Origin of the sequence: Aquipseudomonas alcaligenes (assembly GCF_003205495.1) — a bacterium.
GTDB classification, from domain to species: domain Bacteria; phylum Pseudomonadota; class Gammaproteobacteria; order Pseudomonadales; family Pseudomonadaceae; genus Aquipseudomonas; species Aquipseudomonas alcaligenes_B.
Window position 1 is genome coordinate 1 of sequence record NZ_QJRX01000010.1, and the last position, 54486, is coordinate 54486.

The 54486-nt window shown below is 67.7% G+C and carries 57 protein-coding genes (1 of these 57 only partly in view); 22 read left to right on the forward strand and 35 right to left on the reverse strand.

Annotation, left to right across the window (positions count from 1 at the left end):
* Positions 1-46 precede the first annotated feature (46 nt).
* Positions 47-616, forward strand: a complete 570-nt coding sequence (locus tag DMO17_RS17525; RefSeq protein WP_110683885.1) for a pseudouridine synthase — start codon at positions 47-49, stop codon at positions 614-616.
* A gap of 7 nt (positions 617-623) precedes the next feature.
* Here DMO17_RS17525 and DMO17_RS17530 read toward each other — a convergent pair whose 3' ends face one another.
* From DMO17_RS17530 to DMO17_RS17560, 7 genes are all read right to left on the reverse strand, one after another.
* Positions 624-1016, reverse strand: a complete 393-nt coding sequence (locus DMO17_RS17530; RefSeq protein ID WP_110683769.1) for a globin — start codon at positions 1014-1016, stop codon at positions 624-626.
* A gap of 84 nt (positions 1017-1100) precedes the next feature.
* Positions 1101-1319, reverse strand: a complete 219-nt coding sequence (locus DMO17_RS17535; RefSeq protein ID WP_076428312.1) for a DUF2788 domain-containing protein — start codon at positions 1317-1319, stop codon at positions 1101-1103.
* Positions 1320-1397: 78 nt separating this feature from the next.
* The gene (locus tag DMO17_RS17540) at positions 1398-1877 is read right to left on the reverse strand and encodes an Lrp/AsnC family transcriptional regulator (protein ID WP_110683770.1); all 480 of its coding nucleotides are present in this window, start codon (positions 1875-1877) and stop codon (positions 1398-1400) included.
* Positions 1878-2196: 319 nt separating this feature from the next.
* The gene (locus DMO17_RS17545) at positions 2197-2616 is read right to left on the reverse strand and encodes an MAPEG family protein (protein ID WP_110683771.1); all 420 of its coding nucleotides are present in this window, start codon (positions 2614-2616) and stop codon (positions 2197-2199) included.
* A 236-nt stretch (positions 2617-2852) separates the two neighbouring features.
* Positions 2853-3737 (reverse strand): cation diffusion facilitator family transporter, encoded by an 885-nt coding sequence (locus DMO17_RS17550; RefSeq protein WP_110683772.1) that lies wholly within the window; start codon positions 3735-3737, stop codon positions 2853-2855.
* Complete coding sequence (locus DMO17_RS17555) at positions 3734-4237, reverse strand: DinB family protein (protein WP_110683773.1); 504 nt, start codon at positions 4235-4237, stop codon at positions 3734-3736. The genes DMO17_RS17550 and DMO17_RS17555 overlap by 4 nt, the downstream gene beginning before the upstream one ends.
* The gene (locus tag DMO17_RS17560; protein ID WP_110683774.1) at positions 4237-4653 is read right to left on the reverse strand and encodes a polyribonucleotide nucleotidyltransferase; all 417 of its coding nucleotides are present in this window, start codon (positions 4651-4653) and stop codon (positions 4237-4239) included. Before DMO17_RS17560 ends, DMO17_RS17555 begins: the two co-directional genes overlap by 1 nt.
* A 105-nt stretch (positions 4654-4758) precedes the next feature.
* Between DMO17_RS17560 and hrpB the strand changes: the two genes are divergently transcribed.
* On the forward strand, positions 4759-7278 hold the full coding sequence (hrpB, locus tag DMO17_RS17565; RefSeq protein ID WP_110683775.1) for an ATP-dependent helicase HrpB: 2520 nt from the start codon (positions 4759-4761) through the stop codon (positions 7276-7278).
* Here hrpB and DMO17_RS17570 read toward each other — a convergent pair.
* Positions 7275-8012: a type 2 periplasmic-binding domain-containing protein gene (locus DMO17_RS17570; protein ID WP_110683776.1), complete on the reverse strand. Its 738-nt coding sequence runs from the start codon at positions 8010-8012 to the stop codon at positions 7275-7277. The genes hrpB and DMO17_RS17570 overlap by 4 nt on opposite strands.
* A gap of 123 nt (positions 8013-8135) precedes the next feature.
* On the opposite strand from DMO17_RS17570, the gene DMO17_RS17575 reads away from it, so the two are divergent.
* On the forward strand, positions 8136-8978 hold the full coding sequence (locus DMO17_RS17575) for an SDR family oxidoreductase (RefSeq protein WP_110683777.1): 843 nt from the start codon (positions 8136-8138) through the stop codon (positions 8976-8978).
* Positions 8979-8980: 2 nt separating this feature from the next.
* On the opposite strand, the gene DMO17_RS17580 is transcribed toward DMO17_RS17575, so the two are convergent.
* Together DMO17_RS17580 and DMO17_RS17585 are read right to left on the reverse strand one after the other, a co-directional pair.
* Positions 8981-9415 (reverse strand): VOC family protein, encoded by a 435-nt coding sequence (locus tag DMO17_RS17580; protein ID WP_110683778.1) that lies wholly within the window; start codon positions 9413-9415, stop codon positions 8981-8983.
* Positions 9416-9484: 69 nt separating this feature from the next.
* A complete protein-coding gene (locus DMO17_RS17585) occupies positions 9485-10159 on the reverse strand; it encodes a YciC family protein (RefSeq protein ID WP_110683779.1) in 675 nt (224 codons plus the stop codon).
* A gap of 107 nt (positions 10160-10266) precedes the next feature.
* On the opposite strand from DMO17_RS17585, the gene DMO17_RS17590 reads away from it, so the two are divergent.
* Together DMO17_RS17590 and DMO17_RS17595 are read left to right on the forward strand one after the other, a co-directional pair.
* The gene (locus tag DMO17_RS17590) at positions 10267-10746 is read left to right on the forward strand and encodes a LabA-like NYN domain-containing protein (RefSeq protein ID WP_110683886.1); all 480 of its coding nucleotides are present in this window, start codon (positions 10267-10269) and stop codon (positions 10744-10746) included.
* Positions 10747-10755: 9 nt separating this feature from the next.
* Positions 10756-11361 carry a 3'-5' exonuclease gene (locus DMO17_RS17595; RefSeq protein ID WP_110683780.1) on the forward strand — a complete coding sequence of 202 codons (606 nt, stop codon included), beginning with the start codon at positions 10756-10758 and terminating at the stop codon, positions 11359-11361.
* 102 nt (positions 11362-11463) lie between these two features.
* On the opposite strand, the gene DMO17_RS17600 is transcribed toward DMO17_RS17595, so the two are convergent.
* Positions 11464-13047 (reverse strand): peptide chain release factor 3, encoded by a 1584-nt coding sequence (locus DMO17_RS17600; protein ID WP_021701259.1) that lies wholly within the window; start codon positions 13045-13047, stop codon positions 11464-11466.
* A gap of 426 nt (positions 13048-13473) precedes the next feature.
* Between DMO17_RS17600 and DMO17_RS17605 the strand changes: the two genes are divergently transcribed.
* From DMO17_RS17605 to DMO17_RS17620, 4 genes are all read left to right on the forward strand, one after another.
* Positions 13474-14637 carry a type III PLP-dependent enzyme gene (locus tag DMO17_RS17605; RefSeq protein WP_110683781.1) on the forward strand — a complete coding sequence of 388 codons (1164 nt, stop codon included), beginning with the start codon at positions 13474-13476 and terminating at the stop codon, positions 14635-14637.
* 94 nt (positions 14638-14731) lie between these two features.
* Positions 14732-15475 (forward strand): 5-oxoprolinase subunit PxpA, encoded by a 744-nt coding sequence (locus DMO17_RS17610; RefSeq protein ID WP_110683782.1) that lies wholly within the window; start codon positions 14732-14734, stop codon positions 15473-15475.
* Complete coding sequence (gene pxpB, locus DMO17_RS17615; protein WP_181418813.1) at positions 15472-16146, forward strand: 5-oxoprolinase subunit PxpB; 675 nt, start codon at positions 15472-15474, stop codon at positions 16144-16146. The genes DMO17_RS17610 and pxpB overlap by 4 nt, the downstream gene beginning before the upstream one ends.
* Positions 16143-17063: a 5-oxoprolinase subunit C family protein gene (locus tag DMO17_RS17620; RefSeq protein WP_110683783.1), complete on the forward strand. Its 921-nt coding sequence runs from the start codon at positions 16143-16145 to the stop codon at positions 17061-17063. The genes pxpB and DMO17_RS17620 overlap by 4 nt, the downstream gene beginning before the upstream one ends.
* Before the next feature lie 96 nt (positions 17064-17159).
* On the opposite strand, the gene DMO17_RS17625 is transcribed toward DMO17_RS17620, so the two are convergent.
* Positions 17160-17588, reverse strand: a complete 429-nt coding sequence (locus DMO17_RS17625) for a heme utilization protein (protein WP_110683784.1) — start codon at positions 17586-17588, stop codon at positions 17160-17162.
* 360 nt (positions 17589-17948) lie between these two features.
* Here DMO17_RS17625 and DMO17_RS17630 point away from each other — a divergent pair, with 360 nt between their 5' ends.
* Positions 17949-19091, forward strand: a complete 1143-nt coding sequence (locus DMO17_RS17630) for an ABC transporter substrate-binding protein (RefSeq protein ID WP_110683785.1) — start codon at positions 17949-17951, stop codon at positions 19089-19091.
* 6 nt (positions 19092-19097) lie between these two features.
* Here the strand turns inward: DMO17_RS17630 and DMO17_RS17635 are convergent, their stop codons facing one another.
* The 7 genes from DMO17_RS17635 to DMO17_RS17665 form a co-directional block, all read right to left on the reverse strand.
* The gene (locus DMO17_RS17635; protein WP_110683786.1) at positions 19098-20069 is read right to left on the reverse strand and encodes a peptide ABC transporter ATP-binding protein; all 972 of its coding nucleotides are present in this window, start codon (positions 20067-20069) and stop codon (positions 19098-19100) included.
* Complete coding sequence (locus DMO17_RS17640) at positions 20069-21043, reverse strand: ABC transporter ATP-binding protein (protein WP_110683787.1); 975 nt, start codon at positions 21041-21043, stop codon at positions 20069-20071. Before DMO17_RS17640 ends, DMO17_RS17635 begins: the two co-directional genes overlap by 1 nt.
* A gap of 102 nt (positions 21044-21145) precedes the next feature.
* A complete protein-coding gene (locus tag DMO17_RS17645; RefSeq protein ID WP_110683788.1) occupies positions 21146-22057 on the reverse strand; it encodes an ABC transporter permease subunit in 912 nt (303 codons plus the stop codon).
* A 12-nt stretch (positions 22058-22069) separates the two neighbouring features.
* Positions 22070-23080: an ABC transporter permease subunit gene (locus DMO17_RS17650; protein ID WP_110683789.1), complete on the reverse strand. Its 1011-nt coding sequence runs from the start codon at positions 23078-23080 to the stop codon at positions 22070-22072.
* Positions 23081-23124: 44 nt separating this feature from the next.
* Complete coding sequence (locus tag DMO17_RS17655) at positions 23125-24717, reverse strand: ABC transporter substrate-binding protein (protein ID WP_110683790.1); 1593 nt, start codon at positions 24715-24717, stop codon at positions 23125-23127.
* A 58-nt stretch (positions 24718-24775) separates the two neighbouring features.
* The gene (locus tag DMO17_RS17660) at positions 24776-26377 is read right to left on the reverse strand and encodes an ABC transporter substrate-binding protein (RefSeq protein WP_110683791.1); all 1602 of its coding nucleotides are present in this window, start codon (positions 26375-26377) and stop codon (positions 24776-24778) included.
* A 210-nt stretch (positions 26378-26587) separates the two neighbouring features.
* The gene (locus DMO17_RS17665) at positions 26588-27301 is read right to left on the reverse strand and encodes an SIMPL domain-containing protein (protein WP_110683792.1); all 714 of its coding nucleotides are present in this window, start codon (positions 27299-27301) and stop codon (positions 26588-26590) included.
* Positions 27302-27479: 178 nt separating this feature from the next.
* Here DMO17_RS17665 and DMO17_RS17670 point away from each other — a divergent pair, with 178 nt between their 5' ends.
* From DMO17_RS17670 to DMO17_RS17680, 3 genes are all read left to right on the forward strand, one after another.
* Complete coding sequence (locus tag DMO17_RS17670; protein WP_110683888.1) at positions 27480-28745, forward strand: ATP-binding protein; 1266 nt, start codon at positions 27480-27482, stop codon at positions 28743-28745.
* Positions 28738-29298: a response regulator transcription factor gene (locus DMO17_RS17675; protein WP_110683793.1), complete on the forward strand. Its 561-nt coding sequence runs from the start codon at positions 28738-28740 to the stop codon at positions 29296-29298. Before DMO17_RS17670 ends, DMO17_RS17675 begins: the two co-directional genes overlap by 8 nt.
* 111 nt (positions 29299-29409) lie before the next feature.
* Positions 29410-30339 carry an AEC family transporter gene (locus tag DMO17_RS17680; protein WP_110683794.1) on the forward strand — a complete coding sequence of 310 codons (930 nt, stop codon included), beginning with the start codon at positions 29410-29412 and terminating at the stop codon, positions 30337-30339.
* On the opposite strand, the gene DMO17_RS17685 is transcribed toward DMO17_RS17680, so the two are convergent.
* The 6 genes from DMO17_RS17685 to gatC form a co-directional block, all read right to left on the reverse strand.
* Positions 30336-30719 (reverse strand): carboxymuconolactone decarboxylase family protein, encoded by a 384-nt coding sequence (locus DMO17_RS17685; RefSeq protein ID WP_110683795.1) that lies wholly within the window; start codon positions 30717-30719, stop codon positions 30336-30338. The two genes, DMO17_RS17680 and DMO17_RS17685, sit on opposite strands and share 4 nt — an antisense overlap.
* A 16-nt stretch (positions 30720-30735) precedes the next feature.
* Positions 30736-31821, reverse strand: a complete 1086-nt coding sequence (locus tag DMO17_RS17690) for a calcium/sodium antiporter (RefSeq protein WP_110683796.1) — start codon at positions 31819-31821, stop codon at positions 30736-30738.
* Positions 31822-31901: 80 nt separating this feature from the next.
* The gene (locus tag DMO17_RS17695) at positions 31902-32354 is read right to left on the reverse strand and encodes a septal ring lytic transglycosylase RlpA family protein (RefSeq protein WP_110683797.1); all 453 of its coding nucleotides are present in this window, start codon (positions 32352-32354) and stop codon (positions 31902-31904) included.
* Between the two features lie 47 nt (positions 32355-32401).
* A complete protein-coding gene (gene gatB, locus DMO17_RS17700) occupies positions 32402-33850 on the reverse strand; it encodes an Asp-tRNA(Asn)/Glu-tRNA(Gln) amidotransferase subunit GatB (protein ID WP_110683798.1) in 1449 nt (482 codons plus the stop codon).
* Positions 33851-33861: 11 nt separating this feature from the next.
* A complete protein-coding gene (gatA, locus tag DMO17_RS17705) occupies positions 33862-35313 on the reverse strand; it encodes an Asp-tRNA(Asn)/Glu-tRNA(Gln) amidotransferase subunit GatA (RefSeq protein ID WP_110683799.1) in 1452 nt (483 codons plus the stop codon).
* A 16-nt stretch (positions 35314-35329) separates the two neighbouring features.
* A complete protein-coding gene (gatC, locus tag DMO17_RS17710) occupies positions 35330-35617 on the reverse strand; it encodes an Asp-tRNA(Asn)/Glu-tRNA(Gln) amidotransferase subunit GatC (RefSeq protein ID WP_110683800.1) in 288 nt (95 codons plus the stop codon).
* 209 nt (positions 35618-35826) lie between these two features.
* Here gatC and mreB point away from each other — a divergent pair, with 209 nt between their 5' ends.
* The 8 genes from mreB to tldD all read left to right on the forward strand — a co-directional run bounded on the left by mreB (position 35827) and on the right by tldD (position 46737).
* The gene (gene mreB, locus DMO17_RS17715) at positions 35827-36864 is read left to right on the forward strand and encodes a rod shape-determining protein MreB (protein ID WP_043309161.1); all 1038 of its coding nucleotides are present in this window, start codon (positions 35827-35829) and stop codon (positions 36862-36864) included.
* Between the two features lie 135 nt (positions 36865-36999).
* Positions 37000-37920, forward strand: a complete 921-nt coding sequence (mreC, locus tag DMO17_RS17720) for a rod shape-determining protein MreC (RefSeq protein ID WP_394335641.1) — start codon at positions 37000-37002, stop codon at positions 37918-37920.
* The gene (gene mreD / locus DMO17_RS17725; protein WP_110683890.1) at positions 37920-38408 is read left to right on the forward strand and encodes a rod shape-determining protein MreD; all 489 of its coding nucleotides are present in this window, start codon (positions 37920-37922) and stop codon (positions 38406-38408) included. The genes mreC and mreD overlap by 1 nt, the downstream gene beginning before the upstream one ends.
* A 40-nt stretch (positions 38409-38448) precedes the next feature.
* Positions 38449-39033, forward strand: coding sequence for a Maf family protein (locus DMO17_RS17730; RefSeq protein WP_110683801.1), 585 nt, complete (start codon positions 38449-38451; stop codon positions 39031-39033).
* 65 nt (positions 39034-39098) lie between these two features.
* Positions 39099-40556, forward strand: a complete 1458-nt coding sequence (rng, locus tag DMO17_RS17735) for a ribonuclease G (RefSeq protein WP_110683802.1) — start codon at positions 39099-39101, stop codon at positions 40554-40556.
* Positions 40557-44384 carry a YhdP family protein gene (locus tag DMO17_RS17740; RefSeq protein ID WP_110683803.1) on the forward strand — a complete coding sequence of 1276 codons (3828 nt, stop codon included), beginning with the start codon at positions 40557-40559 and terminating at the stop codon, positions 44382-44384. It abuts the gene before it with no gap.
* Between the two features lie 44 nt (positions 44385-44428).
* Positions 44429-45283 carry a carbon-nitrogen hydrolase family protein gene (locus tag DMO17_RS17745; RefSeq protein ID WP_110683804.1) on the forward strand — a complete coding sequence of 285 codons (855 nt, stop codon included), beginning with the start codon at positions 44429-44431 and terminating at the stop codon, positions 45281-45283.
* The gene (gene tldD, locus DMO17_RS17750; protein ID WP_110683805.1) at positions 45280-46737 is read left to right on the forward strand and encodes a metalloprotease TldD; all 1458 of its coding nucleotides are present in this window, start codon (positions 45280-45282) and stop codon (positions 46735-46737) included. Before DMO17_RS17745 ends, tldD begins: the two co-directional genes overlap by 4 nt.
* A 20-nt stretch (positions 46738-46757) precedes the next feature.
* Here the strand turns inward: tldD and yjgA are convergent, their stop codons facing one another.
* Positions 46758-47279, reverse strand: a complete 522-nt coding sequence (yjgA, locus tag DMO17_RS17755; protein ID WP_110683806.1) for a ribosome biogenesis factor YjgA — start codon at positions 47277-47279, stop codon at positions 46758-46760.
* A gap of 89 nt (positions 47280-47368) precedes the next feature.
* Here yjgA and pmbA point away from each other — a divergent pair, with 89 nt between their 5' ends.
* The gene (gene pmbA, locus DMO17_RS17760) at positions 47369-48715 is read left to right on the forward strand and encodes a metalloprotease PmbA (RefSeq protein ID WP_110683807.1); all 1347 of its coding nucleotides are present in this window, start codon (positions 47369-47371) and stop codon (positions 48713-48715) included.
* Between the two features lie 54 nt (positions 48716-48769).
* Here pmbA and DMO17_RS17765 read toward each other — a convergent pair whose 3' ends face one another.
* The 9 genes from DMO17_RS17765 to kdsC form a co-directional block, all read right to left on the reverse strand.
* Positions 48770-49042: an HPr family phosphocarrier protein gene (locus DMO17_RS17765; protein WP_110683808.1), complete on the reverse strand. Its 273-nt coding sequence runs from the start codon at positions 49040-49042 to the stop codon at positions 48770-48772.
* 8 nt (positions 49043-49050) lie between these two features.
* The gene (rapZ, locus tag DMO17_RS17770) at positions 49051-49908 is read right to left on the reverse strand and encodes an RNase adapter RapZ (protein ID WP_110683809.1); all 858 of its coding nucleotides are present in this window, start codon (positions 49906-49908) and stop codon (positions 49051-49053) included.
* A 16-nt stretch (positions 49909-49924) separates the two neighbouring features.
* Positions 49925-50389, reverse strand: a complete 465-nt coding sequence (gene ptsN / locus DMO17_RS17775; protein ID WP_110683810.1) for a PTS IIA-like nitrogen regulatory protein PtsN — start codon at positions 50387-50389, stop codon at positions 49925-49927.
* A 13-nt stretch (positions 50390-50402) separates the two neighbouring features.
* Complete coding sequence (hpf, locus tag DMO17_RS17780) at positions 50403-50711, reverse strand: ribosome hibernation-promoting factor, HPF/YfiA family (RefSeq protein WP_110683811.1); 309 nt, start codon at positions 50709-50711, stop codon at positions 50403-50405.
* Positions 50712-50868: 157 nt separating this feature from the next.
* Positions 50869-52371, reverse strand: coding sequence for an RNA polymerase factor sigma-54 (locus DMO17_RS17785; protein ID WP_110683812.1), 1503 nt, complete (start codon positions 52369-52371; stop codon positions 50869-50871).
* Positions 52372-52511: 140 nt separating this feature from the next.
* Positions 52512-53237: an LPS export ABC transporter ATP-binding protein gene (gene lptB, locus DMO17_RS17790; RefSeq protein ID WP_110683813.1), complete on the reverse strand. Its 726-nt coding sequence runs from the start codon at positions 53235-53237 to the stop codon at positions 52512-52514.
* A complete protein-coding gene (gene lptA / locus DMO17_RS17795) occupies positions 53237-53779 on the reverse strand; it encodes a lipopolysaccharide transport periplasmic protein LptA (protein WP_110683814.1) in 543 nt (180 codons plus the stop codon). Before lptA ends, lptB begins: the two co-directional genes overlap by 1 nt.
* Positions 53766-54332, reverse strand: coding sequence for an LPS export ABC transporter periplasmic protein LptC (gene lptC / locus DMO17_RS17800; RefSeq protein ID WP_110683815.1), 567 nt, complete (start codon positions 54330-54332; stop codon positions 53766-53768). Before lptC ends, lptA begins: the two co-directional genes overlap by 14 nt.
* 9 nt (positions 54333-54341) lie before the next feature.
* On the reverse strand, positions 54342-54486 hold the end of the coding sequence (kdsC, locus tag DMO17_RS17805; protein ID WP_110683816.1) for a 3-deoxy-manno-octulosonate-8-phosphatase KdsC. Its footprint extends 380 nt past the window's final position; only the last 145 of its 525 coding nucleotides appear in the window; its start codon lies off the right edge, out of view — the gene reads right to left on this strand; its stop codon occupies positions 54342-54344.

The window sequence follows — 54486 nt, forward strand, 5'->3', positions numbered from 1 at the left end:
GGGTGAGCACGTCGAACGGCTTGTTCAGCATGATCAGCCGCGGCGGGTGGCCAAGGCGCCGCCGGCAGCGCCGCGGCTGATCATGCTGAACAAGCCGTTCGACGTGCTCACCCAGTTCCAGGACGAGCAGGGCCGCGCCACCCTTAAGGACTTCGTCGGCGTGCCCGGCGTCTACCCGGCCGGGCGCCTGGACCGCGACAGCGAGGGCCTGCTGCTGCTGACCAACGACGGCCGCCTGCAGGCACAGATCGCCGACCCCAGACACAAGCTGGCCAAGACCTACTGGGTACAGGTGGAGGGCGAGCCGAGTGAGGAGCAGCTGGCGCAGCTGCGCCAGGGCGTGCAGCTCAACGACGGCCCGACCCTGCCGGCCGAGGCGCGTCGCCTGGAGGAGCCACAGCTGTGGGAAAGAAATCCACCGGTGCGCTTTCGCAAGAGCGTGCCGACCGCCTGGCTGGAGCTGGTGATCCGCGAGGGACGCAACCGCCAGGTGCGGCGCATGACCGCCGCCGTGGGCCTGCCGACCCTGCGCCTGGTGCGGGTGCGCATCGGCCCCTGGAGCCTGGACGGGCTGCAGCCGGGCGAGTGGCGCGAGCTGGAGCCCAGGCTGCGCTGAGGTTCGCTCAGTAGCCGGCCTTGATCACGCTGATGCCTTTGTTCAGCACCTCGCGCCAGGCACTGCGGGTGCTGTCGTTGAACTGGCGGTCGTGGCCGGAAACGGTCAGCAGCAGGGCGTCCAGCCACAGGTCGTAGAGTTCCGGGCGAATGTCCAGGCGGCCTCGCGAGTGGCTCTCGCCCAGGGCGCGCAGCTTGCTGTCGGACATGCCGCGCGCGTACATCACCAGGTTGAGGATGCCCTGGCGCAGGAGCAGCTTCTGCGCCGGCATGTCGGTTTCGGCGAATTTGGCGCGGATCTGCGGCGAGCTGTCGAGGAAGGTGCGGTAGAAATCATCGAAGAAGGTGGGGCTGGCGCAGCAGCGTCCATAGCTCTGCATCACCAGGTCGGCGGGGCTCATGCTGACTCCTGAAAAGGGCGGAAGGCAGCGTGCCAGACGCTGCCGTGGTTGAGTCAGACGCTGCTGGCGCGGGTGGCGACACCCTCAGCCGTGGATGCCGCGGGCCATCTCGATGATGTAGGTGATGATCGGCTTGGCCAGGAAGGCGAACAGGCACAGGCCCAGGCCGAGGAACAGGATGGCGGTGCCGAGGCGGCCGGCCTTGGACTTCTTCGCCAGGTCCCAGATGATGAAGGCCATGAACACCATCAGCCCGCCGACCAGGACGTACATCATCAGGGCTTCGAACTGTTCGGTTTCCATGGCGACCTCGGGGCAGAAAAGCGGGTCGCGATTATACGCGCCGGCGCTGCCCGCGCAGTAGACCCAGGCCTGCGGCGATCAGCCGCGCAGGTGCTCCAGGGGCAGCTCGGTACTGGACAGCACCTGGTTGAGCACGAAGCTGGAGCGCACGCTGGTGACGCCCTCGATGCGGGTCAGCTGGCCGAGGAGGAATTTCTGGTAGTGGTCCATGTCCGGCACCACCACCTTGAGCTGGTAGTCGGCGTCCATCCCGGTCACCAGGCTGCATTCCAGCACCTCCGGGCACTGGCGGATCACTGCCTGGAAGTGCTCGAAGCGCTCCGGGGTATGGCGGTCCATGCCGATCAGGACGAAGGCGGTGAGCGACAGGCCGAGTTTCTTGCGGTCCAGCAGGGCGACCTGGCGCAGGATATAGCCATCGTCCTCCAGTTGCTTGACCCGCCGCGAGCAGGGCGACGGCGACAGGCCAATGCGCTCGGCCAGCTCCTGGTTGGAGATGCGCGCATCGCGCTGCAGTTCGGCGAGGATGCGCAGGTCGTAGCGGTCCAGTTTGTTCATGGTGCGGCTTCTTTGTGTTCTGATTGCGCAGATCAATTTATCAGTGATTGAAAATTGCGCAAGAAGGCTTATTGTCAGCAATATTCGCAATCATTAGGCATGTCTGGCTGGTTAAGCTTTCCCTCAGTTTCATGGCCCGGACGACACGTCCAACCGCGCCGCCCAATCAGGCGCCGCGGCGCCGGCGACCCTACCGGGTCGTGCAGGCTCCCGGGTCCGCACCGCCCAACCAGGCGGGCGAGGAAAGCGGCGACACGATCGCCTGTGCCGGACACGAAAAAGGGGAGGCCTGGTGCCTCCCCTTTTTCTTGCCCGCGAATCAGGCCAGACCGCTCAGGCGCAGCAGCCACCAGACGAGGATCAGCATCTGCGCCAGCAGGCCGGCGAAACGCAGCCAGACCAGCAGCGGGCTGGTGCCGATCAGGTGCATCGTCGACTGGAACAGGCGCGCGCCCAGTAGCACCAGCGCCAGCGGGTCGGTCAGCGCGGTCTGCCCGGCGTGCATGGCGTAGAGCAGCACGGCGGCCTGCAGCGGCAGGTTCTCCAGGCAGTTGGCGTGGGCGCGCACCAGGCGCTGGCCGAAGGCGCTCGGCGTGTTGCTGCCGTCCGGGGCGAAGGCGTTGACCTTCATCCGTCCACCCAGCACCAGCAGGCCGCGTTGGTTGATGATCAGGAACACCAGCAGCAGCGGCCAGGCGACCAGACCGAGCAGGGCGATGGCGGAGGGGGAAAGATTCATGGCGGCACCTCGTGTTGTTGTTATGCCGCGCAGTCTAGGACTATTAGAGTAATTGCTCTAGTTCATTCTTGAGGCTGCCCCGATGCATCTTTGCCCAGGTTTTACTCTGCCTGGCGCGGCGATCGGGGAGGCTGGCGCCAGGATTTTCTGGATGCTCCCTCATGCGCCAAACCCTGGTGATCGCCGATATCTGCCTGCTCCTGTTGCTCAGCCTGACGCCGCTGCTTCCCTGGCCGTCAGCCGGGGACGACTTCGCTCGGGTCGGCGTGCACCAGCACCTCGGCGCGCGGGAACTCGGCGCGGATGGCCTGCTCGACCTGCACGCACAGCTCATGGGCCTGGCGCAGGCTGAGCTCGCTCGGTAGTTCCACATGCAGCTGGACGAACCAGTGGGTGCCGGAGATCCGTGTGCGCAGGTCATGGGTGCCGAGCACGCCGGGCACGCCGCAGGCCAGCAGGTGCATGCGCTCGCTCAGCTCCGGGGCCAATGCCTGGTCCATCAGCACCGCCACTGCCTCGCGCACGATGCTGATGGCGCTCCACAGGATGTAGGCGGCAATCCCTAAGCCGAACAGCGGATCCAGGCGCTGCCAGCCGAGGCCGGCCAGCACCAGGGCGAGCAGGATGCCGCTGTTGAGCAGCAGGTCGGAGCGGTAGTGCAGGGAGTCGGCGCGCACCGCCGTGGAGCCGGTGACGCGCACCACGTGGCGCTGGAACAGCAGCAGGGCGACCGTCATGGCCAGCGACAGCAGCATCACCGCGATGCCCAGCGCCTGGGCGCCGAGCGGCTGTGGGTGTTGCAGGCGCTCGATGGCTTGCAGCGCCACCAGCACCGCGCTGGCGCCGACGAACAGCGCCTGCGCCAGGCCGGCCAGGGCCTCGGCCTTGCCGTGGCCGTAGCGATGATCCTCGTCGGCCGGGCGCAGGGCGTAGTGCACGGCGATCAGGTTGAGCAGCGAGGCGGCGCCGTCCAGCAGCGAGTCGGTGAGACCGGCGAGCAGGCTCACCGAGCCGCTCAGCCACCAGGCCACGGCCTTGGCCAGGGCCAGCATCAGGGCGGTGGCGAGCGCCGCCCGGGTGGCCAGGCGCATCAGGTGCGCATGTTGCGGCAGTGGCGTCATGGCAGCTCGGGCAGGGCGTAGATGTAGTCCAGCACCGGCGCCGGGCGGCCCATCGCGGTCAGCGCGGCGCTGATCTGGCCGCGATGGTGGGTGCCGTGGTTGACCAGGTGGGTGACGATCTCCAGGCGCGAGCGCTGTTGCGCCTCGCCGGCCATGTTGCGGTAGGCGACCGGGGCCAGCAGCTCGACGTCGACCAGCCCTTCCAGGTGGTCGCGCCAGGCGGCGACTCCGGCCTCCAGGTAGTTCTCCAGGTCGGCGCGCTCGGCCACCGCCTCGGCATCCAGACGGGCGAAAGGCTGCGCCTCGTCGCGCACCCGCGCCAGCCAGATGCGGTCGGCCACCGCCAGATGGTTGAGGGTGGCGTGGATGCTGCCGAAGAACAGCCCGCAGGGCGCGCGGTACTGGGCCTCGTCCAGGCTCGTCAGCTCGCCGAGCAGGCGCGCATAGGCCCAGCCGTGATAGGCCAGCAGACGCTGTAGGTGAGTGGCGAGATGCTGCATCAGGCCTCCGCGCGCAGGCCGTAGGCGGCCAGCTGCTCGATGCTGCCACTGTGCTGGATCAGGCGCGGATCGTCCAGCGGCAGGTCCAGGCCGATCTCCTGCTGCAGGATGGCCTTGAGTCGCGCATGGTCGATGCGCCCGTCGCTGCCCAGGGCTTCGCGCAGTTTCTCCGGGGCGACGCTGTACTGGTCGCTCGGCAGGTAGATGGCGCCGGTGGCGAAGTCGATGCCGAAGGCGATCAGCCCGGGGATCACGTAGAACAGGATGCCGACGGCGTTGAGGCCGGCCACCAGCGGGTCGATGCGACCTTCGATCTGGCCGCGGCGGTCGGGGAAGAACAGGGTGCCGCAGGCGGTCAGCTGGGTGACCAGGGAGAGGGCGACGACACTGCCGATGATGCGGGTCTTGCTGGGCATAAGCACCTCCGAAAAATGAGGGCGGCACTATAGCAAGGCCGCCATTGCAGTTGGATGCGCGGGCGGCGTCGCGGTTCGTATAATCGCCGGCCAACCGGAGAAGCCATGAACCGCCTGCCCATCGACGACGTATTGCCCGCCCTGCGCGCCGCCCTGGCCGAACGCCACGAGGCCGTGCTGGAGGCGCCGCCCGGCGCCGGCAAGACCACCCGTGTGCCGCTGGCCCTGCTGCACGAGCCCTGGCTCGCCGGGCAGCGCATCCTCATGCTGGAGCCGCGTCGCCTGGCCGCCCGCGCCGCTGCCGAGCGCCTGGCCAGCGAGCTGGGCGAGCAGGTCGGCGAGACGGTGGGCTACCGCATCCGCCTGGACAGCAAGGTCGGCCCGAAGACCCGTATCGAGGTGGTCACCGAAGGCATCCTCGCCCGCCGCCTGCAGGACGACCCGGCGCTGGAGGGCGTCGGCCTGGTGATCTTCGACGAATTCCACGAGCGCAGCCTGGATGCCGACCTGGCCCTGGCGCTGACGCTGAACGGCCGCGAGCTGCTGCGCGATGAGCCGCTCAAGGTGTTGCTGATGTCCGCGACCCTGGAGGGTGAGCGCCTGTCCGTGCTGCTCGGTGACGCGCCGGTGGTCTCCAGCCAGGGCCGCATGCACCCGGTAGAGACGCGCTGGGGCGCGCCCTGGCAGCCGGGCGAACGCATCGAGGCGCGGGTGGTGCAGACGGTGCTGCAGGCCCTGGCCGACGAGCCGGGCAGCCTGCTGGTGTTCCTCCCCGGCCAGGCGGAGATCCGCCGGGTGCATGAGCAGCTGCAGGAGAGCCTGGGCCAGCGCCCCGACGTGCTGCTCTGCCCCCTGCATGGCGAGCTGGAGCTGTCTGCCCAGCGCGCGGCCATCGAGCCGGCTCCGGCCGGCCAGCGCAAGGTGGTGCTGGCCACCAACATCGCCGAGACCAGCCTGACCATCGACGGCGTGCGCGTGGTGGTGGACGCGGGTCTCGCGCGGGTGCCGCGCTTCGACCCGGCCAGCGGCATGACCCGCCTGGATACCCAGCGCATCTCCCGCGCCTCGGCCACCCAGCGCGCCGGCCGCGCCGGGCGCCTGGAGCCGGGCGTGTGTTATCGGCTGTGGTCGCAGAGCCAGCACGAGCAGCTGGCCGCCTATGGTGCCGCAGAAATCCTCCAGGCTGACCTGGCCGGCCTGGCCCTGCAGTTGGCGCGCTGGGGCGTGCAGCCGGGCGAGCTGGCCTGGCTCGATGCGCCGCCGGCCGCCGCCTTCGCCCAGGGCCGCGACCTGCTGGCGCGCCTCGGCGCTTTGGATGCACGCGGCGCGCTGACGGCCCACGGCCAGGCCATGGCCGAGCTGCCGGCGCATCCGCGCATCGCCCACCTGCTGCTGCGCGGCCAGGCCCTCGGCCTCGGCGCGCTAGCGGCAGACCTCGCCGCGCTGCTGTCCGAGCGCGACATCCTGCGTGGCGGCGGCGCCGACCTGCACAGCCGCATGAGCCTGCTGGCCGGCGAGTCGCGCGCCGTCGGCGGCGCGCGCGGCGGCGTGCAGCGCGCGCGGCAGCTGGCCCGGCAGTTTCGTTCCTATCTGCGTGGTGCGCCGAGTGAGGCGGTGGCCGATCCCGAGCATCCGCGCTGGCTCGGCGCGCTGCTGGCCTTCGCCTACCCCGACCGGGTCGCCCGCCAGCGCAGGGCCGGTGGTGGCGACTACCGCCTGGCCAACGGCCGCGCCGCGCAGTTCGGCGAGGCGGATGCACTGATGAAGCACGAGTGGCTGGTGATCGCCGACCTCGGCAGTCGTCAGGGCCAGCGCGAGGAACGTATCTACCTGGCCGCCGACCTCGACCCGGCGCTGTTCGACACGGTGCTGGCCGAGCAGGTGAGCGTGCGTGAGGAGCTGGAATGGGACGAGCGCGAGGGCGTGCTGCGCGCCGAGCGCCAGCGTCGGGTCGGCGAGCTGGTGCTCAGCCGCGAGGCGCTGAGCGGCCTGGACGAGGCCACGCGCGGCCGTGCGCTGCTGGATCTCGTGCGGCGCAAGGGCCTGGAGCTGCTGCCCTGGACGCCGGAGCTGCGCCAGTGGCAGGCGCGGGTGGCGCTGCTGCGCCGCCTCGACCTGGAGCAGAAGGGCGACAGCGAATGGCCGGACCTGTCCGACGCGGCGCTGCTGGCGACCCTGGAAGACTGGCTGCTGCCATTCTTAAGCAAGGTCAGCCGCCTCAGTCATTTCGCCAGTCTGGACCTGCCGGGCATCCTCGCCGGCCTGCTGCCCTGGCCGCTGCCGCAGCGCCTGGACGAGCTGGCGCCGCGGCACCTGCAGGTGCCGTCCGGCTCGCGCATCGCCATCGATTACTCTGAGTCGCCGCCGGTACTGGCGGTGCGCCTGCAGGAGCTGTTCGGCCTGGCCGCCACCCCGCGCATCGCCGGCGGCCGCCAGGGCGTGCTGCTGCACCTGCTGTCGCCGGCGCGCCGGCCGGTGCAGGTGACCCAGGACCTGGCCAGCTTCTGGGCCAACACCTATGCCGAGGTGAAGAAGGATCTCAAGGGCCGCTACCCCAAGCACTACTGGCCGGACGACCCGCTGGTAGCCGAGCCGACGGCGCGGGCCAAGCCGCGCGGCACCTAATCCAGCGCGAGGTCTTCGCCGGCCGCGCGCAGTTCCTCGTAGGCGCGGTCCAGGGCCTCCAGCAGCTCGGCGCTGCCGGCGGCGCTGCGCGAGGCGATCAGGCGCAGCTGCAGGTTCTGCAGTTCGGTGTAGGGCAGCTCTGCCAGGCCCAGGGTGCGGCTGGCCTGGCGCACCGGGTCCTGGTAGTCGAGCAGGTAGTCGCCGCGCTGGCGCAGCAGCATCTCCAGGGCCGACAGGTGGCTGCTGGTGCGGTGCAGGCGCAGTTCCAGGCTGCGGTCGGCGAGCAGCCGGTTCACCGCCGGCCAGTAGCTGTAGCCACTGATCAGGATGATGCCGCGGCCGTGCAGGTCGTCGGGAATCCGCGGCGCCGGCTGTCCCGGCCGGGCGTACAGGGCCAGCTTGATCTCGCCGATGGCGTTGCGCGCCTCGAAGGTGTGACCGTCCAGCTCGGTCTTGCCACCGGCGCCGGGCCACAGCTGCACGCTGCCATCGCGCAGGCCGGCGTACAGGCGGGCGTTGGGCAGCGAGCGGTATTGACCGCGATAGCCGGCATGGCGCAGCAGGCGTTCGGTGAGGACGAGGATGGAGCCGCGTGGCAGGCCGTGCTCGTCGGTCCAGGAGTAGGGGGGGAATTCGTAGTAGCCGACGCTGATGGCCGGTTCCGGCGCCTGTTGCGCCTGGGTAGGGGCGCAGCACAGCCACGCCAGCAGGACAGGGAGAAGAGTCTTGCGCATCGGGTACCGCGCGGCTGATGCCGTCTTGTTGTACGTTTTCACCCGAGCATGGCGAGCCATGGGCGCTTTGTCCAGCCTGGCGGCTATGCTCATTCCAGTCGGATGGTTGGCCGTGGGGGGCTTATGTATCGCAAGGTGTTCGCCAGCAAGGTTTTCGAGCGCAAGGTGGTGCTGATCACCGGGGGCTGCGCCGGCATCGGCCGCGCCCTGGCCATGCGCTTCGCCCAGGCCGGTGCGCGGCTGGTCATCCTCGACCTGCAGCGCGATGCGCTGGACAGCCTGGTGCAGCACCTGAACGATCATCACAACTGCGAGGCGCTCGGCCTGGTCTGCGACGTGGCTGACGCGCAGGCGGTGCAGCGCGCCGTGGCGCAGGCGCTGGAGCGTTTCGGTGGCATCGACGTGCTGGTCAACAACGCCGGCATCACCCATCGCAGCACCTTCGCCGAGACCGAGATGGCGGTGTTCCAGCGCATCATGGCGGTCAACTACTTCGGCGCCGTGCATTGCACCAAGGCGGCGCTGCCCAGCCTGATCGCCCGGCGCGGCCAGGTGGTGGTGCTCAGCTCGCTGTCCGGCTTCGCCCCGCTGCTCTACCGCAGCGCCTACAACGCCAGCAAGCACGCCCTGCACGGCCTGTTCGAGACGCTGCGCGCCGAGCTCAAGGGCTCGGGGGTCAACGTCATGCTGGTGTGCCCCGGCTTCACCGCCACCGACCTGCGCAAGAACGCCCTGGTCGGCGATGGTTCGGTGAGTCAGCAGCCGCCGCTGGCCATCGGCAAGGTGGCCTCGGCCCAGGACGTGGCCGAGGCCATCTACCGTGGCGCGCTCAGGCGCCGGCGCCTGCTGGTGCTGTCCAACGTCAACTGGCGGGCACGCCTGCTGGCGCGCTTCTTCCCGCGCCTGTTCGAGCGGGTGCTGCTGCCGCGCCTGTCCGGGCTCAAGCCGGGCAGCGTGCCGCGCTGAACTCAGTGGCTGTGCGGTTCGACGTACAGCTCGTAGACCAGCTCCATGTCCCAGTAGGCGGCCTCGATCTTGTGCCCGTCGAGGTCGCGGACGAAGCAGCCGTAGTAGGGCTCGCCGTAGTGCGGGCGCGGCCCGGGCGGGCCGTCCGGGCTGGCGCCGGCGGCCAGTGCGGCGTCATAGAAGGCGTGCACCGCCTGCTTGTCCGCGGCGACGAAGCCGAAGTGGGTGCCATTGCCGACATTCGCCGGCTGGCCGTCGATCGGCGTCTGTACCCAGAATTCCGGGTATTCGCGGCCCCAGGCCACGGCACCAGGGTGCTCGAGGATACGCTTGCAGCCGAGGGTGGCCAGGACCTTGTCGTAGAAGGCCACGGCCTGTTCGAACTGGTTGGTGCCAATGGACACGTGCGAGAGGATGCTCGGATTCTGTTCGGACATGGAGATCTTCCCTGGGGTTACGGAAGTCCCAAGCCTAGCAAAGGCACGGAGGATTTCCTGTCGAGCGGGTCAACTGCTGTGGCTGTCCTCGGTCGGCTGCTGGCTGCACAGCATGAAGCAGCGGAACAGCACCACGGTGGAGAACAGCTGGAGGAAGCCGTTGACGATGTCCAGCAGCAGGCTGCCAACCGGGTCGGGCTGCTCGCCGAGCAGTTGCAGGGTCCAGTCGTCCAGCAGCCACAGCGGCACTATGACCAGCAGCACGCAGGCCAGCAGCGACCAGAAGTGGCCGATGCTGAGCAGGAAGCTCTCGCGCATCGCCTGTAGCGGCGCCAGGCCGCGCAGCACCAGTAGGTATTCGGAGAACGCCAGCTTGACCATCAGGTACAGGGCCAGCGGCAGAAACAGCGCGCCGCCGAGCATGATCAGCAGGGTGCTCAGCCCGGCCAGCACGGCGAACGACGGCCACAGCGGCAGGCTGGCGGCCAGCAGGTTGCGCGTGGCCGGGCGCTGGCCCTGGCTGCGCGCATCGAGAAACAGGATCAGCGCCGCGCTGTACAGCGGGTAGAAGAACAGCCCGACCAGCAGCTCGTAGGCTGGCGAGTGGGCCGGGTCGACCAGGCTGGCGACCAGGGCGCGCACCAGACACTCGGCGGCGATCAGCGGCAGGCACAGCGGGGCGATGCTGGCCAGGTGGCGGCTGAAGAAGTGCAGGGCATCGCGCAGAACGGTCAACGGATTCATCGGCAGGCATCGCGGCAGTACTACTGGATTCACTTTAGCCGATGGCCGGGGGCGACGAACATGCCGGTCTTTCGCATAATGCCGCTCCCTTCGCCTGGCCACGCCCCGTGAAAAGAATCGCCCTGTTCGCCGATGTGCAGAACCTCTACTACACCGTGCGCCAGGCCCATGGCTGCCACTTCCACTATGCCGAGCTGTGGCGCCAGGTGGCGGCCCGGGGCGAGATAGTCGAGGCGCGTGCCTACGCCATCGAGCGTGGCGACGCCAAACAGCGCCAGTTCCAGCAGATCCTGCGCAACCTCGGTTTCGAGGTGCTGCTCAAGCCCTACATCCAGCGCAGCGACGGCTCGGCCAAGGGCGACTGGGATGTCGGCATCGCCCTGGATGTGATGGATGCCGCCGAGCGGGTGGACGAGGTGGTGCTGGCCTCCGGCGACGGCGACTTCGACCTGCTGCTGCAGCGCGCCCGCGCCCGTCATGGGGTGGTCTGCAGCGTGTATGGCGTCGAGGGCCTCACCGCGCATTCCCTGATCCGCGCCGCCGACCGCTTCGTGCCGGTCGCCGGCGACCTGTTGCTGAAGAACTGAGGACAACCGATGGCAGATCGCATCGCCGTGATCGACTTCGAGACCACCGGCATGTCGCCGGCCCAGGGCGCGCGACCGACCGAGATTGGCGTGGCCATGATCGAGGGCGGACGCATCGTCGCGCGCTACCAGAGCCTGATGAATGCCGGTGCCTGGGTGCCGCCCTTCATCGAGCAGCTCACCGGCATCAGCAACGCCATGGTGCGCAGCGCGCCGCCGGTGGCGCAGGTGATGGCGGAGGCGGCCGAGTTCATCGGCGAGGCGCCGCTGCTGGCGCATAACGCCGCGTTCGACAGCAAGTTCTGGGATGCCGAGCTGGGCCTGCTGGGGCGTCGCCGCAGCCGTGACTTCGCCTGTTCGCTGCTGCTGTCGCGGCGCCTGCTGCCCGAGGCACCGAGCCACAAGCTGGGCAACCTCAACCGCTGGGTCGGGCTGCCCAGCACTGGCCAGGCCCACCGCGCACTGGCCGATGCCGAGATGGCGGCCAACCTGACGCTGCACCTGCAGGCGTTGCTGTGGGAGCGCCACGACATCCGCGCCGATCACGACTACCTGTGCGGGCTGCAGAAGCTTTCGGCGGCCAAGGTGCGGGCGTTGCTGCGGGCCAGCGTTTAAGTAGGCGTGTTTGGCCCTGCAGGGGAGTGACTGGAGTGGGGAGGAAGCCGATCTCGGCGGTCCTGAAACGAAACGCCCCGGCTTGGCCGGGGCGTTTGTCTGTCAGTGGTGCTCGCGGGTGGCGCGGAAGGTGATGTCCGGCCAGCGCTCTTCCATCAGGCTCAGGTTGACCCGGGTCGGCGCCAGGTAGGTGAGGTGGCCGCCGCCATCCACCGCCAGGTTCTCGAAGGCCTTGTCCTTGAATTCCTCAAGCTTCTTCTTGTCGCTGCACTCGATCCAGCGCGCCGACCAGACGTTGATCGCCTCGTAGGCGCACTCGACCTTGTATTCCTCCTTGAGGCGGCTGGCGACCACATCGAACTGCAGCACACCGACGGCGCCGAGGATGATGTCGTTGTTGCGCTCGGGGAAGAACACCTGGGTCGCGCCTTCCTCGGCCAGCTCCTGCAGGCCCTGGCGCAGCTGCTTGGATTTCAGCGGGTCCTTCAGGCGCACGCGGCGGAACAGTTCCGGGGCAAAGTGCGGGATGCCGGTGAAGCCCAGCACCTCGCCCTCGGTGAAGGTGTCGCCGATCTGGATGGTGCCGTGGTTGTGCAGGCCGATGATGTCGCCGGCATAGGCCTCTTCCAGCTGCTCACGCTCGCTGGAGAAGAAGGTCAGGGCGTCGGCGATCTTCAGGTCCTTCTTGATGCGCACATGGCGCATCTTCATGCCCTTCTCGTATTTGCCGGAGCAGATGCGCATGAAGGCGATGCGGTCGCGGTGCTTGGGGTCCATGTTCGCCTGGATCTTGAACACGAAGCCGCTGAACTTCTCTTCCACCGGCTCCACCACGCGCTCGTGGGCGGCGCGCGACAGCGGCTGCGGGGCCCAGTCGACGATGCAGTCGAGCACCTGGTCGACGCCGAAGTTGCCCAGCGCGGTGCCGAAGAATACCGGGGTCATCTCGCCCTTGAGGAAGGCGGCCTGGTCGAACTCGTGGCAGGCGCCCTGGACCAGTTCCAGCTCCTCGACGAAGCGCTCGTACATGTCGCCCAGGTGGGCGCGCGCCTCGTCGGAGTCCAGCTTGTTGATCACCTTCTGCTCGGTGCGCTCGTGGCCGTGGCCCGGCACGTAGACGATGATCTTGTCCTCGTGCAGGTGGTACACGCCCTTGAAGTCGCGGTAGCAGCCGATCGGCCAGGTGATCGGCGCCGCCTTGATCTTCAGCACCGCCTCGATCTCGTCGAGCAGTTCGATCGGGTCGCGGATATCGCGGTCGAGCTTGTTGATAAAGCTGACGATCGGGGTATCCCGCAGGCGGCACACTTCCATCAGGGCGATGGTGCGCGGCTCCACGCCCTTACCGCCGTCGAGCACCATCAGCGCCGAGTCCACCGCGGTCAGGGTGCGGTAGGTGTCTTCCGAGAAGTCTTCGTGGCCGGGGGTGTCGAGCAGGTTGACCATGTGCTCGCGGTAGGGGAACTGCATCACCGAGGTGGTGATGGAGATGCCGCGCTGCTTTTCCATCTCCATCCAGTCGGAGGTGGCATGGCGGTCGGACTTGCGCGACTTCACCGTACCGGCGACCTCGATCGCCTTGCCCATCAGCAGCAGCTTCTCGGTGATGGTGGTCTTACCGGCGTCGGGGTGGGAAATGATCGCGAACGTGCGGCGTTTGGCGACTTCTGCGGCCTGGATGCTCATTGCGGAAAACCTGTCGACTCGGTCGTCGGAGTGTCAAAAAAGGCGGCGATTATACCGGTAATGGCCGGGGCCTGTTCCCGTTTCGTCGCGGCCGCGCCAGGCCTGGGTTTGTGCAGCATTTCTGACGCTTTGTTGAGTATCGAAAACATTCAATCAGGCAGGCGACAACCGGGTGCAAAACAGCGGCAATTTTCGGTTGATATCGTGCAGTCATGGTCCTAAAGTTCGCGCCCGAACGCTCATGCTGGAAACGATCCATCCGGCTCAAGTACTGACGACGAGAGGCTTTCGCACTGCGGAAGTCATCGGCGACATGCCTTGGGAAGTAGGCGAACCAAAGTGGGGAAACTGATCAGGCGTTCACGGTTCTCATCGAGAGCCACTCCCTCTTTTCTATAACGTGTTTTGCCATTTGGAGTCCCGAGCATGTCGATCAAGGTCGAAGACTATTTCGCACCCGAAACTTTCAAGCGCATGAAGGCGTTTGCCGACCAGCAGGAAACCCCCTTCGTCGTCATCGACAAGCAGACCATCGCCGACTCCTACGATCAGCTGGTCAGCTGCTTCCCCTTCGCCAAGATCTACTACGCGGTGAAGGCCAACCCGGCCAGCGAGATCACCGAGCTGCTGCGCGACAAGGGCTCGAACTTCGACATCGCCTCCATCTACGAGCTGGACAAGGTGATGAAGGCCGGCGTCGGCCCTGAGCGCATCAGCTACGGCAACACCATCAAGAAGGCCCGCGACATCCGCTACTTCTATGACAAGGGCGTGCGCCTGTTCGCCACCGACTCCGAGGCCGACCTGCGCAACATCGCCAAGGCCGCGCCGGGCGCCAAGATCTATGTGCGCATCCTCACCGAAGGTTCGACCAGCGCCGACTGGCCGCTGTCGCGCAAGTTCGGTTGCAACCCGGACATGGCCCTGGACCTGCTGATCCTGGCCAAGCAGCTGGGCCTGGTGCCCTATGGCGTGTCCTTCCACGTTGGCAGCCAGCAGCGCGATATCGACGTGTGGGACGCCGCCATCGCCAAGGTCAAGGTGATCTTCGAGCGCCTCAAGGAAGAAGACGGCATCACCCTGCAGATGATCAACATGGGTGGCGGCTTCCCGGCCAACTACATCCAGCGCACCAACAGCCTGGAAACCTACGCCGAGGAGATCATCCGTTTCCTCAAGGAAGACTTCGGCGACGATCTGCCGGAGATCATCCTCGAACCGGGCCGTTCGCTGATCGCCAACGCCGGCATCCTGGTCAGCGAAGTGGTGCTGGTGGCGCGCAAGTCGCGCACCGCCGTGGAGCGCTGGGTCTACACCGACGTGGGCAAGTTCAGCGGCCTAATCGAAACCATGGACGAGTCGATCAAGTTCCCGATCTGGACCGAGAAGAAGGGCGAGGCCGAGGAAGTGGTGATCGCCGGTCCGACCTGCGATAGCGCCGACATCATGTACGAGAACTACAAGTACGGCCTGCCGCTCAACCTGGCCGCCGAGGATCGTCTGTACTGGCTGTCCACCGGTGCCTACACCACTAGCTACAGCGCCGTGGAGTTCAATGGCTTCCCGCCGTTGAAGGCTTTCTACATCTAAGTGGCAGCGCACTGAACGAACCCCGCCCCGGCGGGGTTTTGTTTATGTGGGAGCGGTGGTTGCACTCGTCGCCTTTATTGGCCATAACCGACAGATGAACAGAATCCTCCTCAACTGCGACATGGGCGAAAGCTTCGGCGCCTGGCGCATGGGCGACGACGAACACGCCATGCCGCTGGTCGACCAGGCCAACCTGGCTTGCGGCTTCCACGCCGGCGACCCACTGATCATGCAGCGCAGCGTGACGCTGGCGGTGCAGCACGGGGTGAGCATCGGCGCGCATCCGTCCTACCCCGACCTGCAGGGCTTCGGTCGCCGCCATCTGTCCTGTTCCCCGGAAGAGGTCACGGCCCTGGTGCTCTACCAGCTCGGCGCGCTGGATGCCTTCTGTCGCGCGGCCGGCACCCAGCTGGCCTATGTCAAGCCACACGGCGCGCTGTACAACGACCTGGTGCGCGACGATGCACTGCTGATTGCCGTGCTGGCTGCCTGCGCCGCCTACCGCCCCGACCTGCCGCTGATGGTGCTGGCGCTGGCCGACAATGGCCGCGAACGTCGCCTGGCCGAAGCGGCCGGCGTACCGCTGCTGTTCGAGGCCTTCGCCGACCGCGCCTACCTGGCCGACGGCCAGCTGGCGCCGCGGCGCCTGGCCGGTGCCGTGCACCACGAGCCGCAGCGCATCCTCGACCAGGCGCTGGCCATCGCCGCCGGCGAACCCTTCGCCGATATCGACGGCAAGCCCCTGCGGCTGCGCGCCGACAGCCTCTGCGTGCACGGCGACAACGCCGAGTCGCTGGCCGTGCTGCGCCGCCTGCGGGCCCAGCTGGACGCGCTGTGATCCGACTGGAGCCAGCCGGCGCCGAAGCGCTGCTGCTGGTGCTGGCCGAGGCGCCGGATGCCGACTTGCCGCTGCGTATCGCCGCCCTGGCCGAGCGCATTCACCTGGAGCTGGGCGAGCTGCTCACCGATCTGGTGCCGGGCTGGACCACCTTGCTGCTGCACTATGACTTGCTGCGTACTGACCACCTGCAGTTGGCCGAACGCCTGGCGCCGCTGCTGGAGGCCTGGCTGCGCGACCGCGCGCCGGCCGTTGCCGGGCGCCTGCACGAGATCCCGGTGTGGTACGCCGGCGCGGACCTGGCCGGTGTGGCGCAGGCCTGTGGGCTGTCCATCGCCGAGGTCATCGAACTGCACAGCGCCGGCGAGTACCGGGTCGGCGCCATCGGTTTCGCTCCGGGCTTCGCCTATCTCGGCGAGCTGCACGAGCGCCTGGCCCTGCCACGGAGGGCCACGCCGCGCACCCTGGTGTCGGCCGGCAGCCTGGCCATCGCCGAGCGCCAGACCGCTATTTATCCCCAGGCCTCGCCCGGTGGCTGGCACCTGCTCGGTCTCTGTCCCTGGAAGCTGTTCGATGTGCGGCGCACGCCGCCCTGCCCGCTGGCCCTGGGCGACCGCGTGCGCTTCGTGCCGATCGACGAAGCGCGCTATCACCGCGAGCTCGGCACATGAGCGGGCTGCGTGTGCTCAGGCCGGGGCCGCTGAGCCTGCTGCAGGATGCGGGGCGCGTCGGGTGGCAGCACCTGGGGGTGTCGCCCAGCGGTGTGCAGGACGGCCATGCCGCGGCCTGGGCCAATCGCTTGCTGGGCAATGCCTGGGGCACGCCGCTGCTGGAGATCGCCCTGGGCGGCGTGGAGCTGTGCGCCGAGGCCGAGGTGTGGCTGGCGCTGGCCGGTGCCGAGGCCCGGGTCGAAGTCGATGGCCGGGTTGTGCCGAACTGGTCGCGCTTCGCCCTGAGGGCGGGGCAGTGCCTGAAGATCGGCTTCGCCGCTAGCGGCCAGTACCTCTACCTGGCGGCGGCCGGAGGCTTCGCCGCCGAGCCGGTGCTGGGCAGTATCAGCACGCAGGTGCGCGAGGGGCTGGGCGGGCTCGATGGCGCGGGCGCCGCGCTGGTCGAGGGCGATCTGCTGGCCTGCGCCGGCGGGACCTTTGCCCGTGCCGCCAGCGTGCCCTGGCCCTATCGCCCGGACTACCGGGCCGCGCCCCTGCTGCGGGTGATCACCGGCGGTGATGCGGTGGCGTTCAGCGAGCCCGCGCTGGCCACCTTTTTCGAGCAGGTCTGGCAGCTCGCCCCGCAGTCCGACCGCATGGGGGCGCGCCTGCTCGGCGAGCCACTGCGGCCGCCCGCTCGGCAATGGTCTCTGGGCGTGAGTCGCGGCGCGATCCAGGTGCCGCCGGATGGCCAGCCGATCATCCTGCAGGCCGACCGCCAGACCATGGGCGGCTACCCCATCCTCGGCTGGCTGCACCCGCTGGACCAGTGGCGCCTGGCGCAATGCCCGGCGCAGCAGCCGCTGCGCTTCACCCAGGTCAGCGTGAGCGACGCGCAGGCCGATCTGCGCCAGTTCTACCGCTTCTTCAGAGGCTGAGCCCCAGAAAAGGCGAAGGCGCCACGGTGGGCGCCTTCTGGCTTGCGAGCTGTGCACACGTCATTGCTTGCTGGCTCCCGACTCCATGCTGGTTGCTCAGGCGATGCTGCTGCCAGTGCGGTCGAAACCATCGGCGGCGATCTTGTCACCGACGCGTTCGGAACCGTCTTCGGCCACGGCGCTACCGGTGCTGTCGAAGCCGTCTTCGGCGATGTAGCTGCCGGTGCGGTCGAAACCATCGGCGGCGATCTTGTCACCGACACGTTCGGAACCATCTTCGGCCACGGCGCTACCGGTGCTGTCGAAGCCGTCTTCGGCGATGTAGCTGCCGGTGCGATCGAAGCCATCGGCGGCGATCTTGTCGCCGACACGCTCCGAGCCGTCTGCGGCCACGGCACTGCCGGTACGGCTGAAGCCGTCTTCGGCGATGTAGCTGCCAGTGCGGTCGAAGCCATCGGCGGCGAAGGTGATGCCGCTGGCGGCAAAGGTGGAGAGGAGAAGGGCGGTGAGGATCTGCTTTTTCATTTTGGGTGGCTCCGTATTTGGGGCTGAATGTTGACTACGGGGTCCATGTTACCCAGGTAAATTCGATTAAAAAGTCGAGAGTGACAATGATGGATATCGACAAGCTTGATGATTGGTTATCTTCTTGTTTTTAAAAGTATTTATATAAAAATTTGGCTTTCATCGGTGATTTTCATGGGTATTCAGTGTTGATTTAAATTATCTAATTCATAGATGTAATTGCCTTGTCTCTACTCGCCTGTCTACGCCGTTTGCTATGGAACCTCCGTTGCCGGCCGATAACGCTAAGCTCTTGTCGAGGACTTGAAACTGGGTGTGAAACAGCCCGAACAATAAGAACGGCCGTGATGTGGGGGTTCGATGATGTTGCGACGGCTGATGGCCTGGCTGGCCATCTGTAGTGCACTGCTTGGCAATGGCCAGGTTTTGGCCGAGCCGGGCGTCGATGCCGGTGAGCTGCGCCTGGGCATGGTCAATGCGCAGAGCGGACCGGCTGCCGGGCTGGGGCAGGGCGTCCGCGACGGTGTCCAGGCCTATCTGATTCGCACCAATGCCGCAGGCGGCGTGCATGGGCGTCGCCTGAGTCTGCTGGTCCGCGACGATGGCTACGAGCCCAGGCGCACGGCCGATCTGACCCGGGAGCTGATCGGCTCCGGCAGCGTGTTCGCCCTGCTCGGTTACGTCGGCACGCCGACCTCGCGTGCGGCCATGCCGGCGGTGCTGGAGGCGGGGGTGCCCTACCTGTTCCCCTTTACCGGCGCCGAAGTGCTGCGTCACCCTGTGCACCCCTGGGTATTCAACGTACGCGCCTCCTATTTCGCCGAAACCGAGGTGCTGGCCAACTACATGACCGAGGTGCTGGGCCTGCGCCGCATTGCCTTGCTGATGCAGGACGACTCCTTCGGCGAAACGGCCAAGAGTGGGCTGGCGGGGGCTTTGCACTTGCGCGGCCTGAAGCTCGAGGCCGAGGCGCGTTTCCTGCGCAATTCGCTGGAGATCGGCGATGCCATGGAGCATCTGCGCGGGGTACAGCCCCAAGCGATCTTCTTCGTCGGTACCTACAAGCAGCTGGCTGCGGCCATTCGCGAGGCGCGGGCCAGGAACATGGCGGCGCGTTTCTTCACAGTGTCCTTTGTCGGTACCGACAACCTCATCGCCGAAGCGGGCCCGCTGGCCGAGGACGTGCTGATCTCCCAGGTAGTGCCCTCGCCCGAGGATGTTTCCCTGCCGCTGGTGCGTGACTACCGGGCAGCCATGGCCGGCAGCCCCATGGGCTACACCTCGCTCGAGGGCTATATCAATGCAGCCGTGCTGGTCGAGGCGTTGCGCCGCGCCGGGCCACAGCCGACCCGGGCGCGCCTGGTCAAGGAACTGTCCACCCTGGACATCGATCTGGGCGGCTTCCGTGTCACCTTTGGGCCCAATGACCACCAGGGCTCCGATGCCGTGTTCCTGACCCGCATCGAGCAGGGCAAGGCGGTACCGGTGCGTATCCGGCCCTGAGCAGCCTCAGTTCGCGATCTCTTCGGCGTGGTGGCAGGCCACCTGGCGCGCGTCGATCAGGCGTAGCTCCGGCACTTCCGTGCGACAGCGCTCACTGGCGTGCGGGCAGCGCTTGTGGAAAGCGCAGCCGGGCGGCGGGTCGAGCGGGTTGGGCAGCTCGCCGGCGATCTTGATCTTCGGCTTGCTCGGGTCCGGGTGGATCGCTGGGGTGGCCGAGAGCAGGGCGCGGGTGTAGGGGTGCAGCGGCCGCGCGTAGATCAGTTCCGCCAGGCCCATCTCGGCCGGGCGACCGAGGTACATCACCAGCACGTCGTCGGCCACGTGGCGCACCACCGCCAGGTTGTGCGAGATGAACACGTAGCCGGTCTGGTACTGCTCCTGCAGGTCCATGAAGAGGTTGAGCACCTGGGCCTGGATCGATACGTCCAGCGCCGAGGTCGGCTCGTCCGCCACCAGTACCTTGGGTTGCAGCATCATGGCGCGGGCCAGGGCGATGCGTTGGCGCTGGCCGCCGGAGAACATGTGTGGGTAGCGCTGGTAATGCTCGGGGCGCAGGCCGACCTGCTGCATCATGCTCTGCACCCGTTCGCGGCGTTCGGCGCGCGACAGACTGGTGTTGATCAGCAGCGGCTCGGCCAGCTGGTCGCCGATCTTCTGCCGCGGGTTGAGCGAGGCGTAGGGGTTCTGGAACACCATCTGCACGTCGCGGCGCAGCTGCTTGCGTTGGGCCTTGTCGGCACTGGCCACTTCCTGCCCGGCGATCTGCAGGCTGCCGGTGCTGGGCTCTTCGATCAGGGTCAGGGCGCGGGCCAGGGTCGACTTGCCGCAGCCGGACTCGCCGACCACCGCCAGGGTCTTGCCGGCCTCCAGTGAGAACGACACGCCATTCAGCGCGCGCACCAGGGCATTGGGCTTGAACAGGCCGCGGGAGATTTCGTAGTGGCGGGTCAGCTCGCGGGCTTCGAGGACGATGCTCATCAGGCCACCTCCGCGGTCAGGTTGAGGGGGTAGAAGCAGCGCACCGCGCCGCGCACGTGCGCTTCCAGCGCAGGGCGCTGCTCGCGGCAGTGCGGTTGGGCATAGGGACAGCGCGGCGACAGCAGACAGCCGGCGGGGCGGTCGTAACGGCCGGGCACGATGCCGGGCAGGGTGGCCAGGCGTTCGGCTCCCAGGCTGTGCTCGGGAATGGCTTTGAGCAGCGCCTCGGTGTAGGGATGGGTCGGCGCATCGAACAGGGTCGGCACGCTGCCGATCTCCACCGCTTGCCCGGCGTACATCACGCACACGCGCTGGGCGGTTTCGGCGACCACGGCCAGGTCGTGGGTGATCAGCACCAGGCCCATGCCCTCGCTGCGCTGCAGGTCGAGCAGCAGGTCCATGATCTGCGCCTGGATGGTCACGTCCAGTGCCGTGGTCGGTTCGTCGGCGATCAGCAGCTTGGGCTCGGCGGCGATGGCCATGGCGATGGCCACGCGCTGGCTCATGCCGCCGGACAGCTGGTGCGGGTAGGCGTCGAGACGGCTGGCGGCGCCGGGGATTTCCACCCGTTCCAGCAGCTGCAGGGCGCGCACGCGGGCGGCCTTGCCCTTGAGGCCGAGGTGCTGGCGCAGCACTTCCTCGATCTGGAAACCGACCGTGTAGCTGGGGTTGAGCGCGGTCATCGGGTCCTGGAACACCATGGCCAGGTCCTTGCCCACCACGCGGCGGCGCTGCCGGCCCTTGAGGGTGAGCATGTCGTGGTCGTCGAAGCGCAGGCTGTCGGCGCGCACGATGCCAGGGGCGTCGATCAGGCCCATCAGCGCCATCATGGTCACCGACTTGCCGGAGCCGGATTCGCCGACGATGGCCAATACCTCGCCCTTGTCCACCGACAGGTCGAGGCCGTCGACCACGGGGATGGCATCGGCCGCACCGAAGCGCACGGACAGGTTGCGGATGTCGAGCAGGCTCATAGGGCTGCCTCCGATTCGTAGCCCGGATGCAATCCGGGGTGGGCCAGCTCGGAGGTATTCCCGGATGGCATCCGGGCTACATACATGGTCATGGCGGGCTCCTTACTGCGCATTCTTCAGTTTCGGGTCGAGCGCATCGCGCAGCCCGTCGCCCATCAGGTTGATCGCCAGCACGCTGAGCAAAATGGTCAGCCCCGGCAGCGACACCACCCACCAGGCGCGTTCGATGTAGTCGCGCGCCGAGGCCAGCATGGTGCCCCACTCGGGTGTCGGCGGTTGCACGCCGAGGCCGAGGAAGCCCAGGGCCGCCGCGTCGAGGATGGCCGAGGAGAAGCTCAGGGTGGCCTGGACGATCAGCGGCGCCATGCAGTTGGGCAGCACGGTGACGAACATCAGCCGCGGCAGGCTGGCGCCGGCCAGCCTGGCGGCGGTGACGTAGTCGCGGCCCAGCTCGCCCATTACCGCGGCGCGGGTCAGGCGCACATAAGACGGCAGCGAGACGATGGCGATGGCGATCACCGTGTTGATCAGCCCCGGGCCGAGGATGGCGACGATGGCCACGGCCAGCAGCAGCGAGGGCAGGGCCAGCATGATGTCCATCAGGCGCATGATCGAGGGGCCGAGCAGGCGCGGGAAGAAGCCGGCGACCAGGCCCAGGAGGATGCCGGGGATCAGCGACAGCAGCACCGAGGCCAGGCCGATCAGCAGCGACAGGCGCGCGCCGTGGATCAGCCGCGAGAGCAGGTCGCGGCCCAGCTCGTCGGTGCCGAGCAGGAAGCGCGCCTGCCCCCCTTCCAGCCAGGACGGTGGGGTGAGCAGGGCATCGCGGAACTGTTCGCTGGGGTCGAAGGGCGCGACCCAGGGCGCGAAAAGCGCGCAGAACAGGATCAGCAGCATGAACAGCAGACCGGCGACGGCACCCTTGTTGTGGGCGAAGGCCTGCCAGAACTCCTTGAGCGGCGAGGGGTAGAGCAGCGCCTGGTCGGAGACCAGTGCAGCGTTGGCTTGAGTCATGTGCGGGCCTCCTTAGCGCTGATGGCGAATGCGTGGGTTAACCAGGCCGTAGAGCACGTCCACGACGAAGTTGACCAGAATCACCAGGCAGGCGATCAGCAGGATGCCGTTCTGCACCACCGGGTAGTCGCGGGCGCCGATGGCCTCGATCAGCCATTTGCCGATGCCCGGCCAGGAGAAGATGGTCTCGGTCAGCACGGCGCCGGCCAGCAGGCTGCCGACCTGCAGGCCGAACACGGTGAGCACCGGGATCAGCGCGTTGCGCAGGCCATGCACGAACACCACGCGGGCCGGCGACAGGCCCTTGGCGCGGGCGGTGCGGATGTAGTCCTCGCGCAGCACTTCGAGCATGGCCGAGCGGGTCATGCGCGCGATCACCGCCAGGGGGATGGTGCCGAGCACCACGGCCGGCAGGATCAGGTGCATCAGGGCGTCCTGGAAGGCGCCTTCCTCTTCGCTGAGCAGGGTGTCGATCAGCATGAAGCCTGTGACCGGCTCGATGTCGTAGAGCAGGTCGATGCGCCCGGACACCGGTGTCCAGCCCAGGTACACCGAGAAGAACATGATCAGCAGCAGGCCCCACCAGAAGATCGGCATCGAGTAGCCGGCCAGCGATATGCCCATCACCCCGTGATCGAACAGCGAGCCGCGCTTGAGCGCGGCGATCACCCCGGCGATCACGCCCATGGTGCCGGCGAACAGCAGGGCGGCCAGGGACAGCTCCAGGGTCGCCGGGAACAGGGTGAGAAATTCCTCCCACACGCCCTCGCGGGTGCGCAGGGATTCGCCGAGGTCGCCCTGGGCCAGCTTGCCGATGTAGTCCAGGTACTGGGCCGGCAGCGGCTTGTCCAGGCCCAGGCGGTGCATGGCCTCGGCGTGCATTTCGGGGTCGACGCGGCGCTCGCCCATCATCACTTCCACGGGGTCGCCGGGGATCAGGCGGATCAGCGCGAAGGTCAGCAGGGTGACGCCGAAGAAGGTGGGGATCAGCAGCCCCAGGCGTCTGGCGATAAAGGACAGCATTGCGTGGTGGTACTCCGCAGCTTCGGGTGGTGCCCTGGTGGGGCTTAGGGTTGTGTCCGCCTCACGCGGGCGAAGTTGTTCGAGCCCAACGGGCTGAGCACGAAGCCCTCGACATCCTTGCGCAGCACGGCGAACTGCCTGGGATGGGCGAGGGCGATCCAGGGTGCCTGCTGGTGGAAGATCGCCAGCGCCTCGCGGTACAGCGCGGCGCGGCGCTCTGGCGCGGCGACCCGGCGGGCCTCGCGGATCAGCTGGTCGAACTCGGGGTGACACCAGCCCGCCTGGTTCTCGCCGCTCTCTGCGGCGGCGCAGGACAGGTTGGGGGTGAGGAAGTTGTCCGGGTCGCCGTTGTCGCCGGCCCAGCCCATGAACACCAGATCGTGCTCGCCGTTCTTGGCGCGCTTGATCAGCTCGCCCCACTCGAACACGCGGATATCGGCGGCGATGCCGATGGCGGCCAGGTCGGCCTGCAGCATCTGCGCGCCGATGCCCGGGTTGGGGTTGGTCGGGCCGCCGCCGGGGCGGGTCCAGATCGACAGCTTCAGGCCCTGGGCGTGGCCGGCCTCGGCCAACAGTCGGCGGGCCTTGTCGAGGTCGCGCGGCCAGGGTTGCAGGCGCTCGTCATGGCCGAGCAGGGTGGCCGGGTAGGGCGCCGCCGCCAGGCTGGCGTTGCCCTCGCCGTACTGGGCGCGCAGATAGGCCTGGCGGTCGAAGGCCAGGTTGATGGCCTGGCGCACGCGCACGTCGTCCAGTGGCTTGTGCCGGGTGTTGAGGGCGACATAGGCGGTGAGCAGCGAGTCCAGCTCCAGCACCTGCAGGTCCTTGTTTTCGCGCAGCGCCGGCACGTCGCTCGGCCGCGGGAACAGGGCGACCTGGCAGGCGCCGGCCTTGATCTGCTGGATGCGCGTGTTGGGGTCGGGGGTGATGGCCAGCAGCAAGCGCTCCAGCGCCGGCTTGCCGCCCCAGTAGTGCGGATTGGCGGCGAAGCGCACCTGGGCGTCCTTGGCGTAGCGCTCGAAGACGAAGGGCCCGGTGCCGATCGGCTGGCTGTTGAGCTTCTCGGGCGTCTTGGCGTCGAGCAGCTGCTCGGCGTACTCGGCGGAATAGATGGAGGTGAAGCCCATGGCCAGGTCGGCGAGGAAGGGCGCCTGCGGGTGTTTCAGGGTGAAGCGCACGCGATGCTCGTCGAGCGCCTCGATCTCGGCGATCAGCTCGGCGAAGCCCATGGCCTCGAAATAGGGGTAGCCGCGCGGGGCCAGTGCGTGCCAGTCATGGTCCTTGTCGCGCTGGCGCTGGAAGCTCCACAGCACGTCGTCGGCGTTGAGCTCGCGGCTCGGCTTGAACCAGGGCGTCTGATGAAATTTCACCCCCTTGCGCAGGGTGAAGGTGTAGCTCAGGCCGTCGGCGCTGATCTCCCAGCTCTCGGCCAGGGCCGGGACGATGCGGGTGCTGCCGGGGGCGAACTGCACCAGGCGCTCGTAGACCGTCTCGGCCGTGGCGTCGGCGGTGCTGGCGGCGGTGTACTGGACGATGTCGAAGCCCTCCGGGGCGGCCTCGGAGCAGACCACCAGGGATTGCGGCTGGGCGAACGCCGGCAGGCTGGCGCAGAGCGCCAGGAGCATGAGGAGACTGCGCATGAACCGTTCCTTCTGCGGGTGAGGACGGGCGGAACCCAGGGGTTCCGCCCGGTGCGGCTTACTTGCCGACGCTCACGCCGTAGAAGGAGTTGAGCGCGAACGGGCTGATCTTGAAGTCCTGCACGTTCTTGCGCATCGGCTGGTACACGGTGGAGTGGGCGATCGGGGTGATCGGCACCTGGGCCTTGAGGATGTGCTGGGCCTGCTGGTACAGCTCGGTACGCTTGGCCACGTCGGTGCTGGCCTTGGCCTGCTTGATCAGCGTGTCGTAGGAGGCGTCGCACCACTTGGAGAAGTTGTTGCCGTCGACCGCGTCGCAGCCGTACAGGGTGCCCAGCCAGTTGTCCGGGTCACCGTTGTCGCCGCTCCAGCCGATCAGCATGGCGTCGTGCTCGCCGCCCTTGGCGCGCTTGATGTACTCGCCCCATTCGTAGCTGACGATCTTGGCCTGGATGCCGACCTTGGCCCAGTCGGCCTGCAGCATCTCGGCCATCAGCTTGGCGTTGGGGTTGTACGGGCGCTGCACCGGCATGGCCCACAGAGTGATCTCGGTGCCTTCCTGGATGCCGGCGGCCTTGAGCAGCTCCTTGGCCTTCTCCGGGTTGTAGCCGGCGTCCTTGATGCTGTCGTCGTAGGACCACTGGGTCGGCGGCATGCCGTTCACCGCCAGCTGGCCGGCGCCCTGGTACACGGCGTCGATGATCGCCTGCTTGTTCACCGCCATGTCCAGCGCCTGGCGCACCTCGAGCTGGTCGAACGGCTTGTGGGTGACGTTGTAGGCGATGTAGCCGAGGTTGAAGCCCGGCTGCGACGGCATGTTGAGGTTCGGGTCCTGCTTCAGGCCCTCGAGGTCGGCCGGGCGCGGCAGCAGGGTGATCTGGCACTCGCCCTTCTTGAGTTTCTGCATGCGCACCGAGGCGTCGGTGTTGATGGCGAAGATCAGGTTGTCGATCTTCACGTCCTCCGGCTTCCAGTACTCCCGGTTGCCGGTGAAGCGGATCTGCGCGTCCTTCTGGTAGCGCTTGAACACGAAGGGGCCGGTGCCGACCGGCTTCTGGTTGATGTCGGCGGCCTTGCCGGCCTTGAGCAGCTGCTCGGCGTACTCGGCCGAGTGTACCGAGGCGAAGCTCATCGCCAGGTTCTGGATGAAGGCGGCATCGACGCTGTTGAGGGTGAACCTGACGGTATGGTCGTCGAGCTTCTCCACCTTGGCGATGTTGGCGTCCATGCCCATGTCGGTGAAGTAGGGGAACTCGGCCGGGTAGGCCTTGCGGAACGGGTGTTCCTTGTCGAGCATGCGGCCGAAGGTGAACAGCACGTCGTCGGCGTTGAACTCGCGGCTCGGCTTGAAGAATTCGGTCGAGTGGAACTTCACACCCTTGCGCAGGTGGAAGGTGTAGCTGAGGCCATCGGCGCTGACATCCCACTTCTCGGCCAGGCCCGGCTCCACGGCGGTGCCGCCACGTTCGAACTGGGTCAGGCGGTTGAACATGGTCTCGGCCACGGCATCGAAGTCGGTGCCGGTGGTGTACTGGCCCGGGTCGAAACCGGCGGGGCTGCCTTCGGAGCAGAACACCAGGTTGCTGGCGGCGCTGGCGAAGGGGGCGCTGGCGATCAGCCCAGCGGCGAGCAGAGCCTGGATGACGGCGTTTTTACGCATGTTGACCTCATGTTTGTTGTGGTTGTCATCGTGAGGGGTGCCTTGTGGGCACCTTGCGTGAAGCTATGCACGGCATATGCCGTGATCAAGCGCGAAACGCAGATCAGTGTAGAAGCTGTGGCGAGGCTGTAACTGCTTGTCGCAAATCTGAAAGTCTGGTCAGAAAAGCTGGCGCAGCGCCATCAGGCAGTGACGGCGCTGCGCTTCGCATCAGGGCAGCTGCACCTCGATCATGCCATCGGCGCTCATGCTCACCTTGCTGGTGCCGGCCTCGATCTGCGGCGCGGCCTCGCTCTTGCTGAAGCTGCCGCGGTCCATGGCCATGGCGTGCATCGGCATCACCGGCTGCAGGCCGCCGCTGTTGAGGTTGAGGTTGACCAGCTTGTAGGTCTTGCCGCCGAGGGCCTCGGTGGCCAGCTGGGCGCGGGCCTTGAAGGCCGTGACTGCCTGCTTGATCAACTGGTCTTCGCTGGCCTTGCGGCTGTCCTCGGCCACGGCGAAGTTCATCTCGGCCATCTTCAGCTCGCCCAGCAGGTCGGCGGACAGCTGCGCCAGGCGGGCGAACTCGGCGCTTTCCAGGCGCAGCTCGGCGCGCTCGCGCCAGGCGCCGATCTTGCTGCCTTCGTCCTCGTACACCGGGTAGCTGTGGCGGCTGCCCAGGCTGACCTTCACGCCCTGCACCTTGCGCGCCTTGTCGATGGCGGCGTTGAGGGTCTTGGTCACGCCGGCGGCCAGTTCGGCCGGGTCGTCGTTCTGCGCCTCGGTGTAGAGGGTGACGTACATGCGGTCGTGGGCCACTTCCTGGCTGACCTCGGCGCGCAGCGAAATCTGGTTGTAGCGCGGCTCGTCGGCCAGGGCCGGCAGGCTGGCGAGACTGGCCAGGCCGAGGGCGAGGGTGGCGGCGAGACGGTTGAGTGCGTGCATGGGAACTCCTTGCGGGTGGTTGTCCTTGAAGTTGACGAAGCTGTCAGACTATTCGGGTTGACGGCAGTTCGCAGATTTTCTTTTTCCAGTTGCCGGCCGCTTCGCGCTGCGTCCGGTTGCCGCAGGCAGACGGCCACCCCGGCGCTCTGGTTATACTCGGCGGATGCCGACGACCTCTATCTACGCCCCCGTCCAGTTGCTCTCCGCCAGCCGGCAGAACCTCTGGCGTCTGACCCTGATCCGCCTGCTGGTGCTGGCCGCCCAGGGCGGCTCGGTGGGCATCGCCTACCTGTCCGGGCTGGTGCCGCTGCCCTGGCTGGCGCTGTGCATTACCCTGGGCATCTCCCTGGCCCTGTGCCTGCTCACCGCCCTGCGCCTGCGCGGGCCCTGGCCGGTGACCGAGCTGGAATATACGGTGCAGCTGGCCTGTGACCTGGTGATCCACAGCGTGCTGTTGTACTACTCGGGCGGCCCGGCCAACCCCTTCGTCTCCTATTACCTGGTGCCGCTGACCATCGCCGCGGCGACCCTGCCCTGGCTGCACACCATGGCCCTCTGCGGCCTGGGTCTGGCGGGCTACAGCGTGCTGCTGTTCTGGCCGCACCCGCTGGACATTCCCCTGGCCCAGCGCGAGTCCCTGCTGATCTACGGCATGTGGCTGTCGGTGGCCATGGCCGCGGTGCTGATCACCTTCTTCGCCGCCAAGATGGCCGGCGCCCTGCGTCGCCAGGATGAGCTGCTGGCGCTGCGCCGCGAGGAGGGCATGCGCGACCAGCAGCTGCTGGCCGTGGCCACCCAGGCCGCCGGCGCCGCCCACGAGCTGGGTACGCCGCTGGCGACCATGAGCGTGCTGCTCAAGGAGCTGCGCCAGGAGTACCGCGACAAGCCGGCCCTGCAGGATGACCTGGCGTTGCTGCAGGAGCAGGTCAAGCTGTGCAAGGACACCCTGCAGCAGCTGGTACGCGCCGCCGAGGCCGACCGGCGCCAGGCGGTGTTCGAGCAGACCGCCGTGCAGTGGCTGGAGGCGACGCTGAACCGCTGGCACCTGATGCGCCCCGAGGCCACCTACCGCTTCCAGTGCCTGGGCGGAGGCAGTGTGCCGCGCCTGCTGCCGCCGGCCGACCTGACCCAGGCCCTGCTCAACCTGCTGAACAACGCCGCCGATGCCTGTCCGGACAAGCTCGACATCCGCCTGGACTGGGACGAGCAGTGGATCAGGCTGAACATCCGCGACCACGGCGCCGGTGTGCCGCTGGCCATCGCCGAGCAGATCGGCCGGCCGTTCTTCACCACCAAGGGCAAGGGCTTCGGCCTCGGCCTGTTCCTCAGCCAGGCCAGCGTGACGCGGGCCGGCGGCTCGGTGAAACTGTACAACCACGAAGAGGGCGGGACGCTGACGGAACTGCGCCTGCCTCGACTGTCCCCGGGAGACGAACATGAGTGACGAGCAAGCGATCGAGCAGGAAGACCAGCCGCACCTGTTGCTGGTGGATGACGATGCCACCTTCACCCGCGTGATGGCGCGCGCCATGGACCGTCGCGGCCTGCGCGTCAGCGTGGCCAACTCGGCCGAGGAGGGCCTGGCCCTGGCCAAGGAAGACCTGCCGGACTACGCCGTGGTCGACCTGAAGATGGAGGGCGACTCCGGCCTGGTGCTGCTGCCCAAGCTGCTGGAGCTGGATGCCGAGATGCGCGTGGTGATCCTCACCGGCTATTCCAGCATCGCCACCGCCGTGGAGGCGATCAAGCGCGGCGCCACCAACTACCTGTGCAAGCCGGCCGACGCCGACGACGTGCTCACCGCGCTGCTCTCCGAGCATGCCGACCTCAACACCCTGGTGCCGGAAAACCCGATGTCGGTGGATCGCCTGCAGTGGGAGCACATCCAGCGCGTGCTGGCCGAGCACGATGGCAACATCTCCGCCACCGCCCGCGCCCTGGGCATGCACCGCCGCACCCTGCAACGCAAGCTGCAGAAACGCCCGGTACGGCGCTGAGTCCGTCGCGGGCGGCCGCTTCCTGCGCCGCCCGGCTGACAGCCTGGCGAAAGGATTTTTCCCGACACTCGCGGTTATCATTTGCCGCCTGATCAAGCAGTCGGGGCCGCCATGCTCGCCGTTTTCGCCATCACCGCCCCGGTGTTCGCCATGCTGTTCCTCGGCGTGGTGCTCAGGCGCCTGGGGCTGATCGACGCGCACTTCATCCACACCGCCTCAGCCCTGGTGTTCAACGTCAGCATGCCGGTCATGCTGTTTCTCGCCATCCTGCATGCCGATCTGTCGACCGCGCTGCAGCCGGCGCTGCTCGGCTACTTCCTGCTGGCCACCCTGCTCGGCTTCCTGCTGGCCTGGGGCTGGGCCATCCTGCGCGTGCCGCGGGTCGAGCGTGGGGTCTACGTGCAAGGGGCGTTTCGCGGCAACAACGGCATCATCGGCCTGGCCCTGGCTACCAGTCTTTACGGCGACTACGGCCTGTCGCTGGGCGGCATCCTCGGCGGCGTGGTGATCCTCAGCTACAACACCCTCTCGGTGATCGTGCTGGAGGTGTACAACCCCAACGCTCGTGCCAGCGCCCGGAGCATCCTCGTGGGCGTCCTGCGCAATCCGCTGATCCTCGGTGTGCTGGCGGCCATTCCGTTCGCCTACTGGCAGGTGCGCCTGCCGGCCTGGCTGAGCACCTCCGGCGAGTACCTGGCGCAGCTGACCCTGCCGCTGGCGCTGCTCTGCATCGGCGGTACCCTGTCGCTGGTCGCACTGCGCGCCAGCAGCGGCCTGGCCATCGGTGCCAGCCTGCTGAAGATGGTCTGGCTCCCGCTCCTCGCCACGCTCGGCGCCTTCGCCCTGGGCTTTCGCGATGCCGAGCTGGCGATTCTCTTCCTCTACTTCGCCAGCCCCACGGCGGCAGCCAGCTTCGTCATGGCCAGGGCCGCCGGCGGCAACGCCGAGCTGGCGGCGGCGATCATCGTGATCACCACGCTGGCGGCGGTGTTCACCACCAACCTCGGCCTGTTCGTGCTGCGCTGGGGGGGCTGGATCTAGGCCTGCTCGGCCTGCCAGGCATCTACCACTTCCTGGGCGGCGCGGAACGCGTCGATGGCCGCCGGCACGCCGGCGTAGACGGCGCAATGCAGCAGGGCCTCGCGGATTTCCTCCACGCTGCAGCCACTGTTCAGCGCGCCGCGCACGTGGCCCTTGAGTTCCTGCGGGCACTTCAGCGCGGTCAGCGCGGCCAGGGTGATCAGGCTGCGGGTCTTGCGCTCCAGCACGCCGCGGGTCCAGACGCCGCCCCAGGCGTGCTGGTTGACGAAGTCCTGCAGCGGCTGGGTGAAGTCGGTGGCGTTGTGCAGGGCGCGGTCGACGAAGGCGTCGCCCATCACTTCGCGGCGCACCTGTTCGCCGGCTTTGGCGTTGTCGTTCATTGCGGGTCTCCGTGGCTCAGCGCTGGCGATGCCAGGCGCGGGCGCCGATGACCGCCAGGGTCACGGCGGTGAGCGGCAGGACGAAGGTCAGCATGGCTTGCTGGAAGGCGCCGAGCCAGGGGGCGCCGCTGCTGTTGAAGATCAGGTAGGCGGTGTACAGGGCGTAGTAGCCGACGAACAGGGCGCCTTCCCAGCGATTGATCGAATAGCCGTTGAAGAAGATCGGCAGGCAGGCGATGGCCACCGCGATCATCACCGGGAAGTCGAAGGCCAGGGCGTTGGCGGCCACCGGGATGGCGCTGGGCGATACCAGCGAGGCCAGGCCCAGCACGCAGAGCAGGTTGAAGATGTTGCTGCCGACGATGTTGCCCACGGCGATGTCACGCTCGCCCTTGAAGGCCGCCATCACCGAGGTGGCCAGCTCCGGCAGCGAGGTGCCCACTGCGACCACGGTCAGGCCGATCACCAGTTCCGACATGCCCAGGGCGCGGGCCAGCTGCACGGCACCCTCGACCAGGAAGTTGGCACCGCCGACCAGCAGCGCCAGGCCGGCGATCACCAGCGCCGCGTTGATGGCCCAGGCATAGGGCTTGGGCGTCTCGTGCAGGCCATACTCGTCCTCGAATTCGTCTACACCCTCCGCCTTCTTCTCGCGGCGGCTGCTGATGATCAGGAAGGCGGTGTAGGCGAGGATGCCGCCGAACAGCAGGGCACCGTCCAGGCGGCTCAGGCTGCCGTCCCAGGCCAGGGCCCAGGTGACCAGGCTGGCGCCGATCATGATCGGCACGTCGAGGCGGATCAGCTGGCGCGACACCAGCAGCGGTGCGACCAGGGCAGTGACGCCGAGGATCAGCAGGACGTTGGCGATATTGCTGCCGACCACGTTGCCGATGGCCAAGTCGCCGCTGCCGTCCAGGGCGGCCTGTACGCTGACGGCGGTCTCCGGCGCGCTGGTGCCGAAGGCCACCACGGTGAGGCCGATGATCAGCGGCGGGATGCCGAACTGGGCGGCCAGGCGGGCCGCACCACGTACCAGCACCTCGGCGCCGGCCACCAGCAGCACCAGGCCGGCGATCAGGTAGACGAAAGTCATCAGGGTCATGCTGAGCTCCTTGCGCAAAATCGCCAGAGCATAGCCAAGCGCGGGTGTTGCGTGCAGCCCCCTGAGTGTTGCGCCTTGCTTCAGTCGTCCAGGCTTTCCACGCGTACCTGCACCACGCCGGCGCGCAGCATGTCCAGCTGTTTGGCGGCGGCCTGCGACAGGTCGATCAGGCGCCCACGGCCGTGCGGGCCGCGGTCGGTGATGCGTACCTCCACCGAGCGTTCGTTGCTCAGGTTGGTGACCTTGACCCGGGTGCCGAACGGCAGCTCGCGGTGGGCGGCGGTGAAGGCGTTGTTGTTCAGCCGTTCGCCGCTGGCGGTGCGCCGGCCATGGTGGCGCGAGGCATAGTAGGAAGCCTTGCCCACGGCCTGGTAGCTGGGGGCGGGCCTGGGTTTGGCGACCGGTGCCGGTGCCTTGACCACCGGCACGCTTTTGGGCGTCGGCGCGGGTGCCTGCGCCGGCTGCACGGCGGGCTGGCTGGCGCAGCCGGCCAGCAGGGCCAGGGGCAGGATGAAAGTCGCGATCTTGTGCATGGCGGCTCCCGGAAAAAGCAACGCCGGGTGGCCCCGGCGTCGCGCTCTTAGTTTTCGAGCTTCTTCTTCAGCAGCTCGTTGACCTGGCCGGGGTTGGCCTTGCCCTTGGAGGCTTTCATCGCCTGGCCGACGAAGAAGCCGAACATCTTGCCGCGCTTGGCCTCGTCGGCGGCGCGGTACTGCTCGACCTGCTCGGCGTTGGCCGCCAGCACTTCATCCAGCATGGCCTCGATGGCGCCGCTGTCGGTGACCTGCTTGAGGCCCTTGGCTTCGATGATTGCGTCGGCGGATTCGCCTTCGCCGGCGGCCAGGGCTTCGAACACCATCTTGGCGATCTTGCCGCTGATGGTGTTGTCCTTGATGCGCAGGATCATGCCGCCCAGTTGTTCGGCCGAAACCGGCGACTGCTCGATGTCCAGGTTGTCCTTGTTGAGCAGGCTGGACAGCTCGCCCATCACCCAGTTGGCGGCCAGCTTGGCGTCGCCGCAGGCCTTCTGCACGGCTTCGAAGTAGTCGGCCATCTCGCGGCTGGCGGAGAGCACGCTGGCGTCATAGGCGGACAGGCCGTAGTCGTTCTGGAAGCGCTCGCGCTTCTGGTTCGGCAGCTCCGGCAGGGCGGCGCGCACCTCGTCGAGGAAGCTCTGCTCGACCACCACCGGCAGCAGGTCGGGGCAGGGGAAGTAACGGTAGTCGTTGGCTTCTTCCTTGCCACGCATGGAGCGGGTCTCGTCCTTGTTCGGATCGTACAGGCGGGTTTCCTGCACCACCTTGCCGCCGTCCTCGATCAGCTCGATCTGGCGCTGGATCTCGTGGTTGATCGCCTTCTCGATGAAGCGGAAGGAGTTGACGTTCTTGATCTCGGCGCGGGTGCCGAAGGCTTCCTGGCCTTTCGGGCGCACGGACACGTTGCAGTCGCAGCGCAGCGAACCCTCGGCCATGTTGCCGTCGCAGATGCCGAGGTAACGCACCAGTGCGTGGATGGCCTTGACATAGGCCACCGCTTCCTTGGCGCTGCGGATGTCCGGCTCGGAAACGATCTCCAGCAGCGGCGTGCCGGCGCGGTTGAGGTCGATGCCGCTCATGCCGTGGAAGTCTTCGTGCAGGCTCTTGCCGGCGTCCTCTTCCAGGTGCGCGCGGGTGATGCCGATGCGCTTGACGGTGCCGTCATCCAGGGTGATGTCCAGGTGGCCCTTGCCAACGATGGGGTGGTCCATCTGGCTGGTCTGGTAGCCCTTGGGCAGGTCCGGGTAGAAGTAGTTCTTACGGGCGAAGACGTTCTGCGGCGCGATCTCGGCGTCGATCGCCAGGCCGAACTTGCAGGCCATGCGCACGGCCTCGGCATTCAGCACCGGCAGGGTGCCGGGCATGCCCAGGTCGATCAGGCTGGCCTGGGTGTTGGGCTCGGCGCCGAAGGTGGTGGCGCTGCCGGAGAAGATCTTCGATTGGGTGCTGAGCTGGGCGTGGATTTCCAGCCCGATCACGGTTTCCCATTGCATTGCGGTTGTCCTCAGAATCCGGTCGGGGCTTGGCGGTGCCAGTCAGTTACCTGCTGGTACTGGTGCGCCACGTTGAGCAGGCGACCTTCCTGGAAGTAGGGGGCGAGCAGCTGCACGCCGACCGGCAGGCCGTCGACGAAGCCGGCGGGCATGGACAGCCCCGGCAGGCCGGCGAGGTTGGCGGTGATGGTGTAGATGTCTTCCAGGTACTCGGCGACCGGGTCGTTGTTCTTCGCGCCGATCTGCCAGGCCAGGTTCGGCGTGGTCGGGCCGAGAATCACGTCGACCTCGTTGAAAGCGGCGACGAAGTCGTTCTTGATCAGCCGGCGGATCTGCTGGGCCTTGATGTAGTAGGCGTCGTAGTAGCCGGCGGACAGCGCATAGGTGCCGACCATGATGCGCCGCTTCACTTCCGCGCCGAAGCCTTCGCCACGCGAGCGCTTGTACAGGTCTTCGAGGTTCTGCGGGTTCTCGCAGCGGTAGCCGAAACGCACGCCGTCGAAGCGCGACAGGTTGGAGCTGGCTTCCGCCGGCGCGATCACGTAGTAGGCGGGAATGGCGTGCTGCATATTCGGCAGGGAAATCTCTTTGACGGTGGCGCCGAGCTTCTTCAGCTCCTCGACCACGGCCATGACCTTCTCGCCGATGCGCGCGTCGAGGCCGGCACCGAAGTATTCCTTGGGCAGGCCGATGCGCAGGCCGGCCAGCGGCTGGCTCAGGGCGGCCAGGTAGTCATCCACCGGGGCGTCGACGCAGGTGCTGTCCTTCGGGTCGAAGCCGGCCATGGCGCCCAGCAGCAGGGCGCAGTCCTCGGCAGTGCGGGCCAGCGGGCCGCCCTGGTCGAGGCTGGAGGCGTAGGCGATCATGCCCCAGCGGGAGACGCGGCCGTAGGTGGGCTTGATCCCGGTGAGGTTGGTGAAGGCGGCGGGCTGGCGGATCGAGCCGCCGGTATCGGTGCCGGTGGCGGCGGGCAGCAGGCGCGCGGCCACGGCAGCAGCGGAGCCGCCGGAGGAGCCGCCCGGCACGCGGGTCAGGTCCCAGGGGTTCTTCACCGGGCCGTAGTGGCTGGATTCGTTGGCCGAGCCCATGGCGAATTCGTCCATGTTCAGCTTGCCGAGGGTCACGGTGCCGGCGGCGGCCAGTTTCTCGACCACGGTGGCGTTGTACGGTGCCTTGAAGCCGGTGAGGATCTTCGAGGCGCAGCTGGTCAGTACGCCCTGGGTGCAGAACAGGTCCTTGTGGCCGATCGGCGCGCCGAGCAGGGCGCCGTCTTCGCCTGCCGCGCGGCGGGCGTCGGCGGCTTGCGCCTGGGCACGGGCCAGCTCTTCGGTCACGGTGATGAAGCTGTTCAGTTTCGGGTCGAGCTGGGCGATGCGCGCCAGCAGGGCGCCGGTCAGCTCCACGGAGGAGAAGGTCTTGTCCTTCAGGCCGCGGGCGATCTCAGCCAGGGTCAGTTGATGCATGGGGAACCCTTTCCTTTTATTCGATGACTTTCGGCACGAGGTACAGGCCGCTTTCCACGGCCGGGGCGATGGCTTGGTAGGCGTCGCGCTGATTTGTTTCGGTGACAACGTCGGCGCGCAGGCGCTGGGTGGCATCCAGCGGGTGGGCCATGGGCTCGATGCCGCTGGTGTCGACCGCCTGCATGGCGTCGATCAGGCCGAGGATGTTGTTGAGGGTCGCAGTGGTTTGCGGAATATCGCCTTCGTTCAGGCCCAGGCGGGCCAGGTGGGCGATCTTTTCCACGTCGGAGCGTTCGAGCGCCATCGTGATTCTCCAGGGAGCGAGCGGTGGAAACAGGCGGGGAACGGATGCCGCATGTGGCGGTCAAAGGCCGCGAATTGTGGGCTGCAAGGCCCGGAAAAGCAGGCAATTTAGCATATCTGGCGCCTTGCCCAAAAGGCCGCTCGTTGATAGAGTTTGCCGCACTTTTTTACCCAGCGTTTTCACCACGCTCTGTCTAGGGTTCTCTCCCCATGTTCAAGAAACTGCGTGGCATGTTTTCCAGCGATCTGTCGATCGACCTGGGCACTGCCAATACCCTGATCTATGTCCGCGAGCGCGGTATCGTCCTCAACGAGCCGTCCGTGGTCGCCATTCGTAGCAGTGGCAACCAGAAATCCGTGGTTGCCGTCGGCACCGAGGCCAAGCGCATGCTCGGCCGTACCCCGGGCAACATCTCCGCCATCCGCCCGATGAAGGACGGCGTGATCGCCGACTTCAGCGTCTGCGAGAAGATGCTGCAGTACTTCATCAACAAGGTGCACGAGAACAGCTTCCTGCAGCCGTCGCCGCGCGTGCTGATCTGCGTGCCGTGCAAGTCGACCCAGGTCGAGCGCCGCGCCATCCGTGAATCCGCCCTGGGCGCCGGTGCTCGCGAAGTGTTCCTGATCGAAGAGCCGATGGCCGCCGCCATCGGTGCCGGCCTGCCGGTCGAAGAGGCCCGCGGCTCGATGGTCGTCGACATCGGCGGCGGCACTACCGAGATCGCCCTGATCTCGCTGAACGGCGTGGTCTACGCCGAGTCCGTGCGCGTTGGCGGCGACCGCTTCGACGAAGCCATCATCACCTACGTGCGCCGCAACTACGGTTCGCTGATCGGCGAATCCACCGCCGAGCGCATCAAGCAGGAAATCGGCACCGCCTACGCCGGCGGTGAAGTGCGCGAAGTCGACGTGCGCGGCCGCAACCTGGCCGAGGGCGTGCCGCGCAGCTTCACCCTGAACTCCAACGAGGTGCTGGAGGCTCTGCAGGAGTCCCTGGCCACCATCGTCCAGGCGGTCAAGAGCGCCCTGGAACAGTCGCCGCCGGAACTGGCCTCCGACATCGCCGAGCGCGGCCTGGTGCTGACCGGCGGTGGCGCGCTGCTGCGCGACCTGGACAAGCTGCTGGCCCAGGAGACCGGCCTGCCGGTGATCGTCGCCGAGGACCCGCTGACCTGCGTGGCCCGTGGTGGCGGTCGTGCCCTGGAAATGATGGACCGTCACTCCATGGACCTGCTGTCCACCGAGTGATGCTGAAGAGGTAAGCCGAAGCCGGAAGCTGGTCCTTCCGGCTTTGTGTTTTCTAGCTGTCGGCCTGGAGTAGTTGCCATCAAACCGCTATTTGCCAAGGGACCATCGCTGGGCGTACGACTGCTGGTACTGGTCGTGCTGTCGGCCGTGCTGATGGTGGTGGATGCGCGTTTCGAGGTGCTGCAGCCGCTGCGTGCCAAGCTCGGAGTGATCACCGGGCCGGCTTACCAGGTGGCGCGCCTGCCGGTGACCCTGTGGCAGGCGCTGACCCAGCAGTTCACCAGCCGCAGCGAGCTGATGGCGGAGAACGAGAAGCTCAAGGCCGAGGCCCTGCTGATGCAGGGGCGCCTGCAGAAGCTGGCCACCCTCACCGAGCAGAACGTGCGCCTGCGCGAGCTGCTCAATTCCGCCGCCCTGGTGGACGAGAAGGTGTTGGTCACCGAGCTGATCGGCATCGACCCCAACCCCTTCACCCACCGCATCCTGATCGACAAGGGCGAGAAGGACGGCGTGTTCCTCGGCCAGCCGGTGCTCGACGCCCGCGGCCTGATGGGCCAGGTGGTCGAGGTGATGCCCTACACCGCCCGCGTGCTGCTGCTCACCGACACCAACCACAGCATCCCGGTGCAGGTGAACCGCAACGGCCTGCGCGCCATCGCCGCCGGCAGCGGCAACCCGGAGCGCCTGGAGCTGCGCCACGTGGCCGACACGGCGGACATCAAGGAAGGCGATCTGCTGGTCAGCTCCGGCATGGGCCAGCGTTTCCCGGCCGGCTATCCGGTGGCCACGGTCAGCGAGGTGGTGCACGACTCCGGCCAGCCCTTTGCCATCGTCCGCGCCGTGCCCACCGCGGCGCTCAACCGCAGCCGCTACATGCTGCTGGTGTTCACTGACGGGCGCACCGCCGAGGAGCGCGCCACCGAGGCCGCCGAGGCCCAGGAGGCCGCCGATCGCGAGGCCGAGGCTCAGGTCAAGCCCGAGACGCCGCCGGCCGCTACCGCACCGGCACAGCCCGCGACCGCACCGGCGCCTGCCGTCGAACGGGAGAATCAATGATGGTCCAGCTCAAGGCACGCAACGGCTGGGTGATCTGGGCCACCCTGCTGCTGGCCCTGCTGCTCAGCGTGGCGCCCCTGTTGCCGTTCATGGAAGTCGGCCGGCCGCTGTGGCTGGCGCTGTTCCTGTCCTACTGGGTGCTGGCCGTGCCGCACCGTATCGGCATGGTCGGCGCCTGGAGCCTGGGCCTGGTGCTGGATGTGCTCAATGGCACCCTGCTCGGGCAGAACGCCCTGATCCTCACGCTGATCACCTTCCTGGTGCTGTCGCTGCAGCGTCGCCTGCAGATGTTCCCCATGTGGCAGCAGAGCCTGGTGCTGCTGGTGGTGTTCGGCCTGGCCCAGCTGGTGCAGCTGTGGCTCAACGCCCTGACCGGCAACCGTCCGCCGACCCTGACCTTCGTCCTGCCGGCGCTGATCAGTGCCTTGCTCTGGCCCTGGGTGTTCGCCATCCTGCGGGGACTGCAACAGCGCTTCGCGGTGCATTGAGGCGCCTTTCCCACCCCACCCCTGACAGGGAGATGTCTGCATGGCCACGCTGCACCTGGCCTCGGGTTCCCCTCGCCGGCGCGAGCTGCTGGCGCAGATCGGCGTGCCTTTCGCCACGCTGATCGCCTCCATAGATGAAACGGCATTGCCCGGCGAGCCGGCCACGCGCTATGTAGAGCGCCTGGCGCGGGAAAAGGCGCTGGCCGGCCTGCAGGCCCTAGGCGCACCGGTCGATGCGGTGGTGCTGGGGGCCGACACCGCCGTGGTGCTGGATGGGCGCATCCTCGGCAAGCCCGCGGATCGTGCCGAGGCGCTGGCCATGCTAGCGGCGTTGTCCGGTCGCGAGCACCAGGTGCTGACCGCCGTGGCGCTGGCCGCCGCCGGGCGCCTGGAGTCGCGGGTGGTGGCCAGTCGGGTCAGCTTCCGTGCCCTGCGCGCGGGCGAGGCGGAGGCCTACTGGGCCACCGGCGAGCCGTGCGACAAGGCCGGTGGCTATGGTATTCAGGGGCTGGCGGCGGTGTTCGTCAGCCAGATCGAGGGCAGCTACTCGGCCGTGGTCGGCCTGCCGTTGTGCGAGACGGCGCAGCTGCTCGGCGAATTCGGGATTCCGTGCTGGCAGGTCTGACCTGCCGGCCCACACTAGATAGCGGCGGCCCCTGGCCAGCAGTCGCAGCGCGCAGAGTAGGACGCATGAGCGAAGAGATCCTGATCAACATCACGCCGATGGAATCCCGTGTGGCGGTGGTGGAAAACGGCGTGCTGCAGGAAGTGCACGTCGAGCGCACGCAGAAGCGCGGCATCGTCGGCAACATCTACAAGGGCAAGGTGGTACGGGTGCTGCCGGGCATGCAGGCGGCCTTCGTCGACATCGGCCTGGAGCGCGCCGCCTTCATTCATGCGGCGGAGATTTCCACCCGTGAGGGCAGTGCGGTGGAGTCCATCGGCGCGCTGGTCCATGAGGGCCAGAGCCTGATCGTGCAGGTGACCAAGGACCCGATCGGCACCAAGGGCGCGCGCCTGACCACGCACCTGTCGATTCCCTCGCGTTATCTGGTCTACATGCCGCGCACCGCGCATGTCGGCATCTCCCTGAAGATCGAGGATGAGGCCGAGCGCGAGCGCCTCAAGCAGGTGGTGGCCGACTGCGTGGCCGCCGAGGGCATCGAGGAGACCGGCGGCTTTATCCTCAGAACGGCCGCCGAAGGTGCCGGCAGCGACGAGATCCTGGTCGACATCCGCTACCTGCGGCGCCTGTGGGAGCAGATCGCCGGGCAGATGCAGACGGCCAAGACCCCCTCGGTGATCTACGAGGACCTGTCCCTGGCCCTGCGCACCCTGCGCGATCTGGTCAACCCGAAGATCGAGAAGATCCGTATCGACTCGCGGGAGACCTTCGGCAAGATCACCCAGTTCGTCGACGAGCTGATGCCGGAGATCGCCGACCGCCTGGAGCACTACCCCGGCGAGCGGCCGATCTTTGACCTCTATGGCGTCGAGGACGAGATCCAGCGCGCCATGGAGCGCAAGGTGCCGCTCAAGTCCGGCGGCTACCTGATCGTCGATCCGGCCGAGGCGATGACCACCATCGACGTCAACACCGGCGCCTTCGTCGGCCACCGCACCCTCGAAGAGACCATCTTCAAGACCAACCTCGAGGCGGCCACCGCCATCGCCCGCCAGCTGCGCCTGCGCAACATCGGCGGGATCATCATCATCGACTTCATCGACATGGAAGATGAAGAACACCAGCGGCAGGTGCTGCGCACCCTGGAGAAGCAGCTGGAGCGCGACCACGCCAAGACCAACATCATCGGCATCACCGAGCTGGGCCTGGTGCAGATGACCCGCAAGCGCACCCGCGAGAGCCTCGAGCAGGTGCTCTGCGAGCCCTGCAGCGCCTGCCAGGGCCGCGGCAAGCTGCGCACCGCCGAGACCATCTGCTACGAGATCTTCCGCGAGATCCTCCGCGAGGCCCGCGCCTATCAGGCCGAGGGCTACCTGGTGCTGGCCAACCAGAAGGTGGTCGACCGCCTGCTCGACGAGGAGTCGGGCAACGTCGCCGACCTCGAGGCCTTCATCGGCCGCACCATCAAGTTCCAGGTGGAGAGCATGTACTCCCAGGAACAGTACGACGTGGTGCTGCTCTGAATGAGCCGGCTCGCTAGCCTGCTGACCGGGCTGCTGCGCGCGGGGCTGGGACTGTGCGCCCTGGCGCTGGTGCTAGCCGCCTTCTATGTCAGCCTGGGGCGCGAGCTGGTGCCGCTGGTCGCCGAGTATCGCGACGAAGTGCAGGCCAGGGCCCGCGCGGCCCTCGGCCTGCCGCTGTCGATCGGCAGCCTGGAAGGCGGTTGGAGCGGTTTCGCGCCGGTGCTGACCGCCCACGATGTGCTGCTCGGCGAGGGCGCCAGTGCCGTGCGCCTGGACCAGGTGCGGGTGGTGCCGGATGTCTTCGCCAGCCTGCTGGCGCGCCAGCCGCGCCTGGCCAACCTGCAGTTCGAGGGGCTGCAGCTGAGCCTGCGCGAGGACGCCGCGGGGCGCTGGACGGTGGAGGGCCTGCCGGCACGCGAGCCGGGCCGGCCGCTGCAGGCGCAGCAGCTGATCGATGGCCTGAAGATGGTCAGCAAGGTCTCCCTGCTCGGCAGCCAGCTGACCTTCGAGCCGCAGGGCGGCGAGCCGCTCAGCCTCACCTATATCGACCTGACCCTGCGCAGCGGCAGCGTGCGCCAGCGCCTCGACGGCCGCCTGCGCCTGCCGGATGGCCAGCCGCTGGCCCTGCGCGTGCGCGTGCGCCTGGATGCCAAGGACATTGCCTCCAGCCGCGCCGAAGCCTATCTCAGCCTGCCGCACAGCGACTGGGCCGGCTGGCTGCCCAAGGGCCTGACCCGCGACTGGCGACTCGCCAAGGCCCAGGTCGGCGGCGAGCTCTGGCTGGACTGGGCGGACGGCGCCGTGCAGCGCGCCGCGGCGCGCCTGCACGCCCCGGAGATTCGCGGCGCCTATGCCAAGCGCAAGGCGGTGCAGGTCAACGACCTGGGCCTGAGCGCCTACTTCGAGCGGCGCGACCAGGGTTTCGACCTGTTGGTCGACGGCCTGGCCCTGAGCCTGGGCGAGACGCGCTGGGGCGAGGTGCAGCTGGCCCTGAACCAGCAGTTGGACGCCGAGGGCCGGGCGCAGCGCTGGGCCCTCAGTGCCGACCACCTCGACCTCACCCCGCTGGCCCCGGTGGTGCTGGCCCTGGCGCCGCTGCCGGACAAGGCCGCCGAGGTGCTCGACGCGCTGCAGCCGCGCGGCACCCTGCGCAACGTACAGCTGGAGTATCGGCCCCAGCTCGATGGCCGCGAGCGTGTGCAGTTCTCGGCCAACCTGGAACGGGTCGGCATCGGCGCCTGGCAGGGCGTGCCGGCGGTGGATAATGCCAGCGGCAGCATCAGTGGCGATCTGGGCGGCGGCGAGCTGTTGGCCGCCAGCGAGAACTTCGGTCTGCATTTCCCCAACCTGTTCCCCGAGATGTGGCGCTATCGCCAGGTCGGCGCGCGCCTGCTGTGGGAACTCGACGACCAAGGCCTGACCCTGCAGAGTCCCTACCTGCAGGTGGTCGGTGACGAGGGGCGGATCGCCGGCGATTTCCTCGTGCGGCTGAAGCAGGATCCGGCCGAGGAAGACTACATGGACCTGCGCGTCGGCCTGCGCGACGGCGATGCCCTGCAGGCCAGGAAGTACCTGCCGACCCGCTCCCCCGGCCTCAGCCCGGCGCTGGCCGAGTGGCTGCAGAGCGCCATCCGCGGCGGCCACATCGACAACGGCTGGTTCCAGTACCAGGGCTCGCTGGCCAAGGGCGCCGCGGATGCCGCACGCAGCATCGGCCTGTACTTCCGCGTGGACAACGCCGAGCTGGCTTTCCAGCCCGGCTGGCCGAGCCTGCGCGAGGCGCGCGGCGAGGTGCTGATCGAGGACGACGGCGTCGACGTGCGTGTACCCGAGGGGCGCATCCTCGACAGCCGGGTACGCGAAGTGCTGGTGAGCATCCCCAAGGCGGCCAACGGCCAGCCGCGCCTGGCCCTGGATGGCGAGCTGGAGAGTAGCCTGGCGGATGCCCTGAAGATCCTCCAGGAAGCGCCCATTGGCACCGCCGAGACCTTCGCCGGCTGGCGCGGGCAGGGCCCGTTGTCGGGCAAGCTGAAGCTGGACATTCCCCTGAACAAGGGACAGAAGCCGCAGGTGCAGGTGGACTTCGCCACCGAAGGCGCCGAGCTGCAGATGAGCAATCCGCAGCTGGAGCTCACCCAGCTCAAGGGCGCGTTCCGCTTCAACACGGCCACCGGCCTCAGTGCCCCGGACATCCGCGCCCAGGTGCTCGGCCATGCCGTGCGCGGTCGTGCGCTGGCCCAGGGCGCGCGCGGCAATGCGCGCACCCGCATCGAGGCTAGCGGCAAGGTGCCCCTGGAGCGGCTCAGCGCCTGGCTGGGCCTGACCCAGCCGCTGCCGCTCAGGGGCGAGCTGCCCTACAGCCTGGGCCTGACCCTGGATGGTGCCGACAGCCAGCTGCGGGTCGACTCCAATCTGCAGGGGCTGGCCGTCGAGCTGCCGGCACCGTTCGCCAAGCCGGCTGGCGAGGCGCGCAAGGCCACCTGGCGCATGACCCTGCAGGGCCGCGAGCGGCGCTATTGGCTGGATTACGCCGGCCTGGCCAGCCTGACCTTCGCCGCCCCCGTGGGGCAGGCGCTGCAGGGGCGCGGCGAGCTGCGCCTGGGCGGCGATCCGGCCCTGTTGCCGTCGAGCCCGGGGCTGCGCCTGTCCGGGCGCCTCGGCGAGCTGGACTGGTCGGCCTGGCAGGCCGCGATCAAGCCCTACAGCGGCCTCGCCGGCGATGGCCAGAGTCGCCAGTTCCTGCGCGGTGCCGAGCTGAGCATCGGGCGCTTCAGCGGCTTCGGCACCCAGGTCGACAATCTTGCGCTCAAGCTGGCCCGCGCCCAGGCCGGCTGGCAGCTGGATCTCGCCAGTGCCCTGCTGGAAGGGCGCATCGAGCTGCCCGATGCCCAGGGCGCCCCCATCCGGCTCGACCTGGCGCGGCTGAGCCTGCCGCCGGCCGCGCCCGGGAGCGAGCCGGCCCAGGACAAGCCCGATGCCCTGGCGGCGGTCGACCCGCGCCAGCTGCCAGCCCTGGATGTGCGCATCGCCAAGGTGCTGCAGGGCGACGCGCCGCTCGGCGCCTGGTCGCTGAAGGCGCGGCCGACGCCGCAGGGGGTGCGCTTCAGCGAGCTGGCCCTGGAGCTCAAGGGGTTGCGGGTGGGCGGCGAGGCCGGTTGGGAAGGCGCTCCGGGCAGCACACGCAGCTGGTACAAGGGGCGCATCCAGGGCGACAACCTGGCCGATGTGCTCAAGGCCTGGGGCTACGCGCCCACCGCGACCAGCGAGCGCTTCCGCCTGGACGTCGATGGCAGCTGGCCGGGCTCGCCGGCCTGGCTCAGCCTCAAACGCCTCTCCGGTCGCCTCGACGCCAGCCTGCGCAAGGGCCAGTTCGTCGAGGTGCAGGGCTCGGCCTCGGCCCTGCGCGTGTTCGGCCTGCTCAACTTCAACTCGATCAGCAGGCGCCTGCGCCTGGACTTCTCCGACCTGCTCGGCAAGGGCTTCAGCTACGACACCACCAAGACCCTGCTGGTCGGCCAGGACGGCGTGTTCCAGACCCGCGAGCCGCTCAGGGTGGTCGGCCCGTCCAGCACCCTGGAGCTGAACGGTACGCTGGACATGGCCCGCGACCAGATCGACGCCAAACTGCTGGTGACCCTGCCGGTGACCAACAACCTGCCGCTGGCGGCCCTGATCGTCGGCGCGCCGGCGGTCGGTGGCGCGCTGTTCGTCGCGGACAAGCTGCTCGGCGACCGGGTGGCGCGCTTCGCCAGCGTGCAGTACCTGGTCAAGGGGCCCTGGCAGAACCCCGAAATCAGCTTCGACAAGCCGTTCGAGAAGCCGCGTTGAGCGACTTGCGGTAGCATGCAGGCAAGCCCCGGACGGAAAGCACCATGTCCCTCGCCGTAATCCAGATGGTCAGCCAGGACGATGTCCTGGCCAACCTCGCCGCCGCCCGCCGCCTGCTGCAGCAGGCGGCCGAGCGTGGTGCACGCCTCGCCGTGCTGCCGGAGAACTTCGCCGCCATGGGCCGCCGCGACCTGGCCGAGCTCGGCCGCGCCGAGGCCGAGGGCCGCGGCCCCATCCTGCCCTGGCTGCAGCAGACCGCCCGTGACCTGCGGCTGTGGATAGTCGCCGGTACCATTCCCCTGCCGCCGGACGGCCAGCCCAGCGCCAAGGCGCATGCCTGTTCCCTGCTGATCGACGAGCACGGCGAGCGCGCCGCCCGCTACGACAAGCTGCACCTGTTCGACGTGGACGTCGCCGATGCCCGCGGCCGCTATCGCGAATCGGACGACTTCGCCTTCGGCGCGCAGGTGGTGGTGGCCGGCACCCCGGTCGGCCGCCTGGGCATGACGGTATGCTACGACCTGCGCTTCCCCGAGCTGTACAGCCGCCTGCGCGAGGCCGGTGCCGAGCTGATCAGCGCCCCGGCGGCCTTCACCGCCGTCACCGGCGCCGCCCACTGGCAGGTGCTGACCCGCGCCCGCGCCATCGAGACCCAGTGCTATGTGCTGGCGGCGGGGCAGGGTGGCAGCCATCCGGGCGGGCGCGAGACTTTCGGCCACTCGGCGATCATCGACCCCTGGGGCCGCGTGCTCGCCGAGCAGCCCCAGGGCGAGGCGGTGCTGCTGGCCAGCCGCGATGCCGCCGAGCAGGAGGCGATCCGCCGGCGCATGCCGGTGGCCCGGCACAGACGTTTCATCGCGCCGGCCCAGCCCGGGCCGGCGCCCACGGAGTTCCTATGAGCGACATTCTCGGCCGCGTCAGCGGCCACCTGCTGACCCCCGGCAACCTCTCCATCGAGCAGCTGCCGGCGATCCTCGGCGAACTGGCCGGCCCCGGCATCGATGCCGCCGACCTGTACTTCCAGAGCCAGGTCTCCGAGTCCTGGGTGCTGGAGGACGGCATCGTCAAGGAGGGCAGCTTCAACCTCGACCAGGGTGTCGGCGTGCGTGCCCAGTCCGGCGAGAAGACCGGCTTCGCCTACAGCAACGCCATCCATGCCGAGGCCCTGAGCCAGGCGGCGCGTGCCGCCCGTTCGATTGCCCGCAGTGGCCAGCAGGGCCGCGTGCAGGCCTTCGCCAGCCCGCAGGTGGTCGCCCTGTATGGGCAGGACAACCCGCTGGAGGTGCTGCAGCGCGCCGAGAAGGTCGAGCTGCTCAAGCGCATCGACGTCGCCACCCGTGCCCTCGACCCGCGCATCAAGCAGGTCACGGTGAGCCTGGCCGGGGTCTGGGACCAGGTGCTGGTGGCCGCCAGCGACGGCAGCCTGGGCGCCGACATCCGCCCGCTGGTGCGCTTCAACGTCAGTGTCATCGTCGAGCACAACGGTCGTCGCGAGCGTGGCGGCCATGGCGGTGGCGGACGCTGCGACTACCGTTACTTCCTCGAACGCGATGGCAGCGGCGACGAGCGCGCCCTGGGCTACGCCCGCGAGGCGCTGCGCCAGGCGCTGGTCAACCTGGAGGCGATCCCCGCGCCGGCCGGCACCCTGCCGGTGGTGATGGGCGCCGGCTGGTCCGGCGTGCTGCTGCACGAGGCGGTCGGTCATGGCCTGGAGGGCGACTTCAACCGCAAGGGCAGCTCGGCCTACAGCGGGCGCATCGGCCAGCAGGTGGCGTCGAGCCTGTGCACCATAGTCGACGACGGTACCCTGGCCGGGCGCCGCGGCTCACTGAGCCTGGACGACGAGGGCACCCGCACCCAGTGCACCACGCTGATCGAGAACGGCGTGCTCAAGGGCTACATGCAGGACAAGCTGAACGCGCGCCTGATGGGCGTGGCGCCGACCGGCAACGGCCGCCGCGAATCCTACGCGCACCTGCCGATGCCGCGCATGACCAACACCTACATGCTGGCTGGCGAGAGCGACCCGGAAGAGATCATCCGCTCGGTGAAGAAGGGCATCTACTGTGCCAACCTCGGCGGCGGCCAGGTCGACATCACCAGCGGCAAGTTCGTGTTCTCCACCAGCGAGGCCTACCTGATCGAGGACGGCCGCATTACTGCGCCGGTCAAGGGCGCGACCCTGATCGGCAACGGTCCGGAGGCGATGAGCCGGGTGTCGATGGTCGGCAACGACCTGGCCCTGGACAGCGGTGTCGGTACCTGCGGCAAGGACGGCCAGTCGGTGCCGGTGGGCGTCGGCCAGCCGACCCTGAAGATCGACGCGATCACCGTCGGCGGTACCGGCGCCTGAGGCGCCGGGCAGCGGAAGCGTTAACGCAGGCCGCGCTGGACCTCGTCCAGGTCGCGGATGTATTTGAAGACTTTGCGCGCGGCGGCAGGCGGCTTGTTGTGGGCCGCTTCATGCTGGGCATGGCGGATCAGGCTGCGCAGGTGCTGGCGGTCGGTCTCGGGATAGTCGGCGACGAAGCTCTCCAGGGTGCTGTCGTCACCGGCGATCAGGCGGTCGCGCCAGCGCTCGAGGGCGTGGAAGCGCTCGTTGTACTCACGGGTGGAGCTGTCGACCTGGTCGATCAGCGCGGTGATCGCCTCGATGTCCTGGTCGCGCATGAGCTTGCCGATGAACTGGATATGGCGCTTCTTGGCGGCATTGGCCGTGTGCTTCGGCGCCTCGGCCAGGGCCTTGCGCAGATTGTCGGTCAGCGGCAGCTTGGCGATCAGCTCGGGCTTGAGGGTGGTCAGGCGGGCACCGAGATCCTGCAGGGCGTGCAGCTCGCGCTTGATCTGGGTCTTGCTCTTCTCGCCAGAGAAGTCTTCGTCGTAAGAATCAGCCATGGGGGCGGTCCGGATGGAAACGCCGCCATGATAACCAGTCAGGGAGGGCCTGTCCGCAGCGGACCGGCCGCCCGTCGTTGGAGTGCAGCATGAGTTCAGCACAAACAGTGGGTCCGCAGGCCTTGCCGGCCCTGCAGGAGCAGGTCGAGCAGATCCTCGGCGAGGCGCGCCGCCAGGGCGCCAGCGCCTGCGAGGTGGCGGTGTCGATGGAGCAGGGGCTGTCCACCACGGTGCGCCAGGGCGAGGTGGAGACGGTCGAGTTCAACCGCGATCAGGGCTTCGGCATCACCCTCTACGTCGGCCAGCGCAAGGGCTCGGCCAGCACCTCGGCCAGCGGCGAGACGGCGATCCGCGAGACGGTGGCGGCGGCCCTGGCCATCGCCAGGCATGCTTCCGAGGACGACTGCGCCGGCCTCGCCGATGCCGCGCTGATGGCCCGCGAGCTGCCCGAGCTGGACCTCTACCACCCCTGGCAGATCGCCCCGGAGCGTGCGCTGGAGCTGGCCCTGGACTGCGAGGCGGCGGCCTTCGCCAGCGATGCGCGGATCAAGAACGCCGACGGCACCACCCTCAGCACCCACCAGGGCTGCCGGGTCTACGGCAACAGCCACGGCTTCCTCGGTGGCTACGCCAGCACCCGCCACAGCCTGAGCTGCGTGATGATTGCCGAAGACGGGGGGCAGATGCAGCGCGACTACTGGTACGACGTCAACCGCCAGGGCGAGCTGCTGGCCGACCCACTGACGATCGGGCGCAAGGCCGCCGAGCGCAGCGTGGCGCGCCTCGGTGCGCGCCCGGTGCCCACTTGCGAGGTGCCGGTACTGTTTGCCGCGGAGCTGGCCACTGGCTTGTTCGGACATTTCCTCGCGGCCATTTCCGGCGGCAACCTGTACCGCCATTCCTCGTTCCTCGAAGGGGCGCTGGGCCAGCGTCTGTTCCCCGAGTGGCTCAGCCTCGACGAGCGCCCGCACATTCCGCGGGCCATGGGCAGCGCGACCTTCGATGGCGACGGCCTGGCCACCTACGCCAAACCCTTCGTCGCCGGCGGCGAGCTGGTGTCCTACATCCTCGGCACCTACTCCGGGCGCAAGCTGGGCATGCCCAGCACGGCCAACTCCGGCGGCGTGCACAACCTGTTCGTCAGCCATGGCTCCGAGGACCAGCAGGCGCTGATCCGCCGCATGGGCCGTGGCCTGCTGGTCACCGAGCTGATGGGGCAGGGGCTGAACCTGGTCACCGGCGACTACTCGCGCGGTGCCGCCGGTTTCTGGGTGGAGAACGGCGAGATCCAGTTCCCGGTGCAGGAAGTCACCATCGCCGGCAACCTGCGCGACATGTTCCGCCAGATCGTGGCTGTGGGGAGCGACCTGGAGCTGCGTGGCAACGTCCGCACCGGCTCGGTGCTGATCGAGCGCATGACGGTGGCCGGTAGCTGAATCTAGTTAGTAAACAAAAAGGGGCCTGCGGGCCCCTTTTTCATGCGCCGGCGATTACTCGCCTTCGTCGAACCTGTTGTTGATCAGTTCGATCAGCGCCTCCAGCGCTTCCTCCTGTCGCTCGCCCTCGCTGGCCAGGTGCAGGTTGGTGCCCTTGCCGGCGGCCAGCATCATTACCGCCATGATGCTCTTGCCGTCCACCAGGCTGTCCGGCGAACGACCGACGCGCACCTGGCAGGGGAAGCCGCTGGCCACGCCGACGAACTTGGCGGCCGCGCGCGCATGCAGGCCGAGCTTGTTGATGATGGTGATCTCGCGGGTGGGCATTGCGGTCCTTAGCCGAGGTCGCGGTGGCGGACCTGGACGTTTTTCAGCGTGGGTTTCAGGGCCTGGCCCAGGCGGTTGGCCAGGTACACCGAGCGGTGGTGGCCGCCGGTGCAGCCGATGGCGATGGTCACGTAGGAGCGGTTGCTGGCGGCGAAGCGCGGCAGCCACTTGTTCAGGTAGGCCTGGATATCCTGGTACATCTCCTCCACGTCCGGCTGCGCGGCCAGGTATTCGGCCACCGGCGCATCCAGGCCGGACATCTCGCGCAGGTCCGGCTTCCAGTAGGGGTTGGGCAGGCAGCGCACGTCGAACACCAGGTCGGCATCCACCGGCATGCCGCGCTTGAAACCGAAGGACTCGACCAGGAAGGCGGTACCCGGTTCCGGCTGGTTGAGCAGGCGCAGCTTGAGGGTGTCGCGCAGCTGGTAGAGGTTGAGATGGGTGGTGTCGATCTTCAGGTCGGCCAGGTCGACGATCGGTGCCAGCAGCGTGGCCTCGTCGCGGATGGCCTCGGCCAGGGCGCGGCTCTCATTGGTCAGTGGGTGACGCCGGCGGGTCTCGGAGAAGCGCTTGAGCAGGGTCTCCTCGTCGGCGTCGAGGTACAGCACGTCGCACTGGATATGCCGGGCCCGTACTTCGCTCAGCAGCTCGGGAAAGCGCTGCAGCTGGCTGGGCAGGTTGCGCGCGTCCACCGACACGGCCACCTGCGGATGCAGCAGCTCGGTCTGCAGCAGGGCGCGCTCGGCCAGGTCCGGCAGCAGGCTGGCCGGCAGGTTGTCGATGCAGTAGAAGCCGTTGTCTTCCAGCACGTCGAGGGCAGTGCTCTTGCCCGAGCCGGAACGACCGCTGACGATGATCAGGCGCATGGCTCAGTCCTCGGTGCTAGCGGCCGTTCTGTACGTCGACCACGACCTGATACAGCTCCTCGCTGCTCTGCGCCCGGCGCAGGCGCTCGCGCACTTCCGTGCGGTCGAGCATGCTGGCGATCTGGCGCAGCAGCTCCAGATGCTCGTCGGTGGCCGCTTCCGGCACCAGCAGGACGAACAGCAGGTCGACCGGGGCGCCGTCGATGGCGTCGAAGTCCACCGCCGCATCCAGGTGCAGCACGGCACTGATCGGTGCGCTGCAACCGGGCAGGCGGCAGTGCGGAATGGCGATGCCGTTGCCGAAGCCGGTGGAGCCGAGCTTCTCGCGGGCGATCAGGTTTTCGAAGATGTCCTGGCCGTCCAGATCGGGGAGATCACGGGCCACCAGGTTGGCAATCTGTTCGAGTACGCGTTTCTTGCTGCCTCCCGGCACGTTCACCAGGGAACGGCCGGAAGTCAGGATGGTTTCGAGTCGGATCATGAGGGAGGGTATGTCAGCGAGCCGTGGCGCCTTGCAGGCGGCCCAGCTGCTTTTCCTTGTGTTTGATCAGTTGGCGGTCGAGTTTGTCGGCCAGCAGGTCGATGGCGGCATACATGTCTTCGTGTTCGGCGTTGGCGACCACCTCGCCGCCGGCGATGTGCAGGGTCGCTTCGATCTTCTGCTTGAGCTTCTCGACCTCCATGGTCACCTGCACATTGGTGATCTTGTCGAAATGGCGCTCCAGTCGGCTGAGCTTCTCACCGACATAGTCGCGCAGGGCGTCGGTCACATCCAGTTGATGTCCACTGATGTTGACTTGCATACCGCTTCTCCTTGTTGCCTGGTGTAAGAGACAGGCTATCGGGCCTGCCGCCGTAACACGTTGGCTGGGAGGGCTGGTGCACTGCGGGCCGTGGTTCCCCCGTGCAGGGTATCCGGCGCTCGGTACGGTGGTGCAGAAGCCTTCCGCTCAGGGCCGCTTACATCAGTCGCTTGCGTTCGCTGGACGGCGCGATGCCGAGGGACTCGCGGTACTTGGCGACGGTGCGGCGGGCTACCTGAATGCCCTGTGCTTCCAGTAAACCAGCGATCTTGCTGTCGCTCAACGGCTTTTTCGCGTTTTCCGCGGCCACCAGTTTCTTGATGATGGCGCGGATCGCGGTGGACGAGCATTCGCCGCCCTCGGAGGTGCTGACGTGGCTGGAGAAGAAGTATTTCAACTCGTAGATGCCGCGCGGGGTGTGCATGAATTTCTGCGTGGTGACCCGCGAGATGGTCGACTCGTGCATGCCCACCGCCTCGGCGATGTCGTGCAGGACCAGCGGCTTCATGGCCTCGTCGCCGTATTCGAGGAAGCCGCGCTGGTGCTCGACGATCTGCGTCGCCACCTTCATCAGCGTCTCGTTGCGGCTTTGCAGGCTCTTGATGAACCAGCGCGCCTCCTGCAGCTGGTTGCGCATGAAGGTGTTGTCGGCGCTGGAGTCGGCGCGCTTGACGAAGCCGGCATACTGCGGGTTGACGCGCAGGCGCGGCACCGCCTCCTGGTTCAGCTCCACCAGCCAGCGCTCGTTGTGCTTGCGCACGATGACGTCGGGCACCACGTACTCGGGCTCGCTGGCCTCGATCTGCGAGCCGGGGCGCGGGTTGAGGCTCTGGATCAGCTCGATGACCTGGCGCAGTTCGTCCTCTTTCAGCTTCATGCGGCGCATCAGCTGGCTGTAATCGCGGCCGCCGAGCACGTCCAGATGCTCGCTGGCCAGGCGCTGCGCCTCGGCCAGCCAGGGCGTGCCGGCGGGTAGCTGGCGCAGTTGCAGGAGCAGGCATTCGCGCAGGTCACGGGCGCCGACGCCGGCGGGCTCGAAGTGCTGGATGCGGTGCAGCACGGCCTCGACTTCGTCGGCCTCGATGTCCAGTTGCGGGTCGAAGGACTCGACGATTTCGTCGATGGATTCCTCCAGATAGCCCTGGTCGTTGATGCAGTCGATGATGGTGACGCCGATCAGCTTGTCGGTGTCGGACATCGGTACCAGGTTGAGCTGCCACAGCAGGTGGCTCTGCAGGCTCTCGCCGGCCGAGGTGCGGGTGGTGAAGTCCCACTCGTCGTCATCGCTGGAGGGCAGGCTGCTGGCGCTGGTCTGGTAGACGTCTTCCCAGGCGGTGTCGACCGGCAGCTCGCTGGGGATGCGGTCGTGCCACTCGCCGTCCTCGCCGCCCTCGGTGTTGTTCACCGCGACTGTGTTGTCCTGGAAGCTGGAGCTGTCCTGCTGCGCCTGGGTGTTCTGCTCGACGCCATCGGCCATGGGGTCGGAGTTGTCGAAATCCTCGCCGTCTTCCTGGCGCTCCAGCATGGGGTTGGATTCCAGGGCTTCCTGGATTTCCTGCTGCAGGTCCAGGGTGGAGAGCTGGAGGAGTCGGATGGCCTGTTGCAGCTGCGGAGTCATCGTCAGCTGCTGGCCCATCTTGAGGACTAGCGACGGTTTCATGGTGTGGGGCTGGGTACCTTGTTCACTTGCCGGCGCGCGGCGCCATCCACTGCAGGGCGGTGGGCCGCCCTAGGAAGCAAATTATATGCCTGACCTTGAATGATTCTAGCCCTTTGTGCAAGCCCCGCACTCGGTCGCGCTCAGAGGCGGAACTCGTGGCCCAGATAGACTTCCTTGACCAGCTGGTTGGCCAGGATGGTGTCGGCGTCGCCTTCGGCGATCAGCTGGCCGTCGTTGACGATGTAGGCGGTCTCGCAGATGTCCAGGGTCTCGCGCACGTTGTGATCGGTGATCAGTACGCCGATGCCCTTGGCCTTGAGGTGGTGGATGATCTGCTTGATGTCACCGACCGAGATCGGGTCGACGCCGGCGAAGGGTTCGTCGAGCAGGATGAACTTGGGCTCGGTGGCCAGGGCGCGGGCGATCTCCACCCGGCGCCGTTCGCCGCCGGACAGGCTCATGCCCAGGCTGTCGCGGATATGGCTGATGTGGAATTCCTGCAGCAGTGATTCCAGGGCCTTCTCGCGGGCGGCACGATCGAGGTCCTTGCGGGTCTCGAGGATGGCCATGATGTTGTCGGCCACGGAGAGCTTGCGGAAGATCGAGGCTTCCTGCGGCAGGTAGCCGATACCGGAGCGGGCGCGGCCATGCATCGGTTGATGGCTGAGGTCGAGGTTGTCGATCAGCACGCGTCCCTGATCGGCCTGGACCAGGCCGACGATCATGTAGAAGCAGGTGGTCTTGCCGGCGCCGTTGGGGCCGAGCAGGCCGACGATCTGGCCGCTGTCGATGGACAGGCTGACGTCGCGGACCACCTGGCGGCCCTTGTAGGCCTTGGCCAGGTGCTGGGCTTTGAGGGTCGCCATTACTGTTGCCCCTGCTCGCCGTTCTTCTTGCGTGGTTGCAGGATCATGTCGATGCGCGGGCGCGGCACCGAGACGTTGCTGCCCGTGGCGCGGCCGGCGTTGACGATCTGGCGCTGGGTGTCATAGACGATCTTCTCGCCTTCGAAGACGTTGCCCTGCTGGATCACCTTGGCCTGGTCGATCAGCACGATGCGCTCGTTGGTCGCGTAGTACTGGATGGTCAGGCCGTAGGCCTTGACGATTTCCTTGTCCTCGGCGGGCTTCTGCTCGTAGTAGGCGGGTTTGCCCACCGAGGTGAAGACTTCGATCTCGCCGTTGGCATCCTGGGTGATGGTCACGGTGTCGCCGGTGATCTTCAGGGTGCCCTGGGTGATCACCACGCCGCCGCGGTACACCGCCACGCCTTGTTTGTCGTCCAGTTCTGCACTGTCCGCCTGTACCCGGATCGGTTGCTCGCGGTCACTGGGCAGGGCCCAGGCGCTGGCGCTTCCGAGCGCGGCGCCCAGGCTGAGCAGTAGGGGGAGGGTTTTAACGAACCTCATGCTGGCCTCTTACGTTGGACAGCAAGTTGATCCTGCCGTCGTTCATGTACGCTTTCATTCCCTGTGCCGTGGTCACCCCATTGGCGGCCTCGATTCTAACGGCTTGCTGGGTCTGCGCATATTCCTCGTCGGGGAATACGGTGACCCGGCTGCTGGTAATCACGGTGGGGCGGTTCTTGGCGTCGGTGCGGGCGATGCGCACGTTGTCGATCAGTTCGACCTGCTTGCCCTCGGGGGCGACCTCGCCCTTGTCGCTGCGCACGTGCCAGGGGTAGTCGGTGCCGCGGTACAGCTGCAGGTCGGGCTTGTCCACTAGGGTGACGTCGCTGGCCTTGATGTGCTCGAGCTTGGCGGCGGTCATCTCGTAGTGCAGTTTGCCGTCATCCTGGAACTGCTGGGTGCTGGCGCCTATCACGTAGAAGTCGATGGCGCTGTCGGTCTCCGCTGTCCGGCGTTCCATGAAGCTTTCCGGGCGGATATTCCAGTAGCCGAGTGCGCCGATCAGGGCGACGGCCAGCAGGCCGATCAGGTAGTTGCGCAGTTTGCCGTTCATGGAAAGGTCCTAGAGGTAGGCGGCCTGGGCGGCTTCCAGCGTGCCCTGGGCCTGCATGATCAGCTCGCAGAACTCGCGTGCGGCGCCTTCGCCGCCACGGGCGCGGGTCACGCCGTGGGCGTGCTGGCGGACGAAGCCATCGGCGCTGGCCACG

Coding starts and splice junctions, on each gene's coding strand:
- DMO17_RS17580 (WP_110683778.1), bottom strand. CDS start 9,415: ATGTCCGAACAGAATCCGAGCATCCTCTCGCACGTGTCCATTGGCACC.
- DMO17_RS17555 (WP_110683773.1), bottom strand. CDS start 4,237: ATGCAGCATCTCGCCACTCACCTACAGCGTCTGCTGGCCTATCACGGC.
- DMO17_RS17675 (WP_110683793.1), top strand. CDS start 28,738: ATGAGTGACGAGCAAGCGATCGAGCAGGAAGACCAGCCGCACCTGTTG.
- mreD (WP_110683890.1), top strand. CDS start 37,920: ATGGTCCAGCTCAAGGCACGCAACGGCTGGGTGATCTGGGCCACCCTG.
- DMO17_RS17765 (WP_110683808.1), bottom strand. CDS start 49,042: ATGCCCACCCGCGAGATCACCATCATCAACAAGCTCGGCCTGCATGCG.
- DMO17_RS17685 (WP_110683795.1), bottom strand. CDS start 30,719: ATGAACGACAACGCCAAAGCCGGCGAACAGGTGCGCCGCGAAGTGATG.
- rapZ (WP_110683809.1), bottom strand. CDS start 49,908: ATGCGCCTGATCATCGTCAGCGGTCGTTCCGGCTCGGGCAAGAGCACT.
- lptB (WP_110683813.1), bottom strand. CDS start 53,237: ATGGCGACCCTCAAAGCCCAGCACCTGGCCAAGGCCTACAAGGGCCGC.
- DMO17_RS17560 (WP_110683774.1), bottom strand. CDS start 4,653: ATGCCCAGCAAGACCCGCATCATCGGCAGTGTCGTCGCCCTCTCCCTG.
- DMO17_RS17635 (WP_110683786.1), bottom strand. CDS start 20,069: ATGAGCATCGTCCTCGAAGCCCGCGAGCTGACCCGCCACTACGAAATC.
- DMO17_RS17695 (WP_110683797.1), bottom strand. CDS start 32,354: ATGCACAAGATCGCGACTTTCATCCTGCCCCTGGCCCTGCTGGCCGGC.
- DMO17_RS17595 (WP_110683780.1), top strand. CDS start 10,756: ATGGCAGATCGCATCGCCGTGATCGACTTCGAGACCACCGGCATGTCG.
- DMO17_RS17575 (WP_110683777.1), top strand. CDS start 8,136: ATGTATCGCAAGGTGTTCGCCAGCAAGGTTTTCGAGCGCAAGGTGGTG.
- DMO17_RS17550 (WP_110683772.1), bottom strand. CDS start 3,737: ATGACGCCACTGCCGCAACATGCGCACCTGATGCGCCTGGCCACCCGG.
- DMO17_RS17645 (WP_110683788.1), bottom strand. CDS start 22,057: ATGACTCAAGCCAACGCTGCACTGGTCTCCGACCAGGCGCTGCTCTAC.
- DMO17_RS17730 (WP_110683801.1), top strand. CDS start 38,449: ATGGCCACGCTGCACCTGGCCTCGGGTTCCCCTCGCCGGCGCGAGCTG.
- DMO17_RS17545 (WP_110683771.1), bottom strand. CDS start 2,616: ATGAATCTTTCCCCCTCCGCCATCGCCCTGCTCGGTCTGGTCGCCTGG.
- rng (WP_110683802.1), top strand. CDS start 39,099: ATGAGCGAAGAGATCCTGATCAACATCACGCCGATGGAATCCCGTGTG.
- hrpB (WP_110683775.1), top strand. CDS start 4,759: ATGAACCGCCTGCCCATCGACGACGTATTGCCCGCCCTGCGCGCCGCC.
- DMO17_RS17570 (WP_110683776.1), bottom strand. CDS start 8,012: ATGCGCAAGACTCTTCTCCCTGTCCTGCTGGCGTGGCTGTGCTGCGCC.
- yjgA (WP_110683806.1), bottom strand. CDS start 47,279: ATGGCTGATTCTTACGACGAAGACTTCTCTGGCGAGAAGAGCAAGACC.
- pmbA (WP_110683807.1), top strand. CDS start 47,369: ATGAGTTCAGCACAAACAGTGGGTCCGCAGGCCTTGCCGGCCCTGCAG.
- lptA (WP_110683814.1), bottom strand. CDS start 53,779: ATGAGGTTCGTTAAAACCCTCCCCCTACTGCTCAGCCTGGGCGCCGCG.
- DMO17_RS17785 (WP_110683812.1), bottom strand. CDS start 52,371: ATGAAACCGTCGCTAGTCCTCAAGATGGGCCAGCAGCTGACGATGACT.
- gatB (WP_110683798.1), bottom strand. CDS start 33,850: ATGCAATGGGAAACCGTGATCGGGCTGGAAATCCACGCCCAGCTCAGC.
- DMO17_RS17660 (WP_110683791.1), bottom strand. CDS start 26,377: ATGCGTAAAAACGCCGTCATCCAGGCTCTGCTCGCCGCTGGGCTGATC.
- DMO17_RS17680 (WP_110683794.1), top strand. CDS start 29,410: ATGCTCGCCGTTTTCGCCATCACCGCCCCGGTGTTCGCCATGCTGTTC.
- DMO17_RS17610 (WP_110683782.1), top strand. CDS start 14,732: ATGAACAGAATCCTCCTCAACTGCGACATGGGCGAAAGCTTCGGCGCC.
- gatA (WP_110683799.1), bottom strand. CDS start 35,313: ATGCATCAACTGACCCTGGCTGAGATCGCCCGCGGCCTGAAGGACAAG.
- DMO17_RS17740 (WP_110683803.1), top strand. CDS start 40,557: ATGAGCCGGCTCGCTAGCCTGCTGACCGGGCTGCTGCGCGCGGGGCTG.
- DMO17_RS17650 (WP_110683789.1), bottom strand. CDS start 23,080: ATGCTGTCCTTTATCGCCAGACGCCTGGGGCTGCTGATCCCCACCTTC.
- DMO17_RS17535 (WP_076428312.1), bottom strand. CDS start 1,319: ATGGAAACCGAACAGTTCGAAGCCCTGATGATGTACGTCCTGGTCGGC.
- DMO17_RS17640 (WP_110683787.1), bottom strand. CDS start 21,043: ATGAGCCTGCTCGACATCCGCAACCTGTCCGTGCGCTTCGGTGCGGCC.
- ptsN (WP_110683810.1), bottom strand. CDS start 50,389: ATGATCCGACTCGAAACCATCCTGACTTCCGGCCGTTCCCTGGTGAAC.
- tldD (WP_110683805.1), top strand. CDS start 45,280: ATGAGCGACATTCTCGGCCGCGTCAGCGGCCACCTGCTGACCCCCGGC.
- DMO17_RS17600 (WP_021701259.1), bottom strand. CDS start 13,047: ATGAGCATCCAGGCCGCAGAAGTCGCCAAACGCCGCACGTTCGCGATC.
- DMO17_RS17605 (WP_110683781.1), top strand. CDS start 13,474: ATGTCGATCAAGGTCGAAGACTATTTCGCACCCGAAACTTTCAAGCGC.
- DMO17_RS17620 (WP_110683783.1), top strand. CDS start 16,143: ATGAGCGGGCTGCGTGTGCTCAGGCCGGGGCCGCTGAGCCTGCTGCAG.
- lptC (WP_110683815.1), bottom strand. CDS start 54,332: ATGAACGGCAAACTGCGCAACTACCTGATCGGCCTGCTGGCCGTCGCC.
- DMO17_RS17690 (WP_110683796.1), bottom strand. CDS start 31,821: ATGACCCTGATGACTTTCGTCTACCTGATCGCCGGCCTGGTGCTGCTG.
- mreB (WP_043309161.1), top strand. CDS start 35,827: ATGTTCAAGAAACTGCGTGGCATGTTTTCCAGCGATCTGTCGATCGAC.
- DMO17_RS17585 (WP_110683779.1), bottom strand. CDS start 10,159: ATGAATCCGTTGACCGTTCTGCGCGATGCCCTGCACTTCTTCAGCCGC.
- gatC (WP_110683800.1), bottom strand. CDS start 35,617: ATGGCGCTCGAACGCTCCGACGTGGAAAAGATCGCCCACCTGGCCCGC.
- DMO17_RS17745 (WP_110683804.1), top strand. CDS start 44,429: ATGTCCCTCGCCGTAATCCAGATGGTCAGCCAGGACGATGTCCTGGCC.
- DMO17_RS17625 (WP_110683784.1), bottom strand. CDS start 17,588: ATGAAAAAGCAGATCCTCACCGCCCTTCTCCTCTCCACCTTTGCCGCC.
- hpf (WP_110683811.1), bottom strand. CDS start 50,711: ATGCAAGTCAACATCAGTGGACATCAACTGGATGTGACCGACGCCCTG.
- DMO17_RS17655 (WP_110683790.1), bottom strand. CDS start 24,717: ATGCGCAGTCTCCTCATGCTCCTGGCGCTCTGCGCCAGCCTGCCGGCG.
- DMO17_RS17665 (WP_110683792.1), bottom strand. CDS start 27,301: ATGCACGCACTCAACCGTCTCGCCGCCACCCTCGCCCTCGGCCTGGCC.
- DMO17_RS17630 (WP_110683785.1), top strand. CDS start 17,949: ATGATGTTGCGACGGCTGATGGCCTGGCTGGCCATCTGTAGTGCACTG.
- DMO17_RS17540 (WP_110683770.1), bottom strand. CDS start 1,877: ATGAACAAACTGGACCGCTACGACCTGCGCATCCTCGCCGAACTGCAG.
- DMO17_RS17530 (WP_110683769.1), bottom strand. CDS start 1,016: ATGAGCCCCGCCGACCTGGTGATGCAGAGCTATGGACGCTGCTGCGCC.